General features: G+C 58.1%; 41 protein-coding genes, 1 tRNA gene and 3 pseudogenes. 31 read left to right on the top strand and 14 right to left on the bottom strand.

The annotated features are described in order from the left end of the window. Nucleotides 1-153 precede the first annotated feature (153 nt). Together ABRP86_RS08755 and ABRP86_RS08750 are read right to left on the bottom strand one after the other, a co-directional pair. Nucleotides 154-876 (bottom strand): IS3 family transposase, encoded by a 723-nt coding sequence (locus tag ABRP86_RS08755; RefSeq protein ID WP_349863768.1) that lies wholly within the window; start codon nt 874-876, stop codon nt 154-156. Continuing rightward, the gene (locus ABRP86_RS08750; RefSeq protein WP_349863765.1) at nt 876-1,184 is read right to left on the bottom strand and encodes a transposase; all 309 of its coding nucleotides are present in this window, start codon (nt 1,182-1,184) and stop codon (nt 876-878) included. Before ABRP86_RS08750 ends, ABRP86_RS08755 begins: the two co-directional genes overlap by 1 nt. Before the next feature lie 759 nt (nt 1,185-1,943). On the opposite strand from ABRP86_RS08750, the pseudogene ABRP86_RS08745 reads away from it, so the two are divergent. Together ABRP86_RS08745 and ABRP86_RS08740 are read left to right on the top strand one after the other, a co-directional pair. After that, nucleotides 1,944-2,142, top strand: a pseudogene (locus tag ABRP86_RS08745) (hypothetical protein). A gap of 378 nt (nt 2,143-2,520) precedes the next feature. Next, nucleotides 2,521-2,892: a DDE-type integrase/transposase/recombinase gene (locus ABRP86_RS08740; protein ID WP_349863773.1), complete on the top strand. Its 372-nt coding sequence runs from the start codon at nt 2,521-2,523 to the stop codon at nt 2,890-2,892. Between the two features lie 146 nt (nt 2,893-3,038). Here ABRP86_RS08740 and ABRP86_RS08735 read toward each other — a convergent pair. Further along, nucleotides 3,039-3,112, bottom strand: a tRNA-Leu gene (locus tag ABRP86_RS08735). A 144-nt stretch (nt 3,113-3,256) separates the two neighbouring features. On the opposite strand from ABRP86_RS08735, the gene polA reads away from it, so the two are divergent. The 3 genes from polA to ABRP86_RS08720 are packed head-to-tail and all read left to right on the top strand — an operon-like array spanning nt 3,257 to nt 7,258. Continuing rightward, nucleotides 3,257-5,905: a DNA polymerase I gene (gene polA, locus ABRP86_RS08730; protein WP_349863763.1), complete on the top strand. Its 2,649-nt coding sequence runs from the start codon at nt 3,257-3,259 to the stop codon at nt 5,903-5,905. A gap of 4 nt (nt 5,906-5,909) precedes the next feature. Beyond that, nucleotides 5,910-6,848, top strand: coding sequence for a DNA glycosylase AlkZ-like family protein (locus ABRP86_RS08725; protein ID WP_349863760.1), 939 nt, complete (start codon nt 5,910-5,912; stop codon nt 6,846-6,848). Between the two features lie 38 nt (nt 6,849-6,886). After that, a complete protein-coding gene (locus ABRP86_RS08720) occupies nt 6,887-7,258 on the top strand; it encodes a hypothetical protein (protein ID WP_005280309.1) in 372 nt (123 codons plus the stop codon). Here ABRP86_RS08720 and ABRP86_RS08715 read toward each other — a convergent pair. Together ABRP86_RS08715 and ABRP86_RS08710 are read right to left on the bottom strand one after the other, a co-directional pair. After that, on the bottom strand, nt 7,222-7,689 hold the full coding sequence (locus tag ABRP86_RS08715; protein WP_349863755.1) for an RDD family protein: 468 nt from the start codon (nt 7,687-7,689) through the stop codon (nt 7,222-7,224). The two genes, ABRP86_RS08720 and ABRP86_RS08715, sit on opposite strands and share 37 nt — an antisense overlap. 10 nt (nt 7,690-7,699) lie before the next feature. Continuing rightward, nucleotides 7,700-8,447: pseudogene (locus tag ABRP86_RS08710) on the bottom strand (class I SAM-dependent methyltransferase). 249 nt (nt 8,448-8,696) lie between these two features. Here ABRP86_RS08710 and rpsA point away from each other — a divergent pair. The 7 genes and pseudogenes from rpsA to ABRP86_RS08675 all read left to right on the top strand — a co-directional run bounded on the left by rpsA (nt 8,697) and on the right by ABRP86_RS08675 (nt 16,897). Continuing rightward, the gene (gene rpsA, locus ABRP86_RS08705; protein WP_005280312.1) at nt 8,697-10,160 is read left to right on the top strand and encodes a 30S ribosomal protein S1; all 1,464 of its coding nucleotides are present in this window, start codon (nt 8,697-8,699) and stop codon (nt 10,158-10,160) included. A 313-nt stretch (nt 10,161-10,473) separates the two neighbouring features. Continuing rightward, nucleotides 10,474-12,521, top strand: a pseudogene (locus tag ABRP86_RS08700) (glucose PTS transporter subunit IIA). 74 nt (nt 12,522-12,595) lie between these two features. After that, on the top strand, nt 12,596-13,198 hold the full coding sequence (coaE, locus tag ABRP86_RS08695) for a dephospho-CoA kinase (protein ID WP_349863752.1): 603 nt from the start codon (nt 12,596-12,598) through the stop codon (nt 13,196-13,198). Between the two features lie 75 nt (nt 13,199-13,273). Beyond that, the gene (locus ABRP86_RS08690; protein WP_349863749.1) at nt 13,274-13,636 is read left to right on the top strand and encodes a DUF4259 domain-containing protein; all 363 of its coding nucleotides are present in this window, start codon (nt 13,274-13,276) and stop codon (nt 13,634-13,636) included. Between the two features lie 39 nt (nt 13,637-13,675). Beyond that, entirely contained in the window at nt 13,676-15,769 is a 2,094-nt protein-coding gene (gene uvrB / locus ABRP86_RS08685; protein WP_349863746.1) for an excinuclease ABC subunit UvrB, read from the top strand. Nucleotides 15,770-15,920: 151 nt separating this feature from the next. Then, nucleotides 15,921-16,373 carry a universal stress protein gene (locus tag ABRP86_RS08680; protein WP_005280318.1) on the top strand — a complete coding sequence of 151 codons (453 nt, stop codon included), beginning with the start codon at nt 15,921-15,923 and terminating at the stop codon, nt 16,371-16,373. A gap of 83 nt (nt 16,374-16,456) precedes the next feature. Further along, nucleotides 16,457-16,897, top strand: a complete 441-nt coding sequence (locus tag ABRP86_RS08675; protein ID WP_005282685.1) for a universal stress protein — start codon at nt 16,457-16,459, stop codon at nt 16,895-16,897. Between the two features lie 89 nt (nt 16,898-16,986). Here ABRP86_RS08675 and ABRP86_RS08670 read toward each other — a convergent pair whose 3' ends face one another. The 3 genes from ABRP86_RS08670 to ABRP86_RS08660 all read right to left on the bottom strand — a co-directional run bounded on the left by ABRP86_RS08670 (nt 16,987) and on the right by ABRP86_RS08660 (nt 21,083). Then, nucleotides 16,987-19,245, bottom strand: coding sequence for a HelD family protein (locus ABRP86_RS08670; protein ID WP_502880312.1), 2,259 nt, complete (start codon nt 19,243-19,245; stop codon nt 16,987-16,989). A 141-nt stretch (nt 19,246-19,386) separates the two neighbouring features. Continuing rightward, on the bottom strand, nt 19,387-20,403 hold the full coding sequence (locus tag ABRP86_RS08665) for a DoxX family protein (RefSeq protein WP_349853196.1): 1,017 nt from the start codon (nt 20,401-20,403) through the stop codon (nt 19,387-19,389). A gap of 77 nt (nt 20,404-20,480) precedes the next feature. Continuing rightward, the gene (locus tag ABRP86_RS08660; RefSeq protein ID WP_349853197.1) at nt 20,481-21,083 is read right to left on the bottom strand and encodes an MBL fold metallo-hydrolase; all 603 of its coding nucleotides are present in this window, start codon (nt 21,081-21,083) and stop codon (nt 20,481-20,483) included. 64 nt (nt 21,084-21,147) lie between these two features. Here ABRP86_RS08660 and uvrA point away from each other — a divergent pair, with 64 nt between their 5' ends. The 17 genes from uvrA to argH all read left to right on the top strand — a co-directional run bounded on the left by uvrA (nt 21,148) and on the right by argH (nt 40,265). Beyond that, complete coding sequence (uvrA, locus tag ABRP86_RS08655; protein ID WP_349853199.1) at nt 21,148-23,988, top strand: excinuclease ABC subunit UvrA; 2,841 nt, start codon at nt 21,148-21,150, stop codon at nt 23,986-23,988. Nucleotides 23,989-24,053: 65 nt separating this feature from the next. After that, entirely contained in the window at nt 24,054-24,911 is an 858-nt protein-coding gene (locus ABRP86_RS08650; RefSeq protein ID WP_349863742.1) for a serine hydrolase, read from the top strand. Between the two features lie 270 nt (nt 24,912-25,181). Further along, entirely contained in the window at nt 25,182-25,703 is a 522-nt protein-coding gene (gene infC / locus ABRP86_RS08645) for a translation initiation factor IF-3 (RefSeq protein ID WP_081443661.1), read from the top strand. Nucleotides 25,704-25,739: 36 nt separating this feature from the next. Then, nucleotides 25,740-25,934: a 50S ribosomal protein L35 gene (gene rpmI / locus ABRP86_RS08640; RefSeq protein ID WP_239269865.1), complete on the top strand. Its 195-nt coding sequence runs from the start codon at nt 25,740-25,742 to the stop codon at nt 25,932-25,934. 56 nt (nt 25,935-25,990) lie between these two features. Further along, nucleotides 25,991-26,374 (top strand): 50S ribosomal protein L20, encoded by a 384-nt coding sequence (gene rplT, locus ABRP86_RS08635; protein ID WP_023017886.1) that lies wholly within the window; start codon nt 25,991-25,993, stop codon nt 26,372-26,374. A gap of 163 nt (nt 26,375-26,537) precedes the next feature. Then, nucleotides 26,538-26,948, top strand: a complete 411-nt coding sequence (locus ABRP86_RS08630) for a TM2 domain-containing protein (protein ID WP_349853202.1) — start codon at nt 26,538-26,540, stop codon at nt 26,946-26,948. 93 nt (nt 26,949-27,041) lie between these two features. Beyond that, nucleotides 27,042-27,848, top strand: coding sequence for a TrmH family RNA methyltransferase (locus tag ABRP86_RS08625; RefSeq protein WP_349853203.1), 807 nt, complete (start codon nt 27,042-27,044; stop codon nt 27,846-27,848). 120 nt (nt 27,849-27,968) lie between these two features. Further along, on the top strand, nt 27,969-29,015 hold the full coding sequence (pheS, locus tag ABRP86_RS08620) for a phenylalanine--tRNA ligase subunit alpha (protein WP_349853205.1): 1,047 nt from the start codon (nt 27,969-27,971) through the stop codon (nt 29,013-29,015). 23 nt (nt 29,016-29,038) lie between these two features. Continuing rightward, nucleotides 29,039-31,555 carry a phenylalanine--tRNA ligase subunit beta gene (gene pheT / locus ABRP86_RS08615; RefSeq protein ID WP_349863739.1) on the top strand — a complete coding sequence of 839 codons (2,517 nt, stop codon included), beginning with the start codon at nt 29,039-29,041 and terminating at the stop codon, nt 31,553-31,555. Nucleotides 31,556-31,757: 202 nt separating this feature from the next. After that, nucleotides 31,758-32,801, top strand: coding sequence for an N-acetyl-gamma-glutamyl-phosphate reductase (gene argC / locus ABRP86_RS08610; RefSeq protein ID WP_349853208.1), 1,044 nt, complete (start codon nt 31,758-31,760; stop codon nt 32,799-32,801). A 28-nt stretch (nt 32,802-32,829) separates the two neighbouring features. Then, a complete protein-coding gene (gene argJ, locus ABRP86_RS08605) occupies nt 32,830-33,999 on the top strand; it encodes a bifunctional glutamate N-acetyltransferase/amino-acid acetyltransferase ArgJ (protein ID WP_349853229.1) in 1,170 nt (389 codons plus the stop codon). Nucleotides 34,000-34,007: 8 nt separating this feature from the next. Next, nucleotides 34,008-34,943, top strand: coding sequence for an acetylglutamate kinase (gene argB, locus ABRP86_RS08600; RefSeq protein ID WP_349863736.1), 936 nt, complete (start codon nt 34,008-34,010; stop codon nt 34,941-34,943). Beyond that, on the top strand, nt 34,940-36,118 hold the full coding sequence (locus tag ABRP86_RS08595; protein ID WP_349853212.1) for an acetylornithine transaminase: 1,179 nt from the start codon (nt 34,940-34,942) through the stop codon (nt 36,116-36,118). The genes argB and ABRP86_RS08595 overlap by 4 nt, the downstream gene beginning before the upstream one ends. Further along, nucleotides 36,115-37,035: an ornithine carbamoyltransferase gene (gene argF, locus ABRP86_RS08590; RefSeq protein WP_349853213.1), complete on the top strand. Its 921-nt coding sequence runs from the start codon at nt 36,115-36,117 to the stop codon at nt 37,033-37,035. Before ABRP86_RS08595 ends, argF begins: the two co-directional genes overlap by 4 nt. A 2-nt stretch (nt 37,036-37,037) precedes the next feature. Next, on the top strand, nt 37,038-37,520 hold the full coding sequence (locus ABRP86_RS08585; RefSeq protein WP_349853214.1) for an arginine repressor: 483 nt from the start codon (nt 37,038-37,040) through the stop codon (nt 37,518-37,520). A gap of 78 nt (nt 37,521-37,598) precedes the next feature. After that, entirely contained in the window at nt 37,599-38,819 is a 1,221-nt protein-coding gene (locus tag ABRP86_RS08580; protein ID WP_005280338.1) for an argininosuccinate synthase, read from the top strand. A 6-nt stretch (nt 38,820-38,825) separates the two neighbouring features. Continuing rightward, a complete protein-coding gene (gene argH / locus ABRP86_RS08575; protein ID WP_349853216.1) occupies nt 38,826-40,265 on the top strand; it encodes an argininosuccinate lyase in 1,440 nt (479 codons plus the stop codon). Nucleotides 40,266-40,316: 51 nt separating this feature from the next. Here the strand turns inward: argH and ABRP86_RS08570 are convergent, their stop codons facing one another. From ABRP86_RS08570 to thiC, 6 genes are read right to left on the bottom strand one after another with little or no spacing between them, the layout of a single operon-like run. Continuing rightward, the gene (locus ABRP86_RS08570; protein WP_349853217.1) at nt 40,317-41,480 is read right to left on the bottom strand and encodes a ThiF family adenylyltransferase; all 1,164 of its coding nucleotides are present in this window, start codon (nt 41,478-41,480) and stop codon (nt 40,317-40,319) included. Further along, nucleotides 41,480-42,262 carry a thiazole synthase gene (locus tag ABRP86_RS08565; RefSeq protein WP_349853218.1) on the bottom strand — a complete coding sequence of 261 codons (783 nt, stop codon included), beginning with the start codon at nt 42,260-42,262 and terminating at the stop codon, nt 41,480-41,482. The genes ABRP86_RS08570 and ABRP86_RS08565 overlap by 1 nt, the downstream gene beginning before the upstream one ends. An 11-nt stretch (nt 42,263-42,273) precedes the next feature. Then, the gene (thiS, locus tag ABRP86_RS08560; protein ID WP_349853219.1) at nt 42,274-42,477 is read right to left on the bottom strand and encodes a sulfur carrier protein ThiS; all 204 of its coding nucleotides are present in this window, start codon (nt 42,475-42,477) and stop codon (nt 42,274-42,276) included. Nucleotides 42,478-42,501: 24 nt separating this feature from the next. Beyond that, a complete protein-coding gene (gene thiO, locus ABRP86_RS08555) occupies nt 42,502-43,638 on the bottom strand; it encodes a glycine oxidase ThiO (RefSeq protein WP_349853220.1) in 1,137 nt (378 codons plus the stop codon). Then, complete coding sequence (locus ABRP86_RS08550) at nt 43,631-44,311, bottom strand: thiamine phosphate synthase (protein ID WP_349853221.1); 681 nt, start codon at nt 44,309-44,311, stop codon at nt 43,631-43,633. The genes thiO and ABRP86_RS08550 overlap by 8 nt, the downstream gene beginning before the upstream one ends. Next, nucleotides 44,301-46,232: a phosphomethylpyrimidine synthase ThiC gene (gene thiC, locus ABRP86_RS08545; protein WP_349853222.1), complete on the bottom strand. Its 1,932-nt coding sequence runs from the start codon at nt 46,230-46,232 to the stop codon at nt 44,301-44,303. The genes ABRP86_RS08550 and thiC overlap by 11 nt, the downstream gene beginning before the upstream one ends. Nucleotides 46,233-46,495: 263 nt before the next feature. Between thiC and ABRP86_RS08540 the strand changes: the two genes are divergently transcribed. Together ABRP86_RS08540 and tyrS are read left to right on the top strand one after the other, a co-directional pair. Further along, nucleotides 46,496-46,669 carry a Trm112 family protein gene (locus ABRP86_RS08540; protein ID WP_034656461.1) on the top strand — a complete coding sequence of 58 codons (174 nt, stop codon included), beginning with the start codon at nt 46,496-46,498 and terminating at the stop codon, nt 46,667-46,669. A 64-nt stretch (nt 46,670-46,733) separates the two neighbouring features. Further along, on the top strand, nt 46,734-48,020 hold the full coding sequence (tyrS, locus tag ABRP86_RS08535) for a tyrosine--tRNA ligase (RefSeq protein WP_349853223.1): 1,287 nt from the start codon (nt 46,734-46,736) through the stop codon (nt 48,018-48,020). Nucleotides 48,021-48,363 lie beyond the last annotated feature (343 nt).

The following is a 48,363-nucleotide window of genomic DNA, read 5'->3' as shown; positions in this document are numbered from 1 at the left end:
TGGCATGGTGGAAAGGTACCTCACTTCCCCAGCGAGATGCTGGTTTCAAGGTGTCCACCATCTGGGGGTCAGGTCCAAGGAGCCCGAGTTTCCGGCTGGAAACAAGCCATCAACCAAATGGCCGTAGCCTTTCCCGCCCGCTTCGACAAATACCTATAAACCTAGCCCCATACACAAACAACTTGACACGCTCTCGAAGCACACCCCAGTACGCCCCACAGACTGAGCAACACCTAGGTTGCGGCACACCTCCCAGAGCTGCTCGCTGGTAAATTGTGTTCCCCGGTCGGCGTGAAACACCAGCCCGTCAGGAACGTCACCACGCAGCGTATGCGCCATCCGTAGGGCCCGTTCGACCAAACTTGTGTCTTGCACGCTATCCATAGCCCAGCCCAGTACCCTGCGGGAATGACCATCGCGGACCACGCATAAATACAACCAGCCTTCACCGGTGCGCAGATAAGTAATATCTGACATCCACACCCGGTTAAGCTCACCAGCATCAAACATGCGCCGGACTAGGTCAGGAAGACTTGACTTACGCTTGGCTTGGATCGTTGTCACGGGCACAAAAGCACGCGGTGAAATCCCTTCAATTCCCATCAGGCGCATCCGCTTAGCCACAGTCTTACGATTTACACTGATCTGGTAGCGCTCGGCGAGTTCTGCGGTAATCCGCGGAGCACCATAGACCTCATCGGAGTCTTTCCAGATCTGATGAATCTTACGATCAACATCATCGTAAAAAGATGTCCGATCATCTTTACCGGATAAGCGTTGCTGCTGCATATGGGCCCATTTGTAGTATCCAGACCGAGATACCTTCAAAAGGCGTGCCATGCGCTTGATGCTGTAGTTAGCCTTCTCTGGCTGCATTAACTCGAACTTTTCTGATCGCGTTGCTGTGCGGCGAAGAAGGCTGTCGCTTTTGACAAAAACTCATTATCCATCTTGGCTTCTGCCAGCTCACGACGCAGACGAGCATTCTCAGCACGAAGATCAGCCTCACTTAGCCCATCAGAGGATCCTTGGCGTTGACGCTCATTTTTTACCCACCGGCCTAAAAGGCCAGGTGCGACACCAATTTCTTTGGCTACATGAGCAATTGGGCGCTGCGATTCGATTACTAGGTTTGCGGCTTCACGTCGATACTCAGGTGTGTATTTCTGGCGTTGTTGACTCACAATGAACATCCTCTCTTACGGACACAAGATCCGCACTAATCGGGTGTCCACTAAACGAGGGTAACCTCAATTGGTCGAGACATTGGATTGCGACACGAAGGAGATGAAGCGGGCGCCATCAATGAATGTCATGCGCAGGCTAAAAACGGTGGTTTGATCAAGATAAACTGATTGGTAAGGAATTTGTTGTGAAAGAAAGAACGATCATTCCGGGAATACTTTTTGGAATTGTCGTGGGCGTCGCAACCCTTTACGGCGGAGTGGTCCTGTCCACATGGCTTCCAATACCTTTCGTCTTCTATGGGCTACCTCTACCTTCATTGGTGGTGTGGGGTGTATTAGCCATGTCTGTCTACATGTTGAAAAAGGGTCGGCTTAGCGACCGATCATGGCGTGCTTTTGCCTTCACATTCGCTGCGGCTTTCGTCGTATCAGCGTTCTTATGGGTGAGCACCATTTCTGGCTATGGAAACTTCGCATAGCCTATAGATATGGAACCGCTGTAAGGCCAATTACAGTTAGTCCCTCTAGATTGAAGTCTAGAGGGACTAACTGTAACCGCAGAAGAACCTATTTCCACTTAAGTTTCTGCGTATTTTGGAACTGCTAAGGACTCTCTAACGCTTTCCATTCGTTCCAGAGCCATTGCCAGAGTAACCATTAAACTGGACAGAATACCGCGACCATGCTCACGCCGAGGCTAAGCTAGAGCAAGCTGATGTACCAAGTAGACGCATCGACGACGTGTTGCCAAATGAAATGTCCCAGGTTTTGTTCCGTTTGAGTAGATGGGAAAATCTGGAACATGCCAAGAAAATTTGACCAAGATGCAAAGGACCGCGTGGTCCGTCTCGTGGAAGACCGCATCTTGGCGGAAAATATGTCGATGTACCCCGCGTGCCAGGCAGTAGCTGCAAAGTTGGGGGTTTCATGGCACACGGCTTGTCAATGGACTTAAGCCTGCTCGCCGTGCAGGAAGCACCCCAGAACCTGTTCCTGAAGATGTGGCCGCCGAAAACGCGAGGCTACGCCGTAAAAATCAAGAGCTACGCGACACTAATGAGTTGCTGAAGGCTGCGTCAGCTTTTTCGCGTCGGAGCCAGGCCCCAAACGTCGGAAATGATCCGGTTAATCGATAAATACCGGAATCATTTCTCTGTCGAGTTCATCTGCAAGACGTTGAAAAATAACCGGGCTGGTGGGTTCATCACCTCGCGTGGTTATCGCCAGTCCAAAGCCCGTGGGCTAAGCGCTCGTCGCCTTCGTGACGGTTGTTCTAGTTGAACGCATTAGTGCTGTTCATCGGGATAATGACGGTGTCTACGGCGTGCGGAAAATGTGGCACGCGCTTCACCGTGACGGAATAGATATCGGCCGTGAGCAAACCGCCCGGCTGATGCGCCTGGCCGGTGTTTCTGGCACAGGCACAGGCGGATCACCAATCACAACCCGTAAGCCTAACGTGCCGGGTCTGCGCCCAGATTTGGTCGAGCGTGAGTTCAAAGCCCAAGGCCCGAATAAGCTGTGGGTGGCCGACATTACCTACGTGCGCACGAAGAAAGGCTTTGTGTACACCGCGTTTGTCACTGACGTTTACTCCCGACGGATAGTTGGATGGGCATTATCGGACTCGATGCGCACCGAGGCATTACCGCTGCAAGCACTCAACCAAGCGATTGTGAAGTGTCCCAGGATCTGTTCCGTTTAAGTAGAAGAGAAAACCTTGGAAACCTCACCGCGCCAACATTAAATGTTGTCTAGTTCGCGAACCCCACAACTCAACAAATTCGGATATGCGGGCAAAACCCCGCTTCCTCCGTGGATTTTTATCCGAAAGGAAGCGGGGTTGCAATGTGCCCCTGGTGAGACTCGAACTCACACTGGACGGGTTTTGAATCCGTTGCCTCTGCCAATTGGGCTACAGGGGCAATCAAAAGCGAGCGCCTTTGACTGTTGGAAATACTAGCGCAGGGGTTGGCGCAATTCCTAATTGGGGTCCCCGTCCAGTAAAAAGGCCTGCTCAAGGCGGTGAAGTTGGGTGGGGTATCGCCGTGTCCATGGTGTTGCCTAGTATGGGGCAGGTGACTTCCAATAAGACCCGCCTTTTGCTCATTGACGGCCATTCCATGGCATTTCGTGCCTTTTATGCCCTGCCGGTGGAAAACTTTTCTACCTCCGGCGGCCAGCACACCAACGCCGTGTATGGCTTTTTATCCATGCTGTCCAATATTGTCTCTGAGGAAAGGCCGGATGCTATCGCGGTTGCCTTTGACGTTGGCCGGAAGACTTTCCGCACGGAGATGTTCCCGGATTATAAGGCGCAGCGCGAGGCCGCGCCGGAAGAATTTAAGGGCCAAGTAGACATCATTCGCGATACCTTGGAGACCTTGGGTATTACGACGCTCTCGCGCGAAAATTACGAGGCCGACGATATTTTGGCCACCCTTGCCACCCAGGCGCAGGACTACGAGACGCTGATTGTCACTGGCGACCGCGATTATCTGCAGCTGGTTACGGATTCGACCACGGTGCTCTATCCCATGAAGGGAGTATCCACGCTGCACCGGTTTACCCCGGAGGCCGTCGAGGATAAATACGGGCTTACCCCCGTGCAGTATCCCGATTTTGCTGCCTTGCGCGGCGATCCATCCGATAACCTCCCCGGCATTCCCAAGGTGGGAGAAAAGACCGCCACCAAGTGGATAGTCAAGTATGGAGACTTGACTTCCTTGGTAGAGCACGCCGAAGAAATCAATGGCGTGGTGGGAAATAACTTCCGCGAACGCATCGAGCAGGTGCAGATGAACCGGAAGCTTACCCAGATGATTACAGATATGGACTTAGACGTCGGTCCAGATGATCTGGCATTCAGGGAAGCCAAGGTTGCCGATGTTGCTGCGAAGTTCGATGAGCTAGAGTTTGGCACCAACCTGCGCGATCGTGTCTTAGCGGCCATTCCCAACGATGGCGCTGAGGCCGCTGAGCAAGTTGCGGATTCCCCAGATGTCGAGCTCACCATCGATGACGCCTCCCTGAGCGAATGGTTACCTAACCGCGAGCACGTAGCCGTGTATGTGCAAGGTGAGGGTACCCCGGGCCAAAGCGATGCCTCTGCCATCGCTTTTGTGGACCGCAACCACCACGGCTTGCAGGTAGAACTCGGGGAGCTTTCCGCCGATGAGGAAAAGGTCTTGGTCCAGTGGCTAGAATCGCCGGCCCCTAAGTATTTCCACGCCGCGAAGGCCGCGTTCCACATGCTGGCAGGGCGCGGCATTGAGCTCAACGGGCTTGCGCACGATACGGCCTTGGCGGCGTATATCCTGCGCCCAGGCCAGCGCACCTACGAGCTTTCCGATGTCTACCAGCGCCACCTTCAAAAGTCCCTCGGCGCCGCCTCGGAGCAGATGTCGCTGCTCGATAGCTCCTCCCTGGTAGATCAGGCGGCGGCAATCATGGAGCTGGCGGAAAAACTCACCGCGGAACTGCAGGACATCGACTCTTTCGAGCTCTATACCGACCTGGAATTGCCGCTGGTGACCATCTTGGCGCGCATGGAGGCTACGGGCATTGCGGTCGATGTAGACATTTTGGAAACCCAAAAGGATGCCTTTGTGGAGCAGGTCGCGGAACAGGAACGCTCCGCGCGCGAGCTTGCCGGCGATGACAAGCTCAACCTAAATTCTCCTAAGCAGCTGCAAAAGGCGCTTTTTGAGACCTTCGATATGCCCAAGACGAAAAAGACAAAGACGGGCTATTCCACGGCCGCGAAGGAAATCGAGCAGCTGGCAATCAAGCACCCGCACCCGTTCTTGGATCACCTATTGGCCCACCGCGAGTACCAAAAGATGAAGACCACGCTGGAGGGCCTCATCAAGACCGTCCAACCGGATGGCCGCATCCACACCACTTTTAACCAGACGGTGACTTCGACGGGGCGTTTGTCCTCGACGGAGCCCAACCTGCAAAACATCCCGGTGCGCACGGAGGCCGGCCGCCAGATTCGCTCGGCGTTTATCGTGGGAGAGGGATTTGAGCAGCTAATGACCGCGGACTACTCGCAGATTGAAATGCGCGTTATGGCGCACCTTTCTGCCGATCCCGGGTTGATTGAGGCCTACAAGGCCGGGGAGGACCTGCACAATTTCGTTGGTTCTAGGGTCTTTGATGTGCCCGTTGACCAGGTGACCCCTGAGCTGCGCCGCCGGGTAAAGGCCATGTCTTATGGCTTGGTCTACGGTCTGTCCGCATTTGGGCTATCGCAGCAGCTGGGAATCCCTGCTGGTGAAGCCAAGTCGATTATGGAAAGCTACTTCGAGCGCTTTGGCGGTGTGAAGAAGTACCTGGATGATGTCGTGGAGCAAGCCCGCAAGGATGGTTATACGGCCACGCTCTTTGGTCGCCGCCGCTACCTGCCAGAGCTTAACTCCGATAACCGGCTGGCCCGCGAAAACGCGGAGCGCGCTGCGTTGAATGCCCCGATCCAGGGAACGGCCGCGGATATCATCAAGGTCGCGATGAGTCGCGTGGACCGTGCGTTGCGCGACATGAAATCACGTGTTTTGCTCCAGGTCCACGATGAATTGGTGGTGGAGGTCGCCCCCGGCGAGGCCGATCAAGTCCGCGAGATTCTTGAGCGCGAGATGGATTCTGCCATCGAGCTGAACGTGCCACTCGAAGTCTCTGCCGGCGCCGGCACGGATTGGGACGCCGCGGCCCACTAGTTCGATGATGACGCTTAACCGGCGCGAACGCGCCCGCATGCGCTTGGCCGCCCAGGGGCTCACGGCCCAACGCTGGCACACCGCTGCAGAGGCGGTTCGCGCCTTTGGCGTTACGCAAGGCCAGGACCTGCATTCGGTGCGCCGGTCCTTGGCGCTGCGCGCAACGGATGAATCGGATAAGTCCGAGATCGTGCGCGGCTATGCGATGCGCAACACGTTGTTCACCGCCTCCGTCAAGGATATGGGCTGGATAACCGAGCTATGTGCGAAGCCTCGAAAAGGCGATGCAGCGGTACGGGAAGCCGTGCTGCAGCTTATCGATGCCCCATTAACGCGCGCAGAATTGAAAGCACGCGCCGCCCGGGCCTTGCCCGAGCTACCTTTCTGGCACGTGGTACGCATCGCCATGGAAAGCGGGCATGCGTGTTATGCAGGCGAAGAGCAGCTCATTACTCCGGTGGAGTTAGACGGCCTGGAGGCCCTCTTTAACGGCGACTCGGTGGCCGCCACGACGGAATTGATGACGCGCTATTTTCGCACCCATGGTCCGGCGACGCTGCAAGACTTTGCGTGGTGGTCCAAGCTGCCCCAAAAGCTCATTCGTCCCGCAGCGGAGAATTTGCCGGATGACCTCATCCGGATAGGTAGGGAAGGCGAGGAGCTGGTCTCTACAGAGGTGCTGGAGCTGCCAGAGGTGAGAAGGAAGAAATCGGTGCTGCTATTGGGCGCCTTTGATGAATACATTTTGGGGTACCAAGATCGACTTTTTGCCATGTCAGCGGATATGCACCACGCGGTCGTTCCCGGGAACCAGGGCATTTTCCGCCGCGCCATCGTTATTGACGGCCAAGTGCGCGGCATGTGGAATAAGCAGGGGATTGAGGACTGGGGTATTCCCGCCTACGCGTCACGCCGCGTGGAACGGCAGTGGAAAGACTGCTGAGAAGTGCGTGAAGCAGATGAGGATTTTAAAGTAGTTTCATGGAGTTTCTCGGAAAACGTATTACCTGGAAGTCCCATCCCTACGTCTTGCGCTTTTTTGAGACTACGTGGGCAGTCATGGTCGCATACCCGGCGGGACAAATTGCTGAGAGCGGCTTAAAAGAAGCAGTAAGCAGCGATAAATCTTACTTCATTTTCTATGCGGTTATAACTTTTGGGTTTTTCCTTTCTGCTGGCAACGCCGCCAGAGAAGGCGAGAACCCGTGGCGCTACCGAATTCAGGCGGCCGGTGTAATGATTGCGGTAACTGTCATTGCCGTGGCCTTCCCGTATTCGTGGGTATTTGCGCTCATTACTATTGCTGCCGTGGTGTACTACCTCTGGCCGCGCATCGCTGTGGAATCCTCCTGAGGTCGCTTTTCCACTAGGCAACCGGCCAAGAGGTCAAAGGGTGTTTGGCCGATGGCTAAAACCGAAAGGCCTAAAATCGCAAGGATAATGCCGTCGATGTTCCAGCCGGTAAGCGTCAGGGGCGTGAGCAGCAGCCACGAATTGCGCAGGCACGCGGTGACAAACGGCGAGCGGGCCGGGATGATTTCGAGCTGCATCGACCATTTGCCCAGGGAGGTTGACTTCTTCGTTTCCACCCACACGCGGTAGATATAGAAGACCACGGCGAGAGCGACCGCCTCGTAGATCTCTTCGGGGCGGCCGGATAAGGGGGAACCGGCAAGCGCATTAATCAGCCACCGCACCACGGTGACGATGGCGGCCACGAGAAAGGCGTCGATCCACCAAGCCACGGCGCGGCGCAGGAAAATTCCCAGTCTTTCGGCAATCATGTTGTCCACGTTAGCTGTAGGCGCGGCAGATGAAAATCATGCTGCCAGGGAAAATTTCCCCGCGCTGCCTAGACCACTGACCCCAGGCGGTATCTAAGCCTTCGGGCCATTCCGGTTCGATGATGTCCTCGATGAGGAATGGTCCGCGACCTTGGAGCGCGCGGAACCAATCGCTGATGGTGCGGTGAAACTCGGCGTAGGTGAGCGTCCCAGCGGAATCGTGTTCCAGGTAGGCGCGGTCGAAGTAGCTGATTTCTGCGGTAAGGCTGATGGGATCGTCGGGGAAGATCCAGCGCATTGGGTGGGTCACGGAGAAGACGAACCGCCCGCCTGGGCGCACAACACGGGCAACTTCCGCGAGCGCGGCATCGAGATCAGCAAGGAAGGGGAATGCGCCGAACGCAGAAAACGCCACGTCAAAGGAATCGGTGGCGTAGGGCAGTGCCAGTGCATCGGCTTGGATGAGCGCCAACCCGGGATCTGCGTGGGAGAGCATTCCCCGGGAAATATCGCAGCCGGTGACAAAGCGGGCGCGGGCGCTGAGCCACTGGGTACAGGCGGCAGACCCGCAGCCAATTTCGAGGACGGCGGCAGAGGAGACATCGCCAAGCAGCTGCGCATCGGCCTCGTGGAGCATCTCCGGACACCAATAAAAAGAGGAACCAATAAAAAGAGGAAAGGTACTCGGGGTGCTCGGCATGGTAGTTGGCCGCATCACCGTCCCAGTGGGATTGATTGGCGTGAGAAGGCGAAGTCACTGGGGTGGGTTACCTTTCTGTTTGGCGTGCAATATTTGCCGTATAAGCTGGACAGATGTAGGCTCTTACAAGCATGTCTATGCCACGGGTTGTTGCAGGCTATTGTAGGAAAGCTTGGGGCAATCACGCGGCGGGATCGAATGTGGCCTCTATCTCCTGTATTTGTGTAGCGCAGATGGGCTTTTAATTCGAGAGACACGCAGTTGTCCACGAACGATTTCCTACATTTATTCGGAGCATTTTTACAATATGCCATCTTCTACTACCCCTCAGGTTGCGATCAACGATATCGGAACTGCAGAGGACTTCCTCGCAGCTGTAGACGCCACCATCAAGTACTTCAACGATGGTGACATTGTCGGGGGTACCGTCGTCAAGGTTGACCACGACGAGGTACTGCTGGACATCGGATACAAGACCGAAGGCGTTATCCCTTCCCGCGAGCTGTCCATCAAGCACGACGTCAATCCCGACGAGGTCGTCGAGGTCGGCGATGAGGTTGACGCGCTTGTCCTGACCAAGGAGGACAAGGAAGGCCGCCTGATCCTGTCCAAGAAGCGCGCACAGTACGAGCGTGCTTGGGGCGCCATCGAGGAGCTGCAGGCCAAGGAAGAGCCGGTTACCGGTACCGTCATCGAGGTTGTCAAGGGTGGTCTCATCCTGGACATCGGCCTGCGCGGCTTCCTGCCTGCTTCCCTCGTTGAGATGCGTCGCGTCCGCGACCTGGAGCCCTACATTGGCCAGGAGCTGGAAGCTAAGATCATCGAGCTGGACAAGCAGCGCAACAACGTTGTCCTGTCCCGCCGTGCATACCTGGAGCAGACCCAGTCTGAGGTCCGTTCCGAGTTCCTGCACCAGTTGCAGAAGGGTCAGGTCCGCAAGGGCGTTGTCTCTTCCATCGTCAACTTCGGCGCCTTCGTCGATCTTGGCGGCGTCGACGGCCTGGTTCACGTTTCCGAGCTGTCCTGGAAGCACATCGACCACCCATCTGAGGTTGTCACCGTTGGTGACGAGGTAACCGTTGAGGTTCTGGACGTTGATCTGGACCGCGAGCGCGTTTCCCTGTCCCTGAAGGCAACCCAGGAAGACCCATGGCGCGTCTTCGCCCGCACCCACGCTGTGGGCCAGATCGTGCCGGGCAAGGTCACCAAGCTGGTTCCGTTCGGTGCGTTCGTTCGCGTCGAGGAAGGCATCGAGGGCCTGGTTCACATTTCCGAGCTGGCTCAGCGCCACGTCGAGGTTCCGGACCAGGTTGTCACCGTTGGCCAGGAAGTTATGGTCAAGGTCATCGACATCGACCTCGAGCGTCGTCGTATCTCCTTGTCCGTCAAGCAGGCTGACGAGGACTACTCCGAAGAGTTCGATCCGTCCAAGTACGGCATGGCTGACTCCTACGACGAGCAGGGCAACTACGTGTTCCCAGAAGGCTTCGACCCGGACACCAACGAGTGGAAGGAAGGCTTCGACGAGCAGCGTCAGGCTTGGGAGGCACGCTACGCAGAGTCCGAGCGCCGCTTCAACCTGCACACCGCTCAGATCGAGCGCAACCGCGCTGCGGCCGCAGAGGCTGCAGAGTCCGCTGAAGCATCCTCCAACTACTCTTCTGACTCCACCGATGCAGCTCCGGCATCGGAGACTCAGGCAGAGTCCGGCGGATCCTTGGCTTCTGACGAGCAGCTCGCCGCACTGCGCGACAAGCTCGCCGGCAACTAAGACGCCTTTGGAGCTTAGGGTGAGATAGTCCCTAACTCCACGCAGCTGCACTAGCCGCGTCCTTCTCCTTCGGGGAGACAGGACGCGGCTTTGTGAGTTTTATGACAGTATATGCAAACGATTGCCCGGTATTTTTCGTTTGCGGGTTCTTGACCTGCGGCAAAGCAAAGGCGCCTGCAAAAAAGACAACTATCCCCACTTAAGACCACTAAATTGGGCTTTTGTTTGTGTTGCCTCTCACTTATAATCCAAGTGTGACGTAATAGCCAGTTGAGTACTGACTATTGTTTTGTCTTTATGCAAGGAGTATGAAGTGGCATCTGTGAAGGACACTTCCACACACATCATCGATAGCTTGGGCGGCGCCGATAACATCACGTCGCTGACGCACTGTGCGACGCGCCTGCGTTTTCAACTCGCTGATGTGGGAAAGTAGATCAGGAAAAGCTGGAAAGCGATACGGCCGTTCTCGGTTCCGTCACGCAGGGTACCCATGGCTACCAAGTAGTCATGGGTGGCGGCGTGGCCAGCTACTACGGCGAAATCATCAAGGACCCTGGGGTCAATCCGCCGGATGAGGAGGCCTCCTCATCTAAGAAGAACTACGACGGTGTGCGCGGTAAGTACGATTGGATCGACTACTGCTTCGAGTTCCTCTCTGATACCTTCCGCCCGATTCTGTGGGCGCTGCTTGGTGCCTCCCTCATCATCACGCTGCTGGTGCTGGCGGATACCATTGGCATCCAAGACTTCCGCGCGCCGTTGGAAGAACAGCCTGAGGGTTACCGCTTGGCCCACGCGATGTTCCAGTCGGTCTTCTACTTCTTGCCGGTGATGGTGGGTGCTACCGCCGCGCAGAAGCTGGGTGCGAATATGTGGGTCTCGGCCGCCATCCCGGCCGCTTTGCTCACGCCGGAGTTCATGTCCCTGGGTGAACAGGGCGATACCGTCAACGTCTTCGGCCTGCCGCTGGTGATTAACTCTTACGGCTCCCAGGTATTCCCACCGATCTTGGCGGCCATCGGCCTGTTCTGGGTGGAAAAGGGCTTGAAGAAGATCATCCCGAGCGCCGTACACATGGTCTTCGTGCCGTTCTTCTCGCTGCTCATCATGATTCCGGCTACGGCCTTCCTGCTCGGCCCATTCGGCATCGGCGTGGGCAATGGCATCTCTTGGGTACTGTTCCAGATCAATGACTTCTCGCCGTTCATCTTGGCCATTGTCATTCCGCTGCTGTACCCATTCCTGGTGCCCATGGGCCTGCACTGGCCGCTCAACGTGATCATGATTCAGAACATCACCACCTACGGCTACGACTTCATCCAAGGCCCCATGGGTGCGTGGAACTTCGCCTGCTTCGGCGTTACCGGCGCCGTGATGGTCATCTCCATGAAGGAGAAGAACAACTCCATGCGCCAGGTCTCCGTCGGTGCCTTCGCAGCCGGCATGCTCGGCGGTATTTCGGAGCCGTCCCTCTACGGCATCTTGCTCCGCTTCCGCCGCACCTACTACCGCCTGCTGCCGGGTTGTGCCATCGGTGGCGCAGTGATGGGGCTTTTCGATGTCCGCGCTAACGCCTTCGTCTTCACCTCCATCTTGACCACCCCAGCCATGACCCCGCAGGTGGGCTACATCATCGGCATCGCCGTGGCATTCTTCACCTCCTTCTCCCTCACGCTGCTGTTTGGTTACCGCACCGCAGAGGAAAAGCAAGCCGATCTTGAGCGCATCGCCCGCGAAAATAACGAGACTGTGGAAGAGGTTGCTAGCCGCTCCGAGTCCCGCATCATCGGCGGATCCGATGATGAGTCGGACGGTTCCGAGAATGCACAGGCTGCAGGGGTTGCGGCTGCTACCGGAATCGCCACCAAGGAAGCAGAACAGGCAATCATCAAGCTGGACTCTCCTCTGGAGGGCGAGGCCGTGGACCTGTCTGAGGTACCGGATCCCATCTTTGCCGGCGCCAAGCTTGGGCCGGGCGCTGCCGTGAAGCCAACCGGCAATACCGTCTACGCGCCTGCCGATGGTACCGTGCTCACCGTCCAAAAATCCGGCCACGCGATCGGTCTGAACCTGGATAACGGCGTACAGCTGCTCATCCACGTTGGCCTGGATACCGTGGAACTCGGCGGAGAGGGATTTGATGTCCACGTGGAAAAGAAGCAGCGCGTTTCTGCTGGCGATAAGCTCATCACCTTTGACGCAGACTTCATCAAGTCCAAGGACTACAACCTGATTACCCCGGTTGTTGTCACCAACGCCAAGAAATTTGGTTCCGTGAGCGGCGCTACCGGCGCTGTCACCCCAAGCGATGAACTCTTGCAGGTTCATCCAAAGCCGGAAGAAGAACTCGAGTCCTAATAGGCACTCTTAAATTCCGTACCAAGGAGCCCAGGTAGTCGTGCCGGGCTCCTTTTCGCGTACCCTGGTACCTTATGAAGCTAATCGGATTAACCGGGGGAATTGGCAGCGGGAAATCTACGGTAGCGAAGCTGTGCGCCCAGCGCGGCTGGCGGGTGGTGGACGCAGATCGCATAGCGAGGGACATCGTCAAGCCTGGCCAACCGGCATTGGCCGAGCTAGCGGAGAAATTCGGCGAGGATATCCTGCAGGAAGACGGCAGCCTCGACCGCAAGGAACTCGCTCGCCGGGCCTTCGTGGACAAGGAGCATACCGAGCTCCTCAATTCGATTACGCACCCGCGCATCCAGGAAGAGACCCAGCGGCAATTTGCCGCCGCGCGCGAAGAGGGCGTTGATTTTACGGTCTATGACATGCCGCTGCTGGTGGATAATGGGCTCGACGGGGATATGGATTTTGTGATCGTCGTGGACGTGGACCCAGAAGAGCGGGTGCGGCGCCTCGTGGATTTCCGCGGACTCGATGAGGAAGACGCGCGCAAAAGGATTAACGCCCAGATTTCTGATGAGAAGCGGCTCGCGGCAGCAAGCCATGTCATAGACAATAACGGCACGCAGGAACAACTGGCCGAGCACGCAGTGGCGGTCTGCGATGAGATCGAGGCGGCGTCTTCTTAGTCTTAACCTTTTTGGTAGGTAGCGTTAACGCATTTTCCTATTAATGTTTGCTTTTGGCCCCTACACTACTTGAGCGTGGGAACTTGGGGCACTGGACCATTCGATAATCACGCGGCGCGAGACGTACTCGATAGCCTGCGGGATGGTTCTTTTGATCTCCGGCACTTTCAGCGATCGTGCGGCACGGGGGTGCTCGATTCCGATGAAGCCGAAGCGGTCATAGCATTAGGTGCACTGACGAAGTTGCCGGCCGATGGCCTGCCGGACGGCCTAGCCTCACGGGATTTAGCGTCCCTGAATACCCCGCAATCCAAGGCGTGGCTGCGCCGGCGCATTAACCAAGCCATGTGCTCTGATTCCTCGTCGGTCTACGCGCTTTGGGAACCGACAGGGGAGCTTGAGCAGTGGTTGCATACCGCCCAGGCCGCGCTGCCGTGAAATGGCTAGCAGGAGCGTACAAGCAGTAGAATAGCGGGCATGGCTTTTGCTGCTGAACATCCCCTTATTCCAAACTCTGAACACCGCGTCGTCGGCGAGGTAGAACGCACCCCCGGCAAATTTCAGGTGGTTTCTGATTATGAACCCGCCGGTGACCAGCCTGCCGCCATCAAGGAACTTGATGAGCGCCTAAACCGCGACGAGCGCGATGTTGTGCTCATGGGTGCCACCGGTACGGGTAAATCCGCGACGGCCGCGTGGCTGATTGAAAAGCAGCAGCGACCCACGCTTGTCATGGCGCCCAATAAGACCTTGGCCGCACAGCTGGCCAATGAGCTGCGCCAATTATTGCCCAATAACGCGGTGGAATACTTCGTCTCCTATTACGACTACTACCAGCCGGAAGCCTATATCGCGCAGACCGATACCTATATTGAAAAAGACTCCTCCATTAATGAGGACGTCGAGCGCCTGCGCCACTCGGCCACCTCTGGATTGCTCTCGCGGCGCGATGTCGTGGTGGTCTCCTCGGTCTCGTGCATTTACGGCCTGGGCACTCCGCAATCCTATTTGGATCGCTCGGTGATTATCGCCGTCGACGAGGAGCTCGACAGGGACCGTTTCCTCTGGCTCTTGGTGGATATCCAATATGAGCGCAACGATGTGGGCTTTACCCGCGGTACCTTCCGCGTCAAGGGTGATACGGTCGATATCATTCCGGCATATGAGGAACGCGCGGTGCGCATCGAGTTCTTCGGCGATGATATTGATTCGCTGTACTATATCCACCCGGTAACCGGTGACGTTATCGAGCAAGTCGATGAAGTGCGCATTTTCCCCGCCACGCACTACGTGGCCGGCCCAGAGCGCATGGAAAAGGCCGTGGCCGATATCAAGGAAGAGTTGGCTGAGCGCCTCGAGGATCTAGAAAACCGCGGCAAGCTCTTAGAAGCGCAGCGGCTGCGCATGCGCACGGAATATGACCTAGAGATGATCGAGCAGGTGGGATTCTGTTCCGGCATTGAGAACTACTCCCGCCACGTGGATGGCCGCCCGGCGGGGTCCGCGCCAGCCACGCTCTTGGACTATTTCCCAGAGGATTTTCTTACCATCATCGATGAGTCCCACGTGACCGTGCCACAGATCGGTGGCATGTACGAAGGCGATATGTCGCGCAAGCGAAACCTGGTGGAGTTTGGCTTCCGCCTGCCCTCCGCGGTGGACAACCGGCCACTGACCTTTGACGAATTTGAAGAGCGCGTTGGTCAAACCGTTTATATGTCGGCTACCCCTGGCGATTTCGAAATGACCTCCTCCGGCGGCGAGTTTGTCGAGCAGGTCATTCGCCCGACTGGTCTGGTCGATCCCAAGGTGACGGTGAAGCCCACCAAGGGCCAGATTGATGATCTCATTGATGAGGTCCGCGGCCGCATCGCCGTGAAGGAGCGCGTATTGGTCACCACCTTGACCAAGCGCATGGCAGAAGACCTGACGGATTACCTCTTGGAGCAGGGGATTAAGGTCCGCTACCTGCACTCGGATATCGATACGCTGCAGCGCGTGGAACTCCTGCGCCAATTGCGCCAAGGTGAATACGACGTGCTTGTAGGCATTAACCTCTTGCGTGAGGGCTTGGACTTGCCTGAGGTCTCGCTCGTGGCCATCCTTGATGCGGATAAGGAAGGCTTCTTGCGCTCGACAACATCGCTCATCCAGACCATTGGCCGCGCCGCGCGTAACGTATCGGGCGAGGTCATCATGTATGCGGATAAAATCACCGACTCGATGCAAGAAGCCATCGATGAAACGGAGCGCCGCCGCGAGAAGCAGATTGCCTATAACAAGGAACACGGCGTGGATCCGCAGCCCCTGCGCAAGAAGATCGCCGATATCTTGGATCAGGTCTATGAAAACAACGGGGAAGAGGCGCCGGAGTCGGATCCCTCGGCTGTGGTGGAAAAGCGCGATGTCTCCAGCATGGCCACCGATGAGGTTGAGGCGCTCATCAATGACCTGCAGGCACAGATGGGCGCTGCCGCGCGCGAGTTGAAATTCGAGCTAGCCGGCCGGCTGCGCGATGAGATTGCTGATTTGAAGAAGGAGCTGCGCGGCCTAAAGGAAGCCGGAATCTAGCGGCGTGCGCGGCATCCCGGTACCTCTCTCCCCCTAAAAGTGCGCACTACTGCAACGATCGGCTTATTGGTTCGGCGTCCTGACTATACTGGGGGCGACTTAATCAGCCGGTTCAATGTGCCGACCTAGTAATTCACCAGCAAGGAGAATCATGCTTACGTATCACACCATCGCCGTCGGTACCGATGGCTCCGAAACTTCCCTGCGCGCCGTGCGCTCGGCTGCATCCATGGCGCGGGCATACGATGCCAAGCTCATCATCGTCTCCGCAGCCTATAACCATTCTGGCTCCATGCTCGGTGCCCCCAGCGGTGAGGGCTCCAGGCTACCGGTGGTCAGCGAAGAAATGGCCGATACCTACCTCACGAATGCGCAGCGGATTGCCGAGTCCGAAGGGGCGGAAAACATTGAAGTGGTCACCACCCCCGGTGACCCCGTCAACGCCTTAATCGAGGTCACGGAGAAATACGACGTTGAGCTCTTGGTCGTGGGCAATCGCGGCGTTAATTCCGTGCGCGGGCGCGTTTTTGGCTCGGTGCCGACGGAACTTACCCATAAATCCAAGGTGGATGTCGTGGTGGTTAATACGAGTGAAAAACGTTAATCACTTTTCATTGTTAGACTTGCAGTAACGCCAAGTTGGCACACTAGAATAGTTAGGGTACACACCCACAAAGAAAGGTCATCATGAGCGACTACAGCACGATTGTTGTCGGTACTGACGGTTCCAAGTCCTCCCTCCTCGCCGTGGAGCGAGCAGCCAAGATTGCCGCTGCATTCGATGCCACGCTGATCATCGGTTGTGCTTACTACGAGAATCAAGAGCAGGCTTCGAAGACCTTGCGTCAGGATTCCGTCACTATTCTTGGTGATGAGAAAGCCGAAGCCAACCTGCAGGCAGGCAAGGAAGAAGCGGAAAAGCACGGGGTTTCCAAGGTAGAAACCGCCGTCCGCCCTGGCACGCCGGTGCAAGCCCTGATGTCCATTGTCAATGACAATGATGCAGACCTGCTCATCGTGGGTAACCGCGGGATTAATTCCCTGACCGGTCGTCTACTCGGCTCTGTGCCAGCGGATGTGGCGCGTCAGTCCGATTGTGACGTCATGATTGTTCACACCGTTAATTAATCTAGGCCTTCGCCTGACCGGCTTTCGCCTTACCCACCGCAGCGAGTCCTTCACTGGAGCCGCGCGGTGGGTTTTGTGATCCCAGTGGGCTAGAGCACGCCGGACGTATCTCCCACTAGGGTCAGCGTTTGCGTGGCCCGGGTGATGCAGACGTACAGGTTCTGCAGCCCCTGCGGGGAGGCATCGACAATCTCGCGCGGGTTAAGCACGATAACGTGGTCGAACTCGAGGCCCTTGACTGCTTCGGCGTTCGTAGCATCAATGACCGCGGTCAGGCGGCCATCGTCTTCGGTGACAACGCCGGGGGTGAAGTCGGCATCGGCAAGCCGGCGCACCGGCACGCCGTCGCGAATGGCTATGGCCGGGGTGGCTTCCGGATCGATGGAGGCCAACAGGCCATTGGCAAGCTCGGTAATGGGCTCGGGCGTGCGGTAATTGACGGTAAGGAGGTGGTGGCGGAAGCGCTGGGCGATGAACGGCTCCAAGGCCTCGCCCCAGTCATCCACGCCGGCAGGAGAGCCTGTCTGCGAGGTATCGCCAACCAACGTCATCCACCGGGACGGGCAGCGGCGGAAGAGCATCCGCCATTCCATCGGGGTAAGTTCCTGCGCCTCGTCCACGATGATATGGCCAAACGCCCACGTGTGATCCTCCCGCGCGCGCTGCGCGGTGGTGCGCGTATCCCGTACCTCTTGACGCTGCGCTAGGGTCTCCGCGTCGATGACGTCGTGCGCCGAAAGAATCTCCGCTTCAAACATGTCATCATCGTTATCGGTGGATTCGGAGGAGGATAGGATATCCAGCGCATCTTCTGCATCCGCGATCTGTTCGCGCCACTCGGCATCCTTGGCTGCCTTCTTCTCCTCAGGATTGGGCAAGCCGATGAGGACGGCCAACTCATCCAAAAGCGCGGCATCGGAATCGGTCCAGGCGTAGCCGTCTGCGCGGTACAAGGCGGCTTGGGTCTCCTCATCGTAGCCACGGGCAGCCGAGGCAATGTGTTCGCGGGAAGACAATAAAGCGGCGAGTACCTCAGAGGGATCGAGCTCGGGCCAAAAATCATCGATGCATCCCACCACGGACTCATCAACGGCAAGATCATCGTGGAATTGGTCCACATCCGCGCGGCTTAGGAGGTTTTCCCCGCCCAGGGGATCCGTGCCCACCTTGGTGGCCATCTCTTGGGCGAGATCCTCCACGAAGTGCTCGATGAATGCCTCGCGCGCCTGATTATGCGGCTTGCGTGAGCGGCGAGCGCGGGTGCGCGCCCTCTTCACCATGGACGGCGTGATGGTCAGGGTCAGGCCATCTACGGTGATGTCCTGGGGCTCACTTGGCACCTGCTGATAATCCTTGACGGCGGCGCTCAGGATTTCCGCCATGGCCGCGCTGCCCTTAATTTCGCGGCCCACAAGCCCCTCGGTATGGGTGGGAGTGATGCCGGGGAATAGCCCACCAATGGTGGAGAGCACGACGCCGGTCTCGCCGAGCTCGGGCAGCACGCGGGAAATATAGTCCAAAAAGTTGGTATTGGGTCCAACGATGAGTACACCGGTGGAAGATAGCTGCTCGCGGTGGGTGTAGAGCAGGTAGGCAACGCGGTGTAGCGCGACGGCAGTTTTACCGGTGCCGGGACCGCCTTCTACGACCATGACGCCGCGGGTATTATCCCGGATGATTTCGTCCTGCTCGCGCTGGATGGTTTCCACGATGGACGTCATGTGTCCCGTGCGGGCGCGTTGCATGGCAAAATACAGGGCGGACTCGCTCGCCACGCCCGCCTCTTCCTCGCGCACGCCTGGGCCGTTTAATGCCTCATCATTGACATCAGTGACCGTGCGGCCGGACATGCGGATCTGGCGGCGCGTGTGTACGCCTTCAGGTTGTGCGGTGGTGGCGAGGTAAAAGGGGCGGGCCATGGGCGCGCGCCAATCCAGCAGGAGGGTGCGATAGTTTTCTTCGCGCGCATCCAAACCCATGCGGCCGATATAGCGGCGGTCCAGTCCTTCTTCAGTTGGGTTATCACCGGGAGCATCGATATCGATACGGCCAAAGACGAGCCCCATTTGTGCGACGTTGAGGCGGTCCAACTTGGCCTGGAGGCCGTGGTATTCCGTTTCGCGGCGCACTAAGGCATCGGCATCGGGGGTCGCCGGATCGACCTCGGCTTGGACCTCATTCAGGCGCGCGTTTGCCGCGGCTACCTCGTCATCGAGGCGGTCAAAGAGGCCATCGACATAGTTCTGCTCGGCTTCGATGGCTGAAATTCCAGCGTTTTCCGCGCGGCTAGATGAAGTTGCATCAGCGGGAGAATGATTGGCTGGAGAATTCTTCGGTGCAGAGTTCACAAGACTCCTCAGAATGAAACACGAAAATATGGGTGGGCGCGCATCCGCGTGCCGCGTAGGGGAGGTTCGAGTTTAGACCTTGCCGTGACAAAGAACAACGGCCCAGCGTAGGGCTGGGCCGTGTGCGAGGGTTAAGGCGAATTACTTAGCGCGCTTTTCAATCTTCTTGATAGCGGCTTCGATCTTCTTATTAGCCTTCTTCTGCAGCTTATCTGCCTGCTTGGAAGCCTTCTTAGCAGCGCGCTTGGAGTCTGCTTTGTCGAGCTTCGAGGCTGCGTCATCGGCACGCTTTTGTGCCTTGTTCGCAGCCTTGACGGCACCCTTGCGGGCGGTCTTAGTGTTGGACTCAGCGGACTTCAGCCATTCCTGCTTGTTGTCGCCAACGTAAGACTTGGCGCTATCTACGGAGTCCTCGATGAATGACTTCGCATTGTCCAAGAAGCCGCGGCCGGAATCCTGCCAGTCTTCCTTGTTGTCATCGACGTAGTCCTTGGCGTCATCAACATAGGACTTTGCGGTATCCAGCAGGCCGCGACCGGTGGACTGCCAGTCATCCTTGTTGTCATCCACGTAGGCCTGCGCCTTCTGAGAGGTTTCGTTGAACCAGTCGCCGGCCTTGTTGGACAGCTCGTTGGCGCGAGCGGAAAGCTCCTCGCGCTTTTCCTGGGACTCAGACTTGGTGGGCAGCGCCTGCTGAATCTTCTTATTGGTGCGCTCACCGGCCTTCTGTGCGCGCCAGCGCAGGGACGGCTTGCCCTCTGTGTCCTGGGTGGTGATAAAGAGCGCGCCGAGCAGGGCGGTATTGGTAATGAAGCCGTTGCGACGGTCTTCCTTGTCCTTCTTATTATCTGCGGCCCAGAAGTTATTCTTGCCCACCAAGTTGGGCAGGGTAGCGGCAGCCAGCACGGCTGCGGAGGTGCGTGGTGCCTTGCCCAGAGCCAAGGTGGTACCTGCACCGATCTTTGCGCCGCCGAGGGCGCGGGTAGCTAGTTCCGGATCGTTGGGAATCAGGTTCTTGTAACCGGAGGGGACGAACTTGCGCAGGGTCTTGAGGAAGCCTTCGGTTTCCTTGGTGTGCTCCGAGGCATTGCGCAGGTCGTCTACACCTTCCCATACAAATACCGATGCCAGCATGGGGCGGGCAAACTTGCGAATCATAGTCCTTTAAGCTCCTTAGCTCGTTGTTCTAGACCAATCGTGTGATTGACCATTATACGCTGAAATAGCCGCCTAGATCACCAACGGCGCTCCCACCAATCACCCAACTTGGGGCGTTCTTCCCCCAAGGTGGTGGGCTTGCCATGACCCGGGCGGATGATGGCGTTATCTGGGAACTCTTCGAAGACACGCTTGGTGACGTCCTTATATAGCCGCACAAAGTCGCCTTCAGAGGTCGTTCGGCCCAATCCACCGGGGAATACGGAATCTCCCACAAAGAGGTTGGTGACACCGTCAACGGTGGCCACAAGCGCGACGCCGCCGGGGGTATGGCCACGCAGGATGATGATCGGCAATTTCATGCCGGCAAAGTCGATGGAATCGCCCTCGCGCAGCTCAACGTCCACGTCTTCTGGAATGGCGGGCGAATCTATAAAGGAGGCGTAGTGTTTTGCGTTGGTTGCCTCCAAAACCTCGCCGAGAGCCCGCACGTGATCCCAGTGGCGATGCGTGGTGAGAACGGCGGTGATATCAACGCCGGCCTCGCGCGCCATGTCGAGGATGGCGGGGGCGTCATCGGCGGCATCGACAAGCAAGCCTTGATCGCCGGCGGTGAGCAGGTAACAGTTATTGTCCATCTCCGAAACGGAGATTTGGTGAAGATGTAGCTCGTTAGTCATACATTCCAGCTTACGGGTACATTCAAGGGGAGATTAAAATCTATGATGTGGAGGCTGGAGCGCAGTGGCAGAACGATTGATTGTGCGAGGCGCACGGGAACACAATCTCAAGGGCGTGGATATCGATATTCCGCGCGATAAAATGGTGGTTTTTACTGGGCTTTCGGGTTCCGGTAAGTCCTCGCTGGCCTTCGATACCATCTTTGCGGAGGGCCAACGCCGCTACGTGGAATCGTTGAGCTCTTATGCCCGGATGTTTTTGGGCCAGATGGATAAACCCAACGTGGAATACATCGGTGGCTTATCGCCGGCGGTGTCCATCGATCAGAAATCCACGAACCATAACCCGCGCTCTACCGTGGGCACGATTACGGAGATCTACGACTACCTCCGCTTGCTCTTCTCGCGCGCCGGCACGCCGCACTGCCCCAAGTGCGATGCCGTCATCGAGCGTCAGACGCCGCAGCAGATCGTCGATTCCGTGCTGGAGCAGGAAGAAAAGCTGAAGTTTCAGGTGCTTGCCCCGGTAGCGCGCAAGCGCAAGGGCGAGTTTGTTGACCTCTTCCAAGACCTTTCGGCACAGGGCTACTCCCGCGTGCGCGTGGATGGAGAGACCCACCAGTTAAGTGATCCGCCAAAGCTGAAGAAGCAGGTTAAGCACACCATCGAGGTGGTGGTGGACCGGTTGCAGGTCAAAGCCTCCCAGAAGCAACGCCTGACCGATTCCGTGGAAACGGCTTTGCGGCTTGCCGATGGCCTCGTCACCATCGAGTTCGTTGATAAAGAGGAACTCACGCATACTTATTCTGAAAAGGCGGCCTGCCCCAATGGCCATGCACTTACCATCGAGGAGTACGAGCCGCGCGCGTTTTCCTTTAACGCCCCCTTTGGCGCCTGCCCGGTCTGCGATGGCTTGGGCACTAAGCTCGAAGTGGACGTGGATCTGCTCATTCCGGATCCGGATGCCCCGGCCGTTGATGCCGTGCAGCCGTGGCATTCCAGCCCGAACTCCCGGTACTTCGTCAAACTCGTGGAAGGTTTGGGCAAAGCCATGGGCTTTGATCCGCAGACCCCCGTCAGCGAGCTGACGAAGGAGCAACGCGATGCGTTGATTTACGGCACCGAAACCGAGGTGCGAGTGCGATATAAGAACCGCTATGGTCGCCAGCGCAATTGGACCGCGCCCTTTGAGGGTGCTGTTGGTTTCCTGCACCGCAAATTGGATACCACGGATTCGCAGTCCCAAAAGGATCGTCTACTGCAATACACCCGCCGGGTGCCGTGTAGCACGTGTAAGGGAACGCGCCTGAAGCCGGAAATCCTCGCTGTGCGCTTGGCGTCGACCTCACATGGTGAACAGTCCATCGCGGGGCTCAGCGCCCTGTCCATCGAGGATGCCTCAGAGTTTTTGGATTCGCTGGTCTTGGGTCACCGCGAGGAAATTATCGCGGGAGCGGTGCTGAAGGAAACCCAGGCCCGCCTGCGCTTCTTATTGGATGTGGGCCTTAACTACCTTGCCCTGGACCGCGGCGCCTCGACCCTGTCTGGCGGCGAGGCCCAGCGCATTCGCTTGGCCACGCAGATTGGATCCGGGCTGGCAGGCGTTTTGTACGTCTTGGACGAGCCGTCCATCGGTTTGCACCAGCGCGATAATCACCGCCTGATCTCAACTCTGCAGCGCCTGCGCGATATTGGCAATACGCTCATCGTGGTCGAACACGATGAGGACACCATTCGCTCGTCCGATTGGCTCGTGGATGTGGGCCCGCGCGCCGGCGAGTACGGCGGTGAAGTGGTCTACCAGGGCGAGCCCGCCGGCGTGGAGCAGGTAAAGGAGTCTCTAACGGGGCAGTACCTATCCGGTTCCAAGGTCCTGGCCGTTCCGGATCACCGCCGCGAGATCGATAAGGACCGCACCCTGAAGGTGGTCGGCGCCCGGGAAAATAACCTCAAGGGAATCAACGTCGAGATTCCGCTCGGCGTGCTGGTGTGCATTACCGGTGTATCCGGCTCCGGCAAGTCCACCGTGGTCAATGAAATCCTGGCCAAGACCTTGGCCAATAACTTGAACCGCGCCCGGCAGGTTCCTGGGCGCGCCAAGCGCGTGGAGGGCATTGAGCACCTGGATAAATTGGTGCAGGTGGATCAGAGCCCGATTGGCCGTACCCCGCGGTCCAATCCGGCGACCTATACCGGCGTCTTTGATAAGATTCGCAACCTTTTTGCGGAGACCCAAGAAGCAAAGGTGCGAGGCTACAAGGCCGGCCGTTTTTCCTTCAACGTCAAAGGCGGCCGCTGCGAGGCCTGCCAGGGCGATGGCACCATCAAGATTGAGATGAACTTCTTGCCGGATGTCTATGTCCCGTGTGAGGTCTGCGAGGGTGCGCGCTATAACCGCGAGACCCTGGAGGTCCACTACAAGGGCAAAAACATCGCGGAAGTGCTGGACATGCCCATCTCAGAGGCAGCGGACTTCTTCGAGCCCATTACCTCCATCCACCGCTACTTGGCCACGCTTGTCGATGTCGGCCTGGGCTACGTTCGCCTCGGCCAAGCCGCCACCACGTTGTCCGGCGGTGAGGCTCAGCGCGTGAAGCTCGCTTCGGAGCTGCAAAAGCGCACCAATGGCCGCACCATCTATATCCTGGATGAGCCGACGACTGGTCTGCACTTTGAGGATATTCGCCGGTTAATGCTGGTGATTCAAGGGTTGGTAGATAAGGGCAATTCCGTGCTCATCATTGAGCACAACCTCGATGTCATCAAGGCTGCAGACTGGATTGTGGATATGGGTCCAGAAGGCGGTGCCGGTGGCGGTACCGTGGTTGCGCAGGGTACCCCGGAGAAGGTCGCGCAAGTGGAGGGTTCCTATACCGGCGGCTACCTCAAGGAAATGCTGCCTTAAAAACTAAGGGGATAGTTTCTGTGAAAAATTGTCCCCTTTCTAAAAGATGGGCTAGTCTGTGAGGAATGAATCTGCGGCGGAGAATGGGAGCGATACTGGCGACGGTATCGCTTGCTGCAGTGGCGGCGTGCTCGTCGCCGGAACAGGCGCCGGATACGGCGGCGGGGGAAGGGGCATCGGCAAGCGCTAGCGATAATGCCGATGCCGCAATCGCCAAAGATCTAGACCGCGCCATTGCGGCAGTGTCCAAGGACTATGACGCTAAGGTTGGCGTGGCCATCTCCGCCGGTGAAGAAAAAATTTCTGCGGGCGACAAAGGCGAAGGCCCAGCATGGTCCACCATCAAAGTGCCCATCGCGATTACGGCCCTGCAGGACGGCGCCGATCCATCCTTGGTGGATTTGGCCATCAAGGAATCCGATAATGATGCCGCCTACGCATTGTGGTCGCAAGTGCAGTGGGAAGAAGGTGTGGCCTCGGAGGCGGTGGAAAAACTCTTGCGCGAGCACGGCTCGAATGCCTCCATTGAGGACGATGCTTTTGGGTACTCCACCTGGCCATTGCAGGAGCAAGCAAATTTTGGCGCGCAATTGCCCTGCATCAAAGAAGCCGAATACGTCCATGAGGTATTAAATGACATCGTGGAATGGCAAAACGTTGGCCTCTCCAAACACACAAGCACCCGGGCCAAAAGCGGCTGGGGGCTCGATGAAAATAGCAATGACTACACATTCCGCCAATTCGGTGTCCATGAAAAGGACGGTAAAAGGGTAGGCGTGGCCTTGAGCGTCATCGTCGAGGGCGAGGATTATGAAAGTGGCTCCGCCGCGATCGATGACCTTGCCGATGATGTCCTTAAGGTCATCGACAAATCCATTGAAGATGAAAAACTAGAGCCCGATTCCTCCTGCGAGGATGCCTAGTATTCTGCGGTTTGCCTTAAATGGTAGCGGCTGCTAGTGTCGTATCCACTACCGCCCAAGGTACCTTTTCTAGGAACCTGGGTCACAAGCGGAGATTCTCCCACCCGATGCCGCGAACTTAAAGCTCGTTGGATAACGGTAAAGGTAACCAGACATTAGTGTCTGGCTCTGTGAGATCTCCCGGCTGCCTTTGGCAGACCGGGTTAGATTCGTTTGTGGTCCACGGTAGGTGAACTCATTACCCAAAACCCCTAATCGAGGAGAACCACAATCAGCGCTGAAGCTCGCATTAATGAGCGTATCCGAGTACCCGAGGTCCGTCTTGTCGGCCCCGGTGGTGAACAGGTGGGTATCGTCCGCACCGATGATGCCCGCAAGCTTGCTTATGAAGCTGACCTGGATTTGGTCGAGGTAGCTCCTAAGGCTAAGCCCCCAGTTGCCAAAATCATGGACTACGGCAAGTTCAAGTATGAGCAGGCCCAAAAGGCTCGCGAATCTCGTAAGAACCAGCAGCAGACCGTGGTGAAGGAACAAAAGTTCCGTCCGAAGATCGACGATCACGATTATGAGACCAAGAAGAGTAACGTAGTTCGCTTCCTGGAAAAGGGATCCAAGGTCAAGGTGACCATCATGTTCCGCGGCCGCGAGCAATCGCGACCGGAGCTGGGTTTCCGGCTTTTGGAGCGGTTGGCCGATGACGTCGCTGAGGTTGGCGTAGTTGAGTCCCGCCCCAAGCAGGATGGTCGCAACATGACCATGGTTTTGGGTCCGGTTCGTAAGGGCAAAAAGTAAACCATATTCCACGTAGGATTTAAGGACTTAATACTCATGAAGCAGAAGACCCACAAGGGCACCGCAAAGCGCATCAAGGTGACCGGTTCCGGCAAGCTGCGCCGCGAGCAGGCAAACCGCCGCCACTTGCTGGAGGGCAAGCCTTCCAAGCGTACCCGTCGCCTCAAGGGCACCGAGTCCGTCTCTCAGCCAGACACCAAGCGCGTCAAGCGCCTGCTCGGTCGCGCCTAAAAGCGCCCAATCAACCCACATCCACCATCTCAATCAGAATTTAAGGAAGTATTACTGTGGCACGAGTAAAGCGCTCAGTTAACGCAAAGAAGAAGCGTCGCGCGATCCTGAAGTCCGCCAAGGGCTACCGTGGTCAGCGTTCCCGCCTGTACCGTAAGGCCAAGGAACAGTGGCTGCACTCTATGACCTACGCTTACCGCGACCGTCGCGCGCGTAAGTCCGAGTTCCGTAAGCTGTGGATCCAGCGCATCAACGCTGCTGCCCGCATGAACGACATCACCTACAACCGCCTGATCCACGGCCTGCGCTTGGCTGAGATCGAGGTAGACCGCAAGATCCTCGCTGAGCTTGCCGTCAATGACTTCGAGGCCTTCTCCGCACTGTGCGAGACCGCCAAGGCCGCCCTGCCTGAGGACGTCAACGCACCGAAGGCTGCGTAAGCTTTTCAGCTACATAGCTGCTTGCCCACTCCATCACCGGTTAATCCCCGGCGTGGGGTGGGTTTCGTGCTATCTCAACGCCTAATGCTCGTCAAAATCGTGCACGCTGTGTGCTAGATTGATGAGTCTATAAAGCTAGTATTTGCAAGGAGACTGCCAAGCTATGATGAGCCCGTATAACCGCGAGCAACCAGAAGGCAACCCTTATTCGAGTCAATTTCCTGGCCAGGATCGGCCGTATTACTCCCAGGAATTCCACTCTGGTGGCTATCCGCAGCAGGGCTATCCTCAGCAACAATATGCGGTGGCAGGTAACCAAAAGTCCTGGGTAGCTGCGTTGCTTCTGTGCTTCTTCTTGGGCAGTGTCGGCGCGCATAACTTCTACACTGGTCGCACAACTTATGGTGTCGTGCAGTTGTCTCTCAATATCCTTGGCTGGTTTACCTTCTGGTTCCTGTTGGGCTTCCTTTTCTGGACCGTTTTAGGAATCTGGGTGTTCATTGAGTTCTTCATGATTCTCCTTGGCGTGGGCGATTACGACAAGGACGCACGGGGAGTCCCGTTAAAGAAGTAATTTTTTGCCATGGCCCTGCCGGATTTCTGGCAGGGCTTTGTCATATCTGAGGCGTGAAACGAGCAGTTCAGCGCCCAAGGTAGGGTAGGGCCTATGAATTTAGACTTTGACTCCGCCTTTACTGAACGCACTCCGCGCATCGTCAACGCGGCGAAATTGCACCGGGCTGCTAATCGTAAGAAGGCCAAGCAGTTCATTATCGAGGGCGAAAATGCGGTGGATGCTGCGGTGTCTACGGGTGCGGCCACGGATGTATTTGTGACGGAAAAGGCCGCGGAGCGCTTTGCGGACATCGTCACGGCCTGCGGCTATATGGATGTCTACGTCCACCCCATTACAGATAAGGCCGCAAAGCATCTGGCCGATACTGCGACTACGACGGGAATTTTTGCCCTGTGTAGTTCTTCGGTCTTGTGGTCCGCAGGAAAGATTCTTAATGGAAAGCCGAATTTGATTTCGGTGCCGGTGCTTACCTCGGAGCCCGGGAACGCGGGGACGTTGATTAGGACTTCGGACGCGATGGGCGCCGACGGCGTGATCTTCGCCGGCGAGACCGTGGATCCCTTAGGCAGCAAGGTTGCCCGGGCTTCGGCAGGCTCCTTATTCCACGTCCCAGTTGCACGCGATCCAAATATCAAGGACGTACTCGGCCAATTGCGCAAGTCTGGCATGCAAATCGTCGCTACGGCCGCGGATGGGGAAGTAGAGCTTGCCGATGCCGACCTCACCCAACCCACCGCCTGGCTCTTCGGCAATGAAGCCCACGGGCTGGGCGAGCTGCTTGAAGAGGCCGATATGCGGGTACGCATCCCGCTGCGGGGGCGCGCGGAGTCACTCAACCTTGCCACCGCGGCCAGTATTTGTTTGTACGAATCCGCCAAGGCACAGGAACAGAGTTAGGCCGCAATCGCGTTTATCCGCTGTAGCGAATGAAAAAGGGGTCCCTGAGACCGTCCGTGTCCTAGTGACAGAGTATGATTGCACGCGTTAGTTTTCGCGCGAGAAGAAGGTACGAAGTACGTGTCCGATACACCGCAGATCGAATTGACCGAACAGGCCCTCGGGGCCGCGGCCGATAAGGCTATCGCAGCCTTCGAAGCAGCAGAGACGCTAGAGGATCTCACCGCTGCCCGCCGCGAGCACTTAGGCGAAAACGGGTATATCCCGCAAGCCCGCCAATCCCTCGGGCAAATCCCCAAGGATCAACGCAAATCCGCCGGCAAGGCCGTCAATATGGCCCGCGGCAAGATGGAAAAACGTTTTGCGCAGGTCAAGGACGAATTGGAGCAGCAGGCTCGCGAGGCCCAGCTGAAGGCCGAAACCGTTGACGTGACCATTCCTACGACTCGGGCGCAAACGGGTGCGCTGCACCCCATTACCTCCTTATCGGAGCGCATTGCCGATATTTTCGTTGGCATGGGGTGGGAAATCGCCGACGGCCCAGAGATCGAGGCAGAGTACTTTAACTTCGATGCCCTGAACTTCAAGCCGGATCACCCAGCGCGCACCCTGCAGGATACGTTCCACGTGGGCAAGGAAGGCTCCAAGCAAGTTCTCCGCACGCACACCTCGCCGGTGCAGGTGCGCACGATGCTCGAGCGCGATGTGCCCCTGTACATCGCCTGCCCGGGGCGCGTTTTCCGAACAGACGAGCTGGACGCTACTCACACCCCGGTATTCCACCAGGTGGAGGGGCTCGCCGTGGATAGGGGTTTGACCATGGCTCATCTGCGCGGAACGCTTGAGCACCTGGCCAAAGTGCTCTTCGGCCCCGAAACCACGACGCGCATGCGCGTTAATTACTTCCCGTTCACGGAACCTTCTACCGAGGTAGATGTCTGGTTCCCCAATAAAAAGGGCGGGGCCGGCTGGATTGAATGGGGCGGTTGCGGAATGGTAAACCCCAATGTGCTGCGCGCGGTAGGTGTTGATCCGGAAGAATATACGGGTTTCGCGTTCGGCATGGGCCTTGAGCGCACCCTGCAATTCCGCAATGGACTGACCGATATGCGCGACATGGTCGAAGGCGATGTCCGCTTCACCTTGCCCTTTGGCGTACAGGCTTAAAACCCAGAAAGGATAGATACATCATGCTTATTTCCCAAGACTGGGTTACCCGTATCCTTGGCGCTTCCAATCCGAACTGGAGCGCGTCCGCTGCCGATATGGATTCCGGTTTCGTCCGTGTGGGCTTTGAAACCGAAGGATATGAGCCTATCCCTGAGACTACTGGTCCATTGGTCATTGGCCAGGTTGTAGAAATTGAAGAGCTCACGCAGTTCAAAAAGCCCATTCGGTACTGCCAAGTCAACGTCGGCCAGGCCAATGGCACCGGTGAATTGCAGGGCATTATCTGCGGTGCGCGTAACTTCCGTTTGCATGACTACGTTGTAGTCTCCCTGCCCGGCGCAGAGCTGCCCGGCGGCTTCAAAATCGCAGCGCGCGAAACCTATGATCACATCTCCAATGGCATGATGTGCTCCGCTGCTGAGCTGGGCCTTGGCGCGCAGGCAAACGGCATCATCGTGCTGGGAGAGGAAGTTGCGGACATGGTGGGCGAAGATGCCCGTCCAGTCATCGGCCTGTCCGATACTGATTTTGACGTCAATATCACCCCAGACCGCGGCTACGCACTATCCGCGCGTGGGTTAAGCCGCGAGATCGCCTCGGCCTTTGATCTGGAGTTTAAGGACGTCGCCGATGATCCAGCGGTAGCTGGAATCGATACCTCTGTTGTGCCAGAGGCCGAAGGATCGCTTCTCATCATCGATCTGCGCGAGGAAACTAAGGCGCAGCGATTTGGCGTGCGCAAGGTGACCGGCATCGATCCGCAGGCACGCACCCCATTTTGGATGGAACGCGAACTCATGCTGTGCGGCCAGCGCAGCGTCAATGTGGCAACGGATGTGACCAACTACGTCATGTTGCTCTTGGGCGCCCCGATGCACGCCTTCGATGCCAATGAAATCGCAGGCGACCTTACGGTGCGCAATGCACACGAAGGCGAGAAGTTTGAGACCCTCGATCACGTCACTCGCGAACTTTCTGGTGAAGACGTGGTCATCTGTGATGACAACGGCATTCAATCTCTAGCCGGCGTTATGGGCGGTACGAGCTCAGAGATTTCTGACCAGACCACCGATGTCTACTTTGAGTCCGCAATCTGGCATCCCATCACCGTGGCCCGCACTTCTCGCCGGCACAAGCTTTCTTCTGAGGCATCGCGCCGGTTTGAGCGCGGCGTCGATCCGGCCATCGTCGAGGTGGCCCTCGATATTGCGTGTGCGTTGTTGCACTCCATCGCGGGCGGAACGATTGACAAGGGTCGCACCCTCGTCGGTGAGGTTGCTCAGCCACAGGCTATTCGTTTGCGTGCGGAAAAGCCGAGCGAATACGCCGGTGTGGAGTACTCCCGCGAGACCGTTATCTCCCGCCTCGAAGAAGTCGGTTGCTCCGTCGAAGCAGAATCGGATTCGGTACTTAAGGTCACACCCGCGACCTGGCGTACCGATATTTCCATGGACGTTGACCTCATCGAGGAGGTCTTGCGCCTAGAAGGCCTAGAAGATATCCCCACCGTTCTGCCTACGCCAGCAGGCGGTCGTGGTTTGCCCCTAGCGCAAAAGCGCCGCCGCGCCATCGGCCACGGTTTGGCCTATGCCGGCTACGCAGAGGTTTTGCCCACGCCGTTTATCGCAAACGACACCTTTGATGTGTGGGGCCTTGCCGCTGACGATGCCCGCCGCACTACCGTGGCAGTGCAGAACCCGTTGGAGTCTGACAAAGCCATCTTGGCCACGACCTTGCTTCCCGCAACGCTTGAGGCTTTGGGCCGCAACGTAGCTCGCGGCCGCAAGGATCTGGCGCTGTATGGCCTGCAGCAGGTGGCATTCAAGCGCGCAGAATCGTCACCGATGCCTTCCGTTGCCCAGCGTCCTGGCGATGAAGTTGTGGAAGAACTCCTGCGCACCCTCCCGGATCAGCCCTTGCACGTGGCAACCGTCGCTACGGGCAAGATGGAACACGAGGGCCCGTGGGGCGAAGGCCGCGATTACACTTATGCGGATGCCATCGAATCCGCACGTCTGGTTGCCCGCGCCGCGGGCCTTGATATCGAGGTCGAAGCCGCGCAACACCTGCCGTGGCACCCAGGCCGGTGCGCCGCCATCAAGGTGCCAGGATCAGATGACATCGTGGGCTACGCCGGCGAATTGCACCCCCAGATTCTTGAGGCGCTCAACTTGCCGCCGCGCACGTGTGCGATGGAGCTTAATATCACGGCGCTGCCGTTGACGGAGCGCTTCCCAGCGCCGGTGCTGTCTGCATTCCCAGCTTTGCACCAAGACATCGCGCTGGTGGTGGATGAGGATATCCCAGCAGAAAAGGTGCGCGCCACGGTGGAGGAGGGAGCTGGCGATCTCATCGAGTCGGTCGACCTCTTCGATATTTTCCGCGGTGAGCAATTGGGCGAGGGCAAAAAATCCTTAGCTTTCCAGCTGCAATTCCGCGCTGCAGACCGTACCTTGACCGATGAGGAGGTCAACGAGCACCGCACTACAGCCGCCGAATTGGCCAAGCAGCGCTTCGGCGCAGAAATGCGAGCATAGGGCAGACCCAGTAGTCCAGCCCTTTGCATTAAACGGCGAAGAACCAGACTTTGGTGGCACATAAGCCACTCGGGTCTTGGGTCTTCGCCGTTATGCTATTTCATGCAGATGTTTATTATTTTCACTCCTTATGAGCTGCGAAAAGTAATCCAATTCACTGAATAACATACAGTGGAGCGTATTTCTTGCTATAGTTCCGGGTATGACGATTTCAGTAGCAGTGGCAGGGGCCACAGGATACGCCGGCGGAGAGATACTGCGCTTGCTGCTATCCCACCCTGCCTATCACTCCGGTGACCTGCGCATTGGTTCCTTGACGGGAAATTCCCAAGTGGGCCAGCGCGTCGAAGAAATTATGCCGCACCTGCCGCAACTGGCAGAGCGCGTTATCGCCGAAACGACACCCGAGGAACTTGCGGGACATGACGTCGTATTCTTGGGCTTGCCGCATGGACACTCGGCGCGGATCGCGGAGCAATTGGGCGATGAGGTAACCATCATCGATTGCGCCGCCGACTTTCGGCTCCGTAAGGAAAGCGATTGGAAAGCCTATTACGGCGGGAACTATGCGGGGCAGTGGCCGTACGGTATCCCGGAAATCCCGGAAAACAGGTCAAACCTTAAAGGCACAAACCGGGTAGCCGTGCCCGGATGTTTCCCCACGGCCATTACCTTGGGGGCACTGCCCGCTATTGCGCGAGGGCTAGTGGAATCCACCCTTTCCGTGATTGCCATCACCGGCGTCTCCGGAGCGGGAAAGAAGGCTTCCGTCGCGCAATTGGGCGCAGAGACCATGGGAAACGTCAAGGCTTATAAACCAGGCGGCACCCACCGGCATACCCCGGAAATCGTGCAGAACTTGCAACCATTTTCCCACGATGAGGTGTCCGTGAGTTTCACCCCGGTGCTTGCGCCCATGCCCCGCGGGATTCTGGCGACGATTACGGCGGAGCTGAAAGGGGGCATCGGCAAGCAGCAGGTGCGCACCGCATTTGAGGAATTCTATGCCGATGAGCCCTTCTGCCTAGTGCTGCCAGAAGGCCAACAACCGGAAACCCAGAACGTGGTGGGCACGAACATGGTGCATATCCAAGCCCACGTCGATGAAAATTCCCACCGCCTCATCATTACCGCGGCGCTAGACAATTTATGCAAGGGTACCGCCGGTGCCGCCGTGCAATGTATGAACCTTGCGCTGGGATGGACAGAAACTTTGGGATTGCCCCAAGCCGCAGTCGCCCCTTAGGGCTGCGCACAATACAGAGGAGGAAATGATGACTACACCAGGAATCACAGGACCCGCCGGATTCAGTGCCGGCGCGGTAAAGGCCGGAATCAAGCCTTCCGGAAAATCGGATTTAGCTTTGATCGTCAATGAGGGCCCGCGCTCGGATGCGGCGGCGGTGTTTACGCGCAACCGCGTGGTGGCTTCCCCAGTAAAGGTCTCCCGCGAGGCGGTAGCGGATGGCCAGTTGCGCGCCGTAGTCATCAACTCCGGCAATGCCAATGCGTGCAATGGCGCGCAAGGCGATGCCGATGCGCGCGCAATGGTGGACGCCGTATCTCATCGCACGGATATCGCTGTGAAGGATATTGCCATCTGTTCTACCGGGCTTATCGGCGAGCCGTTGCCCATGGAGAATGCGCTTGCGGGCATCGCTGACGTCGTGCACCACGTGGGTACGACTCCACAGCACGGCAATGATGCCGCCACAGCCATTATGACCACGGATACCGTCCCCAAGGAATCCGCTTTTGCAGGCGATGGATGGTCCGTGGGCGCTATGGGCAAGGGCGTTGGCATGATGGCGCCGTCGCTAGCCACGATGTTGGTCTGCATTACTACCGATGCCGTCGCTGACGCGGCGGTCCTCCAAAGCTCGCTGGAAAAGGCCTGCGCACAGACTTTTAATACCTTGGACGTGGACGGTTCAACCTCTACCAATGACACCGTGATTGTCATGTCCTCCGGGGCCTCCGGCGTACAGCCCAGCGAAGAAGAGTTGTACCAAGCAATCCTAGAGGTCTGCGCGGATATTGCGGATCAGCTCCAAGCCGATGCTGAGGGAGTGACAAAGCGCGTAAAGATCACCGTTGAAGGCACGGGCTCCGATGAGCAGGCGCTTAATGCCGCTCGCACCCTGGGCCGGGATAACTTATTCAAGTGCGCCATGTTCGGCTCCGATCCCAACTGGGGCAGGGTACTGGCCGCCGTCGGCATGGCGGATGCAGACATGGACCCAGACAACATCTCCGTCTATTTCAATGACCAGCCGGTATGCGAGCACTCGACGGGCGCGCCCGGGGCCCGCGATGTGGACTTGAGCGGGGCAGATATCGATGTCCGCGTGGATCTCGGCACCGGCGGTGAAGGTACGGCCTTTGTCCGCACGACGGACCTGTCCTACTCCTACGTTGAGATCAACTCGGCGTATAGCTCCTAGGAGGAGAAATGTTTCCCGGATTAAATAATCAAGAACGCGCTACGGTGCTGGCTGAAGCCCTGCCGTGGTTGCAACACTTCCGCGATAAAATCGTCGTCGTCAAGTATGGCGGCAACGCCATGGTGGATGAGGAACTCAAGGAAGCCTTTGCGGCGGATATGGTGTTTCTGCGCACCATCGGCGCAAAGCCCGTTGTCGTCCACGGCGGCGGCCCGCAGATCAATTCCATGCTGGATAAGCTCGGCATCGAAGGCGAGTTTAAGGGCGGTTTCCGCGTCACCTCGCCCGAAATCATGGATGTGGTGCGCATGGTCCTTTTTGGCCAAGTCGGCCGTGGACTAGTAAACCTCATAAACTCGCACGGGCCCTACGCCGTGGGCACAAGCGGCGAAGACGCTGGACTTTTCCGCGCCACCAAGCGGTTTGTGGACGTAGAAGGAGAGGCAACCGATATCGGCATGGTGGGCGATATCGTGGAGGTCAATCCGGCAGCCGTCAATGACATTATCGAAGCCGGCCGCATCCCGGTGGTCTCAACCATCGCGCCAGGAGCCGATGGCGAGGTATATAACATCAACGCCGATAGCGCCGCGGGTGCGCTGGCGAGCGCACTGGGAGCAGAACGCCTTGTCATCTTGACCAACGTGGAAGGCCTTTATACCGACTGGCCGAATAAAGATTCCTTAGTCTCCAAAATCGAAAGCGATGAGCTTACCGGTCTTCTTCCCGGCCTGAGCTCCGGCATGATTCCCAAAATGGAATCCTGCCTCAATGCCGTGCAGAGCGGGGTATCCGCCGCGCACGTCATCGACGGCCGAATAGGCCATTCCGTACTCCTTGAGCTTTTAACCCCAGGCGGCATTGGAACGATGGTCCTGCCCGATGATTACGAAAAGCACGATTATCCCGAAGGCACAGTGTTCAGGAAGGACGATATCGCATGAGCGCACAAGAAACATTAACCGGCCGATGGTCAGAAACGCTGGCCAATACCTACGGTGAGCCGCCACTCGGCTTGGTGTCCGGGGAGGGGGCTACCGTTACCGATGAGAACGGGAAAACCTACATTGACCTGCTGGCCGGCATCGCCGTGAATTCCTTGGGCTATGGCAATGCGGAGGTAGCAGATGCCGTTGCCAAGCAAAGCCGCACCCTTGTGCATACCTCCAATCTTCTTGCCACCCAACCTGTGCTCGACGCTGGGGCAAAGCTCATTGAGCGGGTAGGCGATAGCGACGCGCGCGTGTTTTTCTGCAACTCCGGCTCAGAGGCAAACGAAGCGGCATTCAAGCTCGCGCGGCTCACCGGTAGGCGGCGCATCCTCGCCGCGCACCATGGTTTTCACGGGCGCACAATGGGCTCTTTGGCCATGACTGGGCAGCCCGATAAGCAAAAGGCATTCCGCCCACTGCCAAGTGGCGTGGAATTTTATCCTTACGGCGATATCGACTACCTGCGCCAATTAGTGGAGCAAGACGCCGCGGATACCGCCGCCATCATTTTCGAGCCGATTCAGGGTGAGACCGGAATTATCCCCGCTCCCGCCGGTTTTATGCGGGCCGTTGCTGATTTATGCGATGAACACGGTATTTTGCTCATCGTCGATGAGGTCCAGGCCGGGGCAGGGCGCACGGGGCAATTCTTTGCGCACGAGTTTGAGGGAATTTCCCCCGATGTCATCACCATGGCCAAGGGCCTCGGCGCCGGATTGCCCATCGGCGCCACTATCACCCGCGGTCGCGCCAAGGATTTATTTCAGCCGGGTTCCCACGGGACCACCTTTGGCGGAAACCCCGTGGCGTGCGCTGCGGCCAATGTAGTACTCGATGCACTTGATGAGAAGTTCTTGAATGAGGTCTCCGCCAAGGGCGAGCACGTAGCGCAGCAAGTAGAAAAGATTTCCGGGGTCAGCGAGGTGCGCGGCCGCGGTCTTATGCTAGGTGTTGTATTAAATGCGCCGGTGGCTCGCGAGGCCGTCAAGCGTGGATTTGAGCAAGGGATAATCCTCAATGCCCCGAGCGAGAACGTTTTGCGCCTTACTCCGCCATTGGTCATTTCCCAGCAGGAAATTGATACTGCCCTAGAAAAGCTACGCACCGTTGTGGAGGAATTAGTATGAGCTTGCGCCATTTCTTAGCCGATGATGACCTTAGCCCGGAGGAACAAAAAGAAGTCCTCGATCTCGCGGTTAAGCTCAAGGCCGATCCATTCGCGCGGCGCCCGTTGGAGGGACCAAAGACGATAGCCGTCCTCTTTGATAAGACGTCCACGCGCACCCGCTTTTCCTTTGAAACCGGAATTGCGCATATGGGCGGCAGCGCCATTACCGTTGATTCTTCGGGCACGCAGATGGGCAAGGGCGAGTCCTACCAGGATACGGGCGCGGTCTTGTCCCGCTACGTGGAGGCCATCGTCTGGCGCACATATGCCCACGACAACCTGGAACAGATGGCGGAGACTTCGACGGTTCCACTGGTCAATGCGCTGTCTGATGACCTGCATCCCTGCCAAATTTTGGGCGATCTTCTGACCTGCCGGGAAAACCTTGGCGATCTTGCTGGCCGCAAGGCGGTCTATCTTGGGGACGGCAATAATAATATGGCTAATTCTTATATGATTGGCTTTGCTACCGCTGGCATGGATATTTCCATCATTTCGCCGGAAGGGTTCCAGCCTCGTCCCGAATTTGTCGAGCGCGCACGGCAGCGCGGCAACGTCACGGTTACCGATGACGTTGCGGAAGTAGCCGGCGCCGATGTAGTTATAACGGATACCTGGGTGTCTATGGGCCAGGAAAACGATGGGCAGGATAGGCGCACTCCGTTTTTGCCATATCAGGTCTCTAAAGACGTGATGGCAAAGGCAAAGCAAGACGCGATTTTCTTGCACTGCCTGCCGGCCTATCGTGGCAACGAGGTGACCGCAGAAGTCATCGACGGGCCGCAATCCCGAGTATTCGATGAGGCGGAAAACCGCCTGCATGCCCAAAAGGCACTGCTGGTGTGGCTACTCGATATTAATAAGGAGAACCGCTAGCGATGAGCACCCCGAGCACTCGAACTGCCCGGCAGGCAAAGATCTTGGAAATTTTGGATCGCAATCGCGTCACGAGCCAGGTGCAATTATCGGAGCTCTTGTTGGCAGAAGGCATCGATATCACGCAGGCCACGCTGTCGCGGGATCTTGATGAGCTGGGAGCGAAAAAGGTCAAGCGAGACGGTGGGCGCTCGTACTATATGGTCGCGGGCGAGCTGGAACAATTCGAGGATCAGGTGGGCGGACCGCGCGAGAAGTTGCGGCGCATGTTGGATGAATTGGTGGTTTCCCACGATTCTTCGATGAATATCGCGATGTTGCGCACGCCGGCGGGCGCAGCGCAGTACCTCGCCAGCTTTATCGATCGCGTGGGCCTGCACGATGTAGTGGGGTGCATCGCCGGTGATGACACCATCTTTGTGCTGGCACGCGAGGGGGTTACCGGTGCGGAATTGGCGGAAAAGCTGAAGACGCAGAAGATTTAAAAAATTGTGGCATTCTCACACCCGCTCGTATATTATTTAACTAACCGAATTTTTTTCAATTAATGAAGGAGTCTTAGCATGTCTGCACGCGTAGTCTTGGCCTATTCCGGTGGCCTCGATACCTCGGTAGCCATTCCATACTTGGCAAAGATGACTGGCGGCGACGTCGTGGCCGTCTCCCTTGACTTGGGTCAGGGCGGCGAGGATATGGAGTCCGTACGCCAGCGCGCGCTCGATTGCGGTGCGGTGGAGTCCATCGTTATCGATGCTAAAGATGAGTTTGCGGAGCAATATTGCGTGCCTACCATCAAGGCGAATGGCATGTACATGAAGCAGTACCCGCTGGTATCTGCCATTTCCCGCCCGCTTATTACCAAGCACCTGGTAAAAGCCGCCCAGGAGCACGGCGGAACGCACGTCTCCCACGGTTGTACCGGCAAGGGCAATGACCAGGTGCGCTTCGAGGTTTCCTTCCGCGCCCAGGATCCATCGCTAGAAATCGTCGCTCCCGCGCGCGATTATGCATGGACCCGCGATAAGGCCATTGATTTTGCGGAAGAGATTAACCTTCCCATTGAGCAATCGGCGGCCTCGCCCTTTTCCATCGACCAAAACCTGTGGGGCCGTGCGGTAGAAACCGGCTTCCTGGAGGATCTGTGGAACCCACCGACAAAAGATCTCTACGCATATACGGAAGACCCGGGCCTGGGCAATGCTCCGGATGAGATCATCATTTCCTTTGAGAAGGGTGTTCCGGTTGCCGTCGATGGCAAGAAGTTGACCCCGCTGCAGGTCATCGAAGAGGTCAATCGCCGCGCTGGTGCCCAGGGAATCGGCCGCCTGGACATGGTAGAGGACCGGTTGGTGGGCATTAAGTCCCGCGAGGTCTACGAGGCACCGGGTGCCATGGTGCTCATTCAGGCCCACGAGGCGCTGGAGGATGTCACCGTGGAGCGCGAGCTGGCACGCTACAAGCGCCTGACGGATGCACGGTGGTCCGAGGAGGTTTACGACGGCCTGTGGCACTCGCCGCTCAAGCGTTCTCTGGATGCCTTCATCGAGGAGTCCCAGGAGAACGTCACTGGCGATATCCGCCTGAGCCTGCACGCAGGTACCGCGACCGTCACCGGCCGCCGCTCCGGACAGTCGCTGTACTCCTTCGATTTGGCTACCTACGACACCGGCGATACCTTCGACCAGACCGCTGCAAAGGGCTTTGTCCAGTTGCACGGCTTGTCCACCCAGATTTCCAACCAGCGTGACCGCGACGGCGGTTTCCCCACCAGCGCAGAAAAATAGGCACCGATGGAACCACACAAGACTAACGAAGGTGCGCTCTGGGGCGGCCGGTTCTCCGGCGGCCCTTCCGAAGCGATGTTCGCCCTCTCGGTTTCCACCCATTTTGACTGGGTGCTTGCCCCTTACGACGTACTCGCCTCGAAGGCGCATGCCAAGGTGCTGCACAAGGCAGGGCTGCTTTCCGATGCCGACCTCGACACCATGCTTTCCGGACTCACCGAGCTCGGGGAAAAGGTAGCTTCGGGCGAATTTGTGCCAGCACCCACCGACGAAGATGTGCACGGCGCCATGGAGCGTGGCCTCATCGACATCGTTGGGCCCGAGGTAGGCGGCCGCCTGCGCGCGGGACGTTCCCGCAATGACCAAGTTGCCACGCTCTTTCGCATGTGGGTACGCGATGCCATCCGCGATACGACCCTGCAAGTCTCCGAGCTTGTCGATGCCCTAGCGGATCAAGCCGCCGCGCATCCCGAGGCCATCATGCCGGGCAAGACGCACTCCCAGGCCGCGCAGCCCATCTTGCTTGCCCACGAATTGTTGGGTCATGCCCAACCGCTGCTGCGCGATATTCAACGCTTGCAGGACTTGGATAAGCGGCTAGCCGTATCCCCGTATGGCTCGGGTGCGCTCGCAGGTTCCTCCCTGCAGCTTGACCCAGAAGCCATCGCCGTAGAGCTCGGATTTGATTCCGCTGCGGAAAACTCCCTGGATGGCACCGCATCTCGCGATTTTGCCTCGGAAACGGCCTTTGTGCTGGCGCAGATCGCAGTGGACATGTCCCGGCTGGCAGAAGAGATCATCTACTGGTGTACCCCAGAGTACGGCTACGTCACCTTGGATGACGCGTGGTCGACAGGCTCATCCATCATGCCGCAGAAAAAGAACCCGGATATCCCGGAACTTACCCGCGGCAAGACCGGGCGCCTGATTGGCAACCTCACGGGGCTGCTATCCACGCTCAAGGCACAGCCACTGGCTTATAACCGCGACCTGCAAGAGGACAAAGAACCCATCGTGGACTCGGTGGCGCAGCTCAATTTGTTGCTGCCATCGATGACCGGGCTCGTGTCCACCCTGTCCTTTAATGAGGACAGGATGCGCGAGTTGGCACCACGCGGATTCACCTTGGCCACCGACCTAGCAGAGTGGATGGTTCGCCAAGGCGTGCCCTTCCGCGAAGCACACGAAGCTTCCGGCGCGTGCGTACGCATCGCCGAAGAGCGGGGAGTGGACCTGGTGGATCTCACTGACGAGGAACTTAGGGGCGTCGACAAGCGGCTGACCCCAGAGGTGCGCGCGGTCCTGACCATTGATGGTGCGGTCGCTTCCCGCACAACCAAGGGCGGGACCGCCGGCGTTCGCGTTGCTGAACAGCGCGAAACCGTCCGCGAACATGCCGCTGCGGCGCGTGAGTGGGCTACCAAGCCAGTGCGCACGCAGAACTAGAAGGGCGACAGACAAGGTCCCTGGCTTATCTAGTAGATAAAAATGCCCTCATCAATGAGAGGATGGCATTCCATGAGACGTTGCGGGTTGGCCCTTTATGCCGCCTGCGACGTTGTGCAACGTGATGCCGCGCCGTTCGGCATCCTCGGCGAAAGCTGAGATGAAGCTGGCCGAGCGCTTGCCGGAGGCGCAGTACACCCACGCTTCGCTAAGCCCCTCGGCCTGCAGGGAATCGAGGAGGCAGCGCGCTGCCTCTGGATCTTCCAGCCACACGGAGGTTGGTAAGTGGTAATGCTTGGCAGTGGAGTCAAAGAAGAAATCATCGATGGCGGCTTCACTGATTTCGCGCACATCGATGGCCGCGGCGCCATCGCGTAGCTTGTCGAAGATCTCGGCATCGGTATCATCGTCCTCCGGCACGGCACAAGCTCCGCCACCGTAGTCATGCTGCAACTGGGTGGTTAGTTCGCGTGCTGGGTCGCGGGGCACGTGGAAGTGGTCGATGGAGGCGGTTAGGGCATTGTAGATGCTTAGCAGGCCCACCCGGTCGCGGTTCATGCCCGTTGCGAACTGGATCAGCTCGGTGGACATCAGGCCCGCGACCACGCTGGTGGTCACGCCCAGCACGCCGGCGGTGGCGCAATCAGGCACGGAATCGGGGTCGGGTTGCAGGGGATAGAGGTCGCGCATGCCCACGCCCGACTCGGCGCCGGGCCCGGACCACCACACTGCGCAGTCGCCCCGAAAACGCAGCACCGAGCCCCATACCAGCGGGGTGCCCGTGATCTCCGCGGCATCGGCTGCTAGGAACTTGGTGGCAAAAGTATCAGAACCATCCACTAGGATGTCCACTCCACGGAGGTAGTCCACGGCATTGTCAGCGGTGAGTCGGTCGCGAATCGCATGCACCACGATGCCCGGCTGCAGTTGCTGGAGCCTTTCGGCCGCGACGTCCACCTTGGGCTTACCCACATCGTGGGCGCCGAATAGGATTTGGCGGTGGATATTGGTCAGATCCACCGTGTCGTCGTCGATCACTGAGATCTCACCCACGCCGGCGGCAGCCAGCTGCTGCATCAGGGGACAACCCAAACCACCAGCGCCAATGACTAAGACGTGGGTAGCGTGCAGTGCCTCTTGCTGGGCGATGCCGAAGCCGGGCAACAGCGTTTGGCGGGCAACCCTGTGCAACTCTTCGCGGGGAAGTTCGCTCATTACAAGACCTTGTCTTCCCAGCTAGCCAGCCCCTCGAACGATGACGAGGCCACGGCGTGCTGCCGTTTGGGAATGCGCCCGGCTTGGCGGGCCAACCGGCCGCCTTCCACGGCGTATTTCATTGCAGTGGCCATTGCCAGGGGATCCTGGCAGCGGTTGATAGCGCTGGCGAGGAGAACGCCGTCGCAGCCCAGCTCCATAGCCAGTGCAGCATCGGAGGCCGTGCCCACACCGGCATCCAGCAGTACGGGCACGTGTGTACGCGAACAGATCAGCTCGATATTGTGTGGATTCAGGATACCCAGGCCCGTACCGATGGGCGAGCCCAAAGGCATCACCGCATCCACGCCGACGTCTTCTAGCCGCTTGGCGATGACCGGATCGTCGCTCGTATATGCCAGCACCACGAATCCTGCGGCAACCAGCATCTCGCAAGCATCTACGAGCTCGACCACGTCCGGCAAAAGCGTGCGATCATCCGCGATAACCTCCACCTTCACCCAATTGGTACCAAGCGCCTCGCGGGCTAGCTTGGCTGTAGTTACGGCATCGCGGGCGGTGCGGCACCCGGCAGTGTTGGGCAGCACGTCAATATTCAATCGCTGTAAGAGCTCGAAGATGGATTCCCCACCGGAACTCGTGGCACTGTGCCGACGCATGGCCACGGTGGTCAGCTGCGTACCACTGGCAACCAGGGATTGTTCCAACATAGCCTGGCTGCTGGCACCGCCGGTTCCCATTACTAGGTGCGAATCGAAGTGTTTATCTGCGATAGAAAGCATGGTGAAAGCTCCTAACCGCCCTGCACGGCGACAAGGATATCCAATTCATCGCCGTCGGTTACTTCATAAGACCAGTTGCTGGCGGGAACCACGTCGCCATTTACGGCCACGGCCACGCCCTTGGGCGAGGCATTGCCAGTTTCTGCTTCTACGATGGCGGCCACGGTGATATACCTATCGCTGTTGCGTGGTTCTCCATTAACCGTGTATTCCATGGTGCGTATTCCTTTCGTTTTTGGCTATCGGGCGTGGCGCAGCGGATCGCAGGCCGAGATGTCCATCCCCGGGGACGTGCCCAGCCCCAACTGGACTCCTACCTTAGCCCCGAAGGCGGACAGGAGGATTCCGTGGCGGAAGTATCCGGTAGAGACCACCAGCCCGTCGCGTATTTTGCCTAGGTAGGGCAGGTCATCGGGGGTGCCGGGTCGGACTCCAACGATCGCTTCGATAAACTCGCACTCTTCCAGCCCAGGGACCACGCGGATGGCATCGCGCAGCAGTGTGTACACACCGTCTACGGCAGGCCCCTTACGGTTATCTTCGCGGCTGGTCGCCCCGACGGCGATGGTGCCATCGGTACGGGGGATGGCATACACCGGCCGGTCTTCCACGAACGCGCGCACCACCCGGGTCAGCGGCTCGCCGCTGGTGTGCACTATTTCTTCTGGCACCCGCAGTCGCAGCATGTCGCCGTACACCGGCCGAAGTGCTAGGGGATTGGCGCCCTCGAACCAGCCGTCCACGTCCTTAGCCCCCAGCCCGTTGCAGAGGTAGATCATTCCGGCGGTGACCATGCGGGCATCGGCAAGCTGCACATTTTGGCCGTCGATGCGCGTTGCTGCAGTGGACATAAAGCGAACCCCAGCGTGCAGCAGGTACTCCTGCAGGCAGGAGCCGAACATGCGCGGGTTGATCTGATGGTCGCCCGGGATTTCCACCGCGGCCGCCAGTTGGGGACTGAGCCCCGGCTCAAGCTTTCGGGCTTGCCGCAATGGCAGCGCGTGGGCATCCATGCCGTGTTTCTGTTGCAGCGCCAGCAGTTCGCGGATGTGTAAGCCATCGGCGCGGTCAGCCCCTACCACCAGGGTGGATTCACTGCGGTGGCCGGTCGGCGCTGAGGTTTTGCCACCCAACCTGGCCAGTAGGTCAGGGAACATCTCGCCCGAAGCCACCATCAGCGGGTACAGCGGTTCTTGCCTGTATTGCACTTCCGCAACCGGAGCCAGCATGCCGCCGGCCACGAACGTGGCGCCACTGATGGGCTGGGGATCTACTACTAGGATTTTCTGCGGGTCCACGCCCGCATCTACCAGTTCGAATGCGGTGGACAGCCCGATGATTCCTGCGCCGATTATGGCGTGCTCGGTATTATTCATGGGAGCCGTTTGCTGCGTTCGCGTTCGCCCGATCGAAGGCATCGACAACCGTGGTTGCCAGCGCAGCTGGATCATCGGAGTCCATAAAGGCACGCACAATCGCCACTCCAGCCACACCGGTTTGGGCCAGCGCTTCGGCGTCGGCGGCCTGCACGTCTCCAATTGCCACCACAGGAACGGCCGATGCACTCACGAGTGGGGGATAACCATCCAACCCCAGCGGGGTGCGGCCGGAGGTCTTCGTGGGCGTGGGGCGGAACGGGCCAGCTCCGATGTAGTCGATCACATCGGCGTACTCGTTAGCAGCCTGCACTAGATCAAGGGTGCCGGTAGTCAGCCCGATGATCGCATCCTCGCCAAGGATTCGCCGCGCCAAGCGTGGGTCCAGGTCGTCCTGGCCGATGTGCACGCCGTGGATGTTGTACTCGCCCATGAGCGCGGCGGCTACGTCGACTCGGTCATCGATAAGCACACGCGTCGCCGGATTGGCTTCCTCGACTGCCGCGGCAACGTCGATGGCCAGGGCGGTCAAATCGCGCACGCTGATGGGCTTGCTGCGAACCTGAATCACGCCCGCGCCACCGGCGGCTGCTGCCGCGGCAACCTGTACGACCTTTTCCTGCGGTGCGCCCGTCACGTGGTAACACCGCAGGTCCAGTTGCTTACCGTGCACTGTGTCCCGCTGCTTCCTTTTCCAAGTCCTCAGCTACTTCCTTGGCCTCGCTGCGGTTCAGATACAGCTTGGAACCCGCGCGGCGGAACTCCTCGGCCATTTCTTCTTCGCCTTCGGCATTTGAGACGCCCTCTTCGTCCACACTCTGGCGGCCAAAGCCCGGCAAGCCGAGGTCCTTGACCAGCGATTGCTCGTGGTCGGTGGCCAGAGCCTCGTCGATCTTCTCACCAAATGCGTCGCGGATGTCCTGGCTGATGCGCATGGAGCAGAATTTCGGTCCACACATCGAGCAGAAGTGGGCGGTCTTTGCCGGCTCCGCGGGCAGGGTCTCGTCGTGGTAGGACTGGGCGGTATCCGGGTCCAGGGACAGGGCGAACTGGTCGTGCCAGCGGAACTCGAAGCGGGCCTTGCTCATCGCATCGTCCCACTCGTGGGCACCCGGGTGGCCCTTGGCGACGTCCGCGGCGTGGGCCGAGACCTTGTAGGTGATCACGCCGGTCTTCACATCGTCCTTATTCGGCAGGCCGAGGTGCTCCTTCGGGGTGACGTAGCACAGCATCGCGGTACCACCCATGGCGATATTAGCCGCACCGATGGCGGAGGTGATGTGGTCGTAGCCGGGAGCAATGTCGGTGACCAGCGGTCCCAGGGTGTAGAACGGCGCACCGCCGCACCATTCCTGCTCCTTTTCGTTGTTGACCTGCACCATGTTTAGCGGTACGTGGCCCGGGCCTTCGACCATCACCTGCACGTCGTATTCCCACGCGCGGTGGGTCAGCTCGCCGATGGTCTTCAGCTCGGCGAACTGGGCTGCGTCGTTGGCGTCGGCGATAGAACCTGGGCGTAAGCCATCACCGAGTGAGAACGCGACGTCGTATTTGGCGAAGATCTCGCACAGCTCGTCGAAGTTCTCATAGAGGAAAGATTCCTTGTGGTGTGCCAGGCACCAGCCAGCCATGATGGAACCGCCGCGGGAGACGATGCCGGTCACGCGCTTGGTGGTCAGCGGCACGAAGGGCAGGCGCACGCCGGCGTGGATCGTCATGTAGTCCACGCCCTGCTCGCACTGCTCGATCACGGTATCGCGGAAGATTTCCCAGGTCAGGTCCTCGGCGACGCCGTCGACCTTCTCGAGTGCCTGGTAGATCGGCACGGTACCGATCGGCACCGGCGAGTTACGCATGATCCACTCGCGGGTGGTGTGAATGTCGTTACCGGTGGATAGATCCATCACGGTATCTGCGCCCCAGCGGGTAGCCCAGCGCAGCTTGTCCACCTCTTCGCGGATGGAGGAGGTCACTGCGGAGTTGCCGATATTGGCGTTGATCTTCGTGTTGAAGGCATTGCCGATGATCATCGGCTCGGACTCCGGGTGGTTGATGTTGTTCGGGATGATCGCCTTACCGGAGGCAACCTGCTCGCGCACTTTTTCTACATCGCAGTGCTCGCGCAGTGCGACGTATTCCATCTCCGGGGTGATAACACCCTGGCGGGCGTAGTGCATCTGGGTTACGCGCTTGCCATCCTTGGCCCGCAGCGTCTCGCGGCTGACGCCCTTCCACTCGTCGCTGGCCTCGCCACGCTTGAGGGCGCGGTTACCGTCGTCCAGCAAGTTGCGACGACGCCCCTCGTAGGCCTCCACATCTCCGCGGGCTTTGATCCACTCGCTGCGCAGGGCCTCTAGGCCTTCGGTTGGCTCGGCCCACGGACCGCGGGTGCGGTAGAGCTTCTGCGGTGCGTTCGGTCCCGTCGGGGAATCATCCAGCTGCACCTCGGTCTCCGGCACCTGCAGGGTGAAGGTCTTACCGAAGGATTCCACCTGCTTCTCGATGGGGGCGAAGCTGTGCTTCGGGTGGATTTCCGCACCATATTCGTCGTTCGGAATGGTGGTACGGGTGTGTTGGGTAGACGTATCCGTCATAGTTGACTCTCCTCATTCTTCCTTCGCTGGTTCTAACCAGGCAGGTTCTAGCGGTACTCGCGCGGGCATACAGCGCGATCTCAGCTCGATACCTCGAGCGCCCGTGTTCGGTTGCACTTCCTACTGTAACGCACAGCACCCGCGTATTAAGTCCTAGGGCGGACGGTTTTTCGGGCAGCCTCAATGAGCAAAGTAGAAAAGCGTTAAACAACTCCAGAGAGGCTCTCGGTGTGATGGCTGGGGCACGGGTTAGACTTAGCAGCATGATTGATCAGAAGCTCCTAGAGATCCTCGCGTGCCCGATCGACAAGCAACCGCTGGAGGATCACGGCGACTATTTGGTTAACCCCAGGCTGAACAAGGCCTATCCGGTGCAGGATGGCATTCCGGTCCTGCTGGTGGACGAGGCCAAGGACTGGCCCATTGGGTCCAAGTAACTAGAGCCACACGCTCTGGAAAAGCAGACACTTAGATAATTAGGGAACAGGGGAACACCTACGTATGACTAACAACACGAACATTGTTGACGAACTGGAATGGCGCGGGCTCATTAACCAGTCCACGGATTTGGAGGCTTTGAAAGAGGCCACAGAGAACCCGATCAGCTTGTACTGCGGTTTCGATCCGACGGGTAGCTCGCTGCACGCTGGGCACCTGGTACCACTGATTATGCTGAAACGCTTTCAGCAATTCGGCCACCGTCCAATCGCGTTGGCCGGTGGTGCGACGGGAATGATTGGTGACCCACGTGATGTTGGGGAGCGTTCTATGCTCACGGAAGAGCAGATCGCAGAGAATATGCAGATGATCAAGACCCAACTGGAATCTTTCGTGGACTTCACCGATTCGGGCGAGGTTGCAAGCCCAGCGGTGATGGTGAACAACGCGGACTGGATTAGCCAGATCAACGTCATCGAGTACCTGCGCGATATCGGTAAGAATTTCTCGCTGAACACCATGCTGGACCGCGATACGGTTAAGCGCCGCTTGGAATCCGATGGCATTTCCTACACCGAGTTTTCCTACATGCTGCTGCAGGCTAACGATTTTGTGCACCTACACAATGAGTACGACTGTGTCCTGCAGATTGGTGGTGGCGACCAGTGGGGCAACATCGTTTCCGGTGTGGATCTGAACCGGCGCGTGAACGGTGCGAAAGTCCACGGCCTGACGGTACCGCTGGTGACGGATGCCGAGGGTAATAAGTTCGGCAAATCCACCGGCGGCGGCAAGCTATGGTTGGATCCGCAGCTGACCAGCCCATACTCCTGGTACCAGTACTTTATTAATGCTGGAGACGCGGTGGTTATCGATTACCTGCGTTGGTTTACATTCTTGACTCAGGAGGAGATCGCGGATCTGGAGCGCAAGGTAGAGGAGGAACCCTACAAGCGTGAGGCGCAGCGAGTGTTGGCACGAGAAATGACCACACTGGTCCACGGCGCACAAGCCACCGAAGCAGTGGAGCTGGCCTCCCAAGCTCTGTTCGGTAAGGCGGAGTTGCAGGATTTGGACGAGGCCACGCTGTCTTCTGCATTGCAGGAGACCGAGGTAGCGGAGGTCAGCTCGGATGCCACGATCCTGGATCTATTGGTTTGTGCGGGCTTGGAGAAATCGAAGGGTGCCGCGCGCCGCACTGTGGGTGAAGGCGGTGCATACGTGAACAACCAGCGCATCGAGGACATCGAATGGTCTCCGTCTTCCCAAGACCTCCTGCATGGCTCGTGGCTGGTGTTGCGCAAGGGCAAGAAGCGCTTCGCCGGGGCACGGGTTGTGAATCCTTCCTAATGCCGTCACGCTTTCTGCCAATAAGGTAGCTAAATGATCCCTTGGTAATGGTTTTGACCATTTACCAGGGGATTTGTGTGTTTTTAGGTGTGGGGTGTAGCTTTATCCAAGTCGCCGAGAGGTAGCCGGTTGGTTACTTTTTAGTGACTTTTTGTACTGACTTGGCTCAAGGATTTGACTTGGTTCAGTTTGTTGGGTAGGTTAGTAAGAACCGCCGCTGAGAGGTTAACGTTTGGTTAACTTTCTTGTGGTGTGTGGATGTTGTTTGAGAACTCAATAGTGTGCCAATGTACTTATTTTTTATTTTTGTGTGCATGGTTGTGTGTTGATTGGTCTGTTGGCC

This window comes from Corynebacterium sp. KPL3927 (assembly GCF_040225835.1).
Lineage (GTDB): Bacteria > Actinomycetota > Actinomycetes > Mycobacteriales > Mycobacteriaceae > Corynebacterium.
The sequence above is the reverse complement of the archived record's forward strand: the minus strand, read 5'-3'. Positions and strand labels throughout refer to the sequence as shown.

Coding starts and splice junctions, on each gene's coding strand:
- ABRP86_RS08755 (WP_349863768.1), bottom strand. CDS start 876: ATGCAGCCAGAGAAGGCTAACTACAGCATCAAGCGCATGGCACGCCTT.
- ABRP86_RS08740 (WP_349863773.1), top strand. CDS start 2,521: ATGTGGCACGCGCTTCACCGTGACGGAATAGATATCGGCCGTGAGCAA.
- polA (WP_349863763.1), top strand. CDS start 3,257: ATGGGGCAGGTGACTTCCAATAAGACCCGCCTTTTGCTCATTGACGGC.
- ABRP86_RS08725 (WP_349863760.1), top strand. CDS start 5,910: ATGATGACGCTTAACCGGCGCGAACGCGCCCGCATGCGCTTGGCCGCC.
- ABRP86_RS08720 (WP_005280309.1), top strand. CDS start 6,887: ATGGAGTTTCTCGGAAAACGTATTACCTGGAAGTCCCATCCCTACGTC.
- ABRP86_RS08715 (WP_349863755.1), bottom strand. CDS start 7,689: ATGATTGCCGAAAGACTGGGAATTTTCCTGCGCCGCGCCGTGGCTTGG.
- rpsA (WP_005280312.1), top strand. CDS start 8,697: ATGCCATCTTCTACTACCCCTCAGGTTGCGATCAACGATATCGGAACT.
- coaE (WP_349863752.1), top strand. CDS start 12,596: ATGAAGCTAATCGGATTAACCGGGGGAATTGGCAGCGGGAAATCTACG.
- uvrB (WP_349863746.1), top strand. CDS start 13,676: ATGGCTTTTGCTGCTGAACATCCCCTTATTCCAAACTCTGAACACCGC.
- ABRP86_RS08680 (WP_005280318.1), top strand. CDS start 15,921: ATGCTTACGTATCACACCATCGCCGTCGGTACCGATGGCTCCGAAACT.
- ABRP86_RS08675 (WP_005282685.1), top strand. CDS start 16,457: ATGAGCGACTACAGCACGATTGTTGTCGGTACTGACGGTTCCAAGTCC.
- ABRP86_RS08665 (WP_349853196.1), bottom strand. CDS start 20,403: ATGATTCGCAAGTTTGCCCGCCCCATGCTGGCATCGGTATTTGTATGG.
- ABRP86_RS08660 (WP_349853197.1), bottom strand. CDS start 21,083: ATGACTAACGAGCTACATCTTCACCAAATCTCCGTTTCGGAGATGGAC.
- ABRP86_RS08650 (WP_349863742.1), top strand. CDS start 24,054: ATGAATCTGCGGCGGAGAATGGGAGCGATACTGGCGACGGTATCGCTT.
- rpmI (WP_239269865.1), top strand. CDS start 25,740: ATGAAGCAGAAGACCCACAAGGGCACCGCAAAGCGCATCAAGGTGACC.
- ABRP86_RS08630 (WP_349853202.1), top strand. CDS start 26,538: ATGATGAGCCCGTATAACCGCGAGCAACCAGAAGGCAACCCTTATTCG.
- ABRP86_RS08625 (WP_349853203.1), top strand. CDS start 27,042: ATGAATTTAGACTTTGACTCCGCCTTTACTGAACGCACTCCGCGCATC.
- pheT (WP_349863739.1), top strand. CDS start 29,039: ATGCTTATTTCCCAAGACTGGGTTACCCGTATCCTTGGCGCTTCCAAT.
- argC (WP_349853208.1), top strand. CDS start 31,758: ATGACGATTTCAGTAGCAGTGGCAGGGGCCACAGGATACGCCGGCGGA.
- argJ (WP_349853229.1), top strand. CDS start 32,830: ATGACTACACCAGGAATCACAGGACCCGCCGGATTCAGTGCCGGCGCG.
- argB (WP_349863736.1), top strand. CDS start 34,008: ATGTTTCCCGGATTAAATAATCAAGAACGCGCTACGGTGCTGGCTGAA.
- ABRP86_RS08595 (WP_349853212.1), top strand. CDS start 34,940: ATGAGCGCACAAGAAACATTAACCGGCCGATGGTCAGAAACGCTGGCC.
- argF (WP_349853213.1), top strand. CDS start 36,115: ATGAGCTTGCGCCATTTCTTAGCCGATGATGACCTTAGCCCGGAGGAA.
- ABRP86_RS08585 (WP_349853214.1), top strand. CDS start 37,038: ATGAGCACCCCGAGCACTCGAACTGCCCGGCAGGCAAAGATCTTGGAA.
- ABRP86_RS08580 (WP_005280338.1), top strand. CDS start 37,599: ATGTCTGCACGCGTAGTCTTGGCCTATTCCGGTGGCCTCGATACCTCG.
- argH (WP_349853216.1), top strand. CDS start 38,826: ATGGAACCACACAAGACTAACGAAGGTGCGCTCTGGGGCGGCCGGTTC.
- ABRP86_RS08570 (WP_349853217.1), bottom strand. CDS start 41,480: ATGAGCGAACTTCCCCGCGAAGAGTTGCACAGGGTTGCCCGCCAAACG.
- ABRP86_RS08565 (WP_349853218.1), bottom strand. CDS start 42,262: ATGCTTTCTATCGCAGATAAACACTTCGATTCGCACCTAGTAATGGGA.
- thiS (WP_349853219.1), bottom strand. CDS start 42,477: ATGGAATACACGGTTAATGGAGAACCACGCAACAGCGATAGGTATATC.
- thiO (WP_349853220.1), bottom strand. CDS start 43,638: ATGAATAATACCGAGCACGCCATAATCGGCGCAGGAATCATCGGGCTG.
- thiC (WP_349853222.1), bottom strand. CDS start 46,232: ATGACGGATACGTCTACCCAACACACCCGTACCACCATTCCGAACGAC.
- ABRP86_RS08540 (WP_034656461.1), top strand. CDS start 46,496: ATGATTGATCAGAAGCTCCTAGAGATCCTCGCGTGCCCGATCGACAAG.
- tyrS (WP_349853223.1), top strand. CDS start 46,734: ATGACTAACAACACGAACATTGTTGACGAACTGGAATGGCGCGGGCTC.